Below are 44,185 nucleotides of genomic sequence, written 5' to 3' on the forward strand. Positions count from 1 at the left end.
GTAATGAAACATGATTAAAGTTAATATTAGATACCCAGATTATTCAGAGCCACTAAAAAGAATCACATATGTGGATTCGAATGAAAACTTGTTAAGAGAAGAGTTTATAGAGTCTGATGGAAATTTAGCTTTATCAATTATGTATGAGTATGACAATACAGATGCATTATTAAGTAAAAGCTTATTTATTGGCCCTGATCCTATACTTGGTTTTTATCAAGAATTTATTCGTTTTGATAATTTCGGTTTTAGAATTGAAGATTACTTAGTCGAAGGTGAGGCACACCAGAAAATTAGTATCATGCAAGGTTCCTATGGGGATTTAAATTCCAACTCAAAAAGTGTCTGGTTTGACTCAAGTGGTAATGAAATTTATTCAGCTACTTTATCAATAGGAAAAATTGAATACAAAGATACTAGTGGGAAAATAATTGAAAGTGTTCCTGAGTTTCTGAAAGATAAATTTCCAAAGTATTTATCATTTGACTTGTTTTTAGATGAATACTTAAAAAAATTGAGAGAGAAATACTAAATCAAAACCCCGCAATGCGGGGTTTTTTATTGTGAGAAGAATATGAAAGTCACAGTAAACGGGCATGAATATATCTTGCTCACCAAATGTCCATTACTTGAAACAACAGAACGTTATGAGTTTAAAACTGATGTGCACCAAAGCTTTGATGCGACAAGCGAGGAAAGGATTCCTTTGCTTGATGTAGCACGTCAATCCTTCAACTGGTCAATGATGGCATTTAGGAATGAAGTGCCTGAAATGTTCAATGATTTGTATTCATGGATGCGCAAAGAGTATTTAGTGCTACAACCTTTAGAGTCGCAAATGGTAGGCAATCTATCTGATGATTTCATTGAGACAGATACAAGCAATTTAGGCATCAATGTTGGCACCTTGATTCTTGTGTAGGCTGTGGGAGTTTTAAAGGTTGCAGAAGTCACTGAGATTGGTCGCTATGAAGTGATTAATGATGTTCCTGTATACATCGATGATTATCGGTTAAACGAGGCTGTACAGCATCTGATGCGAAGATAATCCCATTACGGAAGGTAATGATTGCAGGCAACCCGCTGAAACCAGTTCTATTGCAACTGTGATAGCCATTCGCATTGATGGCTCTATTACTATGATGGAAGATACATCAGAGAGTAAATCACGCCTTAGATGATTTTTGATTTCGATGATTTGGTTGGAATGGCTCATAGCTATCACTTGAATTTGTTACATATTCAAAATGATATTCTATGGCTCATAATGTTTTCAAATTTAAAATTCTGTGGATAAATAAGGACAAGTCGTAACTTGTCGTGGCCTAATGTGCGTTTGGTCGGAATTTATTCATATCTTTTTTAGGTGCAGCAGTAAATTCATCAACTGGCATCTCAAAGAAAAACTCTTGTGCTTCTTCATGAGAACAATTAAGCCAGTCGTTTCGCCTATCTCTTGGTATCACTATGATTGAGCGTTTCTCATCTTCAGGAGCATGTAACTGATTCATGAAAGGGTGAGTGTCAGAATTGATTGTCAGCATCGACATTGATCGGATTTCCTCACCATTCACCACAGAGTATTCATAAATTCCAGCAACAGTGAAGGGCCAATCATCTTCACGATATGTCCCGTACCAGTGAGATTTACCATCAATGTATTTGGGTTCAAAAATAGTCTCTACTGGTATCAAGCAAAACTGATTCTTCTTCCATGCATTACGAAAACTTGGCTTGCTGGCTACAGTCTCAGTTCTGGCATTGTATGTGTTACGGACCTTCTTTAAATCTTCAACCCAAGGCGCAACTAATCCAAATCTAGCCAAACGCCATTCAATATCACCTTTCTTTGAAAAGAGGATAGGTCCTGCATAATTCGGGTAGATATCAGTCTTATAATCAAACGTTGGCTCAAGCAGATCTAAAAGCTGAACTCTGTCTTTTGAGATTGGTTCATAGTTGGCGCACATTTTTATTCCGTTGTTATTGTCCTTAATTGCCTTTATATTACTCCTCAGAATGTACCGACTAAGTTTAAAAGCTTGTCGGTTTTGTTGTTTTTGTGCCTGTGGATAATTTCATATTTACGCCATTATCACGCCAAATTAATTCAAGTTATTGTTATTTATATTTTTATATTATGTGCCGAATGTTGGTGACAAGATCACTGTGAATATTACAACCGAAGCAACTGCTGCGAAGTAATATCTTATTGCATAAAAAAGCCTAGACCATGATCTAGGCTTTTTTTGTTGTATATGATTTTGATCGTACAGATTATTAAAATACTAATATTGAGTTAAAATAAGAATTCTAATAATTAATCTCTTAAAAATTAGCTATGTTTTATTTTGGATCTACGTTTGGATTGATAGATATAGCGAATGGAATCGACCACTTCACCAACAAAAATACATTCTTCATCGAGTGGAATGATATTGGGTTTGAATTCCGGATTCAGTGCTTGCAAGTATCGTGAATTATCGGTTTCGATGACGAGGCGTTTGAATGTCGCATCTTCATGTTTTCTCACCACAATCATGTCACCTGATTGCATATCGCTATATTGCACGGTAGGGTCAACCAAAATGTAATCGCCTTCATGGAAAACGGGATAATTACTTAGACCTTGTACTTTTAAATAAAAGCAGTCATCACAATCATCGGGTAGCGGTAGCCATTCTTCAATTTGGGTGATATCAACCGATTCAACATTGGTAAACACACCAGCTTGTACCCAAGATAGCACAGGTGCCATATTGGCCTTTACGGCGGTGATGTTGGAAACATCATCTTGGCTAGATTCTTTCGGCGTGGCAGTACCAAGACCTGTTTGTAGCCAATAGGCATCTACACCCAGAAAATTAGCAATTGAGGGTAAATGAGATGAGGAACTGACCAGTCCAGTCTCAAGCTGGCTGAGCGCTGATTGGGTAATACCTACAGCAGCAACCACATCTTTTTGAGACTTCTTGGCTTTTTTTCTTGCTTCTTTGAGTCGATCTTTAAGCATTTTTAATGCACCTTAAATCAATAAATTAAGAATATTAGCAAGCTAATGTGAAGTCAAATTAGTATTCTTATTGAAATTATATTAGTTTGCTAATATAATTGACCTGTCCATTAGGTTAAATGCTGGAGGTGCGGTATGAACAAATCAATCAACCCAAACATGCATATTAAGCAGAATTTAAATGCAGAAATTGAAGCATGGCTGGCTCAAGGTAATGCAATCACAACAATTCAAAATACCTATGAAGAAAGATTGAAAGCAAGACCAAGCCATGCTGTAAGGTTTGTATCCGAAGAAAAAACGCAGAAAGAATTAAAGCGACTCGAAAGAGTTGCAAATCAAGCCACAGAAGATCAAATCCATATGCTCAGTGCTTGGTTGGATGCGCAAAAGGGGCGAGCTAAAGCTTTGGTGGAAGTTCTTGGTTGTGCACATAGTTATATTTCTCAAATTAAAAGTGCAACCAGACCCTGTACAAAAGCACGATTTGAAGAAATTTATCAGGCAATGAAGCTTGTAGAAGTAAGAGAAAAGTATCACTAAGCATATAAAACATCAGTTTGAAGTTGGCCAAAGCAGTGTTTGATGCTTGAAGGCAAGTTCAAACTGGAACTCAAAACAAGTGTTCGATGAGCGCTGAGAAATAACACAAGACTTGGTTTATTCAATTTATATTTTATAAAACATGAATCAAGCCCAAAATGAAATGACATTGGTTTAGGTGACGATATGAATGTAAGTATTGCAAAGTTTGAAAAATTTGAATGGTTGACGCAGGGTTTAACACTACGCTCAGCGGGCTTGGAACCTTTTATTCGTGGGACAGGTGATCGTCCCTTAAATTATGAAGATCGTTTAGGTGCAATTTCATCAATGAATACACAATTGGCAAAGTCAGTGACAGCGCTCATTGTATTCGAACATAAAGCTAAAAGCGATTATGACTATGTTCGCCAGTATTTGGCAGACCTTTTTATAGAACAAGCCGTGCGAGATAAAAAACGTGAGCCAGAGCGTATCGCTATGTACCACTTGGCTTGGTTGTTATCGCGTATGGTATTGGATTTTGTGCTAGATCCAGATCTGGAGGAAAACTATACAGCAAAAGGACGTCTCGCTTATGCAGGTATTAGTCGTCATCAGATGAATGTGGAGAGCTATAGAAAGACATGGAAAAGCTATGAAAGCTTAATGGTTCAGACAATTGAAACAGCTATCTGTGAGGCTGAAACTACGATTGAACAATACCGGAAAAATACTTACAAAAATATGCACGCTTAGGGATTCCATTATTTCGGAAACTAGGTTATAGTTTTTATATACTGGTCGTATTACATTTGACATCGACCAAAAATAAAAAGCTCGCATCTAGCGGGCTTTTTTGTTGCCTAAAAACTCGGTATCCGTCAGGAACCGAGTTTTTTTATAACTGAAGATAAACAATCGTCCATTTTATTAATTTTATAAGTGGGTGCTCTAAAGCGACTCAATAACTCAAGGTGATTAAAATGAATTGTGTCAATAATATGATGTTGGGTTCTTTTTCAATTAAACACTTAGACATTCTTTCTTATGCAGACATTATCCCTGCGGTCATGCGAACTACAGCAGACGTATCAGGTAGGGCATATATACATGGAAATGATCAACTCGGTTCTATAAAAGTACCAGCCCTAGTCGATGAATCTCTCGCTATTTCTGCCTATTTTCAAGCACAAAAAGGGCGATTTTCTTTTACTCAGACGCGTATCACCAACCGATCAATTATGATTTTGGGAGTGGATCACGAGCCTAAAAATATAGTCACAGTGAATCATATTAAGCAAGGCTTTGTCATTTATAGCTATTTTGATGGGGGTAAATTCGTGGTGGTGTTGGGGGATTTTAATAGCTTGAATAATGTCACTTACATTCAAGAAAATCCGTCTGAGAATCCAGTTGTGACATTTGAAATTACCAGTGCCCAATCGATGAATGTTTATATTGATTATGAATTTGTTGGAGCATGGCATTCGAACAATGCATTGAAATTGCCAAAGTATTATCAAATCGTTGCACAAGAAGGTTTAACCCAGTTTGACTTTGATTTACGTGAAGCCTATGTCAGCTTGGATTATAAATTGCCATCTGAACTTGAAGATGGCGTTTATTATCACTTAACCAGTCATGGTGAAATTTTGGGTTCAGAAGTCAAGGTCGGGGACTTTGTACAGTTCCATGATCAGCAAAGCTGGATGATGCATTATCCGCAATCTGTATAAATTAAATTTTTTCAATAACCACGGGAGTGATTATGGTGGAAAATGAAAAACGAATCTACTCGAGCGAGGTCTTAACTTTAAACAAGTTGAGGCCTTTTTATTTATGGAGGACAAAATGACAGAGGTTGTTTCAGCGGGTGCAGGGATTGCGGCCGTGATTAAATCTTATGGCGTATTTTTTATTGTCATTATGGCACTGAGTTTTATGTTTTTGGCTTGGATGGTCGTAATTATGACCCGACTTCCTAAAACGAGGAGTGAATGGGTAGTTTCACTTATTTCAACCGCAGTCGGTAGTATTGCTGGAGGTGCTTTTGTAATTCAGCATTTTGGTTTACAGGCTTGGAGTGAAAATGCTTATGGTGCATTCGCATTAGGTGGTTTGTATTTCTTATGTGGATTACCTGTTTGGGCGATTATTCGCTGGACTTTTAACTATATTAATGCCAGAGAAAACTCCACTATTTTAGATGTAGCAAAAGAGGTAAAAGACTTTAAAGACAAATTTTAAATAATAAATTCAATCCAATGCCGCCTTCGGGCGGTTTTTTATTTTAAAGAGGAACATGACATGACAATAACACAAGATGGTTTCGATCTTTTACGCAAAAATTTTGGCAAGTTGAGTCAATCTCAAGTCAATGGCATCAACTTTCTCATCTCAGTACTAGCTGAAGATCAAACAGTTACATTTGCTCAAATGGCTTATATCTTGGCAACCGCTTGGCATGAAACAGCCAAAACTATGCAACCCGTGATCGAGTATGGTTCTGAAAAATACTTGAAATCTAAGCAATATTATCCCTATATCGGTTATGGTTATGTGCAATTGACTTGGTTGGCAAACTATAAAAGAATGGGGGATTATTTAAAAATTGATTTAGTGAAAAATCCGAAACTGGCTTTGCAAGCTGATATTGCAGCACGTGTCATGATTGTCGGTATGAAAAAAGGGATGTTTACTGGGAAAAGGCTGACGGATTACATCAATCAAGATAAAAAAGACTATATCAATGCACGACGAATCATTAATGGGATGGATAAAGCTGAGTTGGTCGCAGGTTATGCAGAAATTTTTGAGCAAGCACTGCAAGTTTCCGAAACAATGGCTGTGGCTGAATAAAGCGCAGAAGTTCATATCGATGTCGTATGAACTTCTGTCACGTTGTTCAGTCAGTCAGCTTAGGCGGTCGCACTAAAAGCATCCGCATAAACCACATCACCAGTAGGGACATGCTCAGTAAAAGGCAAGATTTGGAAATACTCAGCAGGTACGCCTTGTAGTATAAGTCTAGGATCTGCTTTAAAGCCAAATTTACTGTAATAAGCTGGATCACCCAGTACAACACACCCCATAGCATCTAAATCTTTGAGTGCTTCAAGGCCAGCATGCATCAGTTTTGCGCCAACCCCTTGGCCTTGATAGTCTGATAAAACTGAAATTGGCCCTAAGCCATACCAGTTTTTAGTTCCATCTGAGAGGCGTACAGATGAAAATGCAATATGCCCAATCAATTTTTTATTGCTGATTGCAACCAGAGATAAACTTAATTGTCCTGAATTGCGTAAAGCATTCACAATGAACTGTTCCGTATGACTTGAATGTTCAGCGTTTGCGAAAGCCGCTTGCGTTAAGTCAAAAATGGCTTGAATATCAGATAGTTTCTCATCACGAATATGGATATTCATCTTCATTTTCTCTTGGGTTTGCTGATCCAAAATTGTTCGGATTTGTTGCAGTACTGGAATGGCTTGAGTGTATTTTTTCCCATAGCTTAGATTGAAGGCGTAATCGAAATTATCAGGATTAAGTCCTTGATTATGTTGCATAATGGTCTCTAATTTATCTAGTGCTTTCACAAATTTTGCTTCCGCTGTTTCGGCATTTTCGTATTCTTGCCAAAGTGTTCGAATTAACGTTTGAGGGTGTTCATCCAGAGATTCCGTCAATTGATAAAGATCCTGTTTTTCTTGTAGGCTCTTGTCTGGAAATTGATTTTTCATGATGGCTGGGATATCTCCATGAATCGCTTCACCTAAGTCATGAATCAGGCACATTTTGAGTATCTTGGCATGATCAAGATGTTTAAATTGATCGGTAAAGATCATTGCCATTAAGCTTAAACGCCAGCTATGTTCAGCGGTGCTTTCTTGGCGGCCATTGGATGTATGTGAAAATCTCAACACATTTTTTAGTTTTTCCGCTTCATGTAAAAAAGCTAAGCGGTTTTGAATGACATCTAGTTCCATTTTCTTTCTCAAAATAAACCATATGTAATTTGGATAAACCCAGTCCAATTTTAGATTGATAGACAACATCTAAACATCATCACGGGTTTATTCAAACCTATGATTGTGTATTAACGATTGTCTAACTGTGGGCGTACTGATCTAAGCCCATGTAAATTAATTTGATAGGGCTGTCCATTGATGGATTTAATCAGTTTTTTCTTTCTTAGCTTGTTGAAAACGGCAAGGTCACAATCGGACAGCAAGAAACCTTCTCGGCTATAGCACTCTACAGCGATGGTTTGACCTGAATCATCACGAAGTTTTACGATTTTTCCGCCTTTAGCTAAGACGTGTAGTGTCCGTTGTTCGGACTTAGATAAGTTCATGTTGTTATCCAGATAGAAATAATCAGAGCAGAGTTAGGCTTGAAGCCCAAAAAATCGCGCAGATAACCAATTTCAATGTGTTATTGAAATATAGTTACCAGATTACTGCTATCTCCAACATAAAACCCTCGGTATGGATGGGATACGAAATGTATCGAAGAAAATACTAATGCAAGCTGAATAAAAAATCAATCAATTGCTGAAAACGTTTTCGAGGATCACATCGACCTTATTTTTTTGAATGCTTTTCTTTAAGTTGTAAGTAGGCGGGTACTGATTTTTTGGCTTGTCGACGGAGCATCATCTTGATGTATAGCACGATCGCAAAACAGGCTGTGGCTACAGTGAGCATTAAACCGTTCATATAACTCATGATTGAGCTGACATAACCAATGGTGGCAAGACGACGTTGCATGCGTTCAACTTGCGTGCTGGACTCAACGCCTGTGATTGCCCAGGTGCATAAATGTTCACAGTTGTTAATGATCAGGTGATAGTGATTTTCGTGCATGCGTGAGCGCATACGCCGTACCACTATTTTGGCTTTATAGCGTGGGGATTGATAATTCCTGATGTAAATTGGCTTGTCACGTGCAAATCGTTGGATAGTCGTCATTTCGATGGGATGCTTTTTAAAAATATGGGCAAAACCAGAGTAGTGAATGACTCGTCCACGACCAGCATAAATGCCGTGATGACTATAACCAAAGTGTTTTACGATCAGATGTGCGCCAATAGGGAAGCGTGGGTGTTTTTGCTGCATGTGGATACAAGGATATTGTATTTACACTATTATTTTAGTGAAAAAATGTGAATCAATCGAGCCTGTTGATGCCAATAATTGGATGATTATGTGTTGAGTTTGTATCTACTATTTAGTGTTAGTCATCACTATGGGAAAATAAAATGTGATTAATCTTAAATATTATCCAGAATGAAAAATTGGCTATTCTTCTCTGTGGCATTGTTAGCGGCGCCGATAGTCCAGGCGATGCACCATCAAACCTTACAGTTCGATCAGCAAAACTATGATGTCATAAAGGTCGAAGATCTGGATCAATTAAAATTATTTTTAAAAAGCCCTGAAACCAATCGCTATTACCATAAGTTTGCAGCAGTACAAAAAGAATTACCGGCTTGTTCACAACTCAATTTTGCAATGAATGCGGGGATGTATCATGCCGATTTCCAGCCTGTTGGTTTATATGTTGAACATGGTAAACAACTTGCTCCATTAAACGAAGCGACAGGTTTTGGTAATTTCTTTATGCAACCGAATGGTGTGGTGGCATGGAATGATCGACATGCGGTGATCAAGAGTACGGCTGATTATAAGAAAGATGGCTTTAAAGCCCAATTTGCAACCCAGTCAGGACCCATGCTGATCAATAAGGGGAAAATCAACACTCAGTTTCTCGTGGACTCTAACTCATTCAAAATTCGAAATGGCGTTGGGGTAAAGGACAATCAGCTGTACTTTGTGATTTCACAACAACGGGTGAGCTTTTATCAATTCGCACAATTCTTTAAGCAGCAATTGCAAATAGACAATGCCTTGTACTTGGATGGTTCGATTTCAAGTTTGTATTCAATACACAGCAAACGCCATGATAAGCGATTTAATTTAGGACCAATTGTGGCGGAAGTGAGTCGTGAGAAATGTAAATCCTGATAACACCCTCATCTCCTCATTTTAAGGAGATGAGAGGCTTATTTTTATTGAATAGGTGGTTTGATCATCGCAAGTAATTCTTTGCGGCTATAACCACGAGAAATCAGTACTTTCTTGATCCCTTTCATTACATCTTCATCTGTCGCTTTAACTAAAGCATCCAGTAGTTGTTCATTGGTTTTGCAAGAACAATCATTTTCAACGCAAGAAGTTTGGTTCTTGTGTTCGTTATATTGTTCATCAGCATTGAACAATTTTTGCCAAAAACTCATAGAGCCTTCATTTACAACCTAACATAGTTCGAAATATAGCCACTTTAAAATAAAATTCAAGTCAGCTTAAGTGATAAAAGCATCAATTGAGCTTCAATTTTTTCGATGATTGTTTGAATATCTAACGAAATTATGACGGTATGATGACTTGACCTTTGAAAAATATCATTTTTTTAGAATTATTCTTTGAATAAAAATAAAGGGTTACTCGAACCCTTTATGATTTATTGTTACGTTGAAATAATTTGTTTAAATTTTTTCAAGTAAAACACCTGATTCCACATGATGGGTAAATGGGAATTGATCGAACATGGCAAACTTCACAATACGATGTGTTTGTGTCAGGTTTTTTAAATTGTCATGCAGGGTATCTGGATTACATGAGATATACAGAATACGCTCAAAGCCTTGTAGTAACTTCAAGGTTTCATCATCAATCCCCGCACGTGGTGGGTCAACAAATACCGTGTCAAAGTCATAGCTCTGAATGTCGATTTCAGCTTCTTGCAAGCGTCTAAACTCACGTTCGCCGTGATAGGCTTGTGTGAATTCCTCAGCAGATAAGCGAGCTACCTGTATATTTTCGATCTGGTTTTGCTCAATGTTCCATTGCGCGGCATAGACTGAAGATTTAGCAAGTTCAGTTGCTAGTACACGCTTAAATTTCAACGACAGTGGCAGAGTGAAGTTACCATTACCACAGTACAATTCTAACAGATCTTTTTCTGAAGCTTCCGCTGCGTCACAAGCCCATTCCAGCATATGTTGGCATACTTGTGCGTTTGGTTGAGTGAAGCTGCTTTCAATTTGTTTGTATTTAAAGGTGCGACCGTGAACATTGAGTTGTTCAACCACGTAGTCATCCCCAATAATGACTTTTTGGCCACGACTACGGCCCATAATTTTAATATTCAGTTTTTCAGCAAGCATTTTGGCCGCTGTTTCCCATTCGGCATCTAATTTACGATGATAAATCAGCGTGACCAGCATCTCTCCACTTAAAGTCGAGAGAAAGTCAGCTTCAAAAACTCGTTGCGATAGAAGCGGGACTGCTTTTAATTCTTCTAATAGACGTGGCATTAAATCATTAATGCTTTGATCTGCGATGGGAAATGTATCCACACGAACAACTTCTTTTTGCTTACCATCTTCAGCACGTTCAAACATGGCGTAGAACAGATCATCTTCGGTATGCCAGATCCGAAATTCTGCACGCATACGGAAATGTTGTTCAGGTGATTGAAACACTTCTAAAGCAGGCGGATTGAACGGGGCAAATTGTGCGGTAATGCGTTCAACTTTCTCTTGAAGTTGCTGTGGGTAAGATAGGGTCATAAAAAAGAAAACTACAGGTGAAATCTAAAACGGGAATGGTATCAAAAAAGCGCAATCAGGTGCAGGAAATTATGCAAACACTGTGTTGTATTAAACTTCTTGCTTTAACACCTGTTGAATAAAATTCGATTTGATTTCGCGGTATTGATCTTGGCTCATTCCCTCGCAGTGATGTTTCAGCGCATTATATTGAGTGACTAAATCAGGGGATTGCCTTAAGTGATCGCGAAAAGTTAAAAAGTCTTCAAATATTGAGCCCGTTACCACGATTTGTAAGGCGACGTCATGTTCTAACGATTCCAACATACACAGTTCATGGGTACGCAATGTATTAAGTTTTTCTTTAAAGTGAAGCTGTTGTAATTGTTGAATAGCATCAATAAAGTGGTGAGCTGGGACTCCGATATAAATATCAAGATCACCTTTTGAAATTGCATTGGGAATAGCGGATGAACCAATATGTTCAATAACGGCATAAGGTGTGAGCTGCTGGATCTTATTTTTATAATCTTCAAAAAGCAGAGCGCAATTGGGTTGATATTCAGGAGCTGATAAAAACTGCATCTAAATAGTCTCATTTTTATACTAGGAATAAGATGATCTAGAACATAATAAAAAACCCGAACCATGTAAACATGATTCGGGTCATTGAGAGACTTAATATCTCTCGGAAAGGCTAAAATTAGTCTTCAGATAAAGTCATTAAGCTTGCGTTACCACCAGCAGCAGCAGTATTCACACTGATCGCACGTTCAATAACAAGACGTTCTAAAGGAATTTGCTCATTGGCTTGCAACTGAGTAATCCCGACAATCGCACCTGAACGAGCAGCAACTTTAGTTTGCAAGTCTTGTAATTGTTCAACAGAACCATGATGAAGCACTGCGTCAAACGCATCTTTTTCAACATTTGAAATCACAGTGATTGCATCTAAGACATCTTTAGGTAAAGACGCTTTGTGTTTTGCCAAGAACTCATTGTCTTTCAACACAGCCGCAGTACTGCTGACGGAGAAAATCGCAAGTAATTGCTGTAACTGACTTGCTTCATCATTGGCAATCGACAACACACGGTGACGTGGCAAGATAATGTATTGGTTGCTTTCACCTGTTGGCCCTTGCAACTCGTAGAACTTACCTACACCAAATGCTGGGATCGTTGTAATTGCTTGTGGCATGTTTTGGTTTGCCCAAGACAATAAGCTTTGATAAGCAACATTTGATACCGCATCAAACTGAGAGATTTCAGCTTTAACCGCAAATGGCGTTGCCAATACTTTCTCTGAACAATGTTCCATCAAGCGGTACATATACAATGGACCACCTGCTTTTGGACCTGTACCCGATAAGCCTTCACCACCAAATGGTTGTACGCCGACCACTGCACCTACGATATTGCGGTTGATATATAAGTTACCGACTTCCGCACGTTGAATAACCGTATTAATGGTTTCATCGATACGTGTGTGTAGACCCATGGTTAAGCCATAACCTTTAGCATTGATACGGTCGATCAATTGCTCAAGTTCACCATACTTATAAGTAATGATGTGCAAGACTGGACCAAACACTTCGCGTTCTAAGTCGTCAAGGTTTGGTAATTCGATTGCTGTAGGAGGAACAAAAGTACCTTGTGCAAGGGCTTGTTGGCTCACTGCATCGTTAAACATTAATTGATGAACAGGGTAACCCTTAGATTTCATCTTTTGAATGTGTGTATCGATGGTTTGTTTTGCTTCAGTGTCGATTACAGGCCCAATGTCAGTTTTTAAGATCGCAGGATTGCCAACGATCAACTGTTGCATCGCACCTTTCAACATTTTAATCACGGTTGCAGCGCTATCTTCTTGAACACATAAGATACGAAGTGCAGAACAACGTTGACCCGCACTGTCAAATGCAGAGCTTACAACATCAAGAACGACTTGTTCAGTGAGTGCAGAAGAGTCTACGATCATCGCATTTTGACCACCTGTTTCCGCAATTAACGGAATTGGTTGGCCATTTGGAGATAAACGTTTTGCAACTGTCTTTTGCAAGATTTTTGCAACTTCAGTCGAACCTGTGAACATGATCCCTTGGATACGATCATCTTGGCTTAATTGAGCACCAACCGTTTCACCACGACCTGGAAGAAGTTGCACAGCGCCGTGTGGCACACCAGCTTCCCAAAGCATTTGAACAGCTTGAGCTGCGATCAGTGGAGTTTGTTCCGCAGGTTTGGCAATCACACAGTTACCACTGACCAATGCCGCTGCAATCTGACCAGAGAAAATCGCAAGCGGGAAGTTCCATGGGCTAATACACAATACGGTACCTAAAGGCTTCACTTGTGCATTTACCGGTAAAGCTTCGATTTGAGTTGCGTAGTAACGTAAGAAATCTACCGCTTCACGGACTTCAGCAATGGCATTGGCATAGGTTTTACCACTTTCGCGGCAAAGTAATACCATCAATTCTTGAATGCGTGCTTCCATCAAGTCAGCAGCGCGTTTTAAACAAGCAGCGCGTTCAACTTTATCGGTTGCAGCCCAGCTTTGTTCAGCTTGAACCGCTGCTTCTAGCGCCAGTTGCACATCAGCACTGGTTGCTTCATTGACATAACCAACCACTTCGCTGTTTTGAGCTGGGTTTGTAATTGCAAGTGCATTACTTTCGTCATGAACTGTTGATTCAAAACCAAGTAAAGGTGCACTTTTCCAAATCTGACTACGCAATTTCTGTGCAGTCGCATCCAAGTCTGCCAATGGTTGATCGTTATTGAGATCAAAACCATTTGAGTTTGGACGTAATGGGTAAAGATTATGCGGAAGCGGAATCGCAGGGTGTTTTAAGCCGAGCTGACCTTCGTCTTTCGCAGCAGTTTGAATATCTTTGATTGGAGACTGAATCAAGTCTTCAACTTTTAAGGTCTTATCTGCAATACGGTTTACGAACGATGTATTTGCACCATTTTCAAGTAAACGACGTACCAAGTAAGCCAATAAGGTTTCATGGTTACCCACTGGTGCGTAAACACGACATGGAACACCTAACTTACCATCTTCTTTAGCCCCGACAACTTGCTCGTACAATGGCTCACCCATACCGTGCAAGCATTGGAACTCGTATTGACCCGGGTAGTATTTGGTTGGATCAGCAAGGTTGTAAATCGTTGCAAGTGATTGTGCATTGTGTGTTGCAAACTGTGGATACACCTGATCGGGTGCAGCAAGTAATTTTTTCGCACATGCGATGTAAGACAAGTCGGTGTGAACTTTACGGGTAAACACAGGGTAGTCTGTCATACCATCAATTTGCGCTTTCTTGATTTCGCTGTCCCAGTACGCACCTTTCACCAAACGGATCATCAAACGTTTGTTACTGCGTTTTGCAAGATCAACGATATAATCAACAACGTAGAAACAACGTTTTTGGTAGGCCTGAATGACGAAACCAATGCCTTTCCAGTTGGCAAGTTTTGGTTCGAAACATAAGCGCTCAAGTAACTCGAGTGAAATTTCTAAACGTTCAGATTCTTCGGCATCGATGTTTAAACCGATGTCGTATTGTTTTGCCAAGCAAGCAAGTTCGAACACTTTGTTATAAAGTTCGTGATGAACACGGTCGATCTGTGCACGTTGATAACGTGGGTGCAAAGCAGAAAGCTTGATTGAGATACCTGGGCCATCATAAACACCACGACCGTTTGATGCTTTGCCAATCGCATGAATGGCTTGCGTGTAGTCGTTGTAATAGCGTTCCGCATCATGTTCAGTGAGCGCAGCTTCACCCAACATGTCATATGAATAACGGAAACCTTTGTGCTCAAATGGTTTTGCGTGTTCAAGTGCTTCACCGATGGTTTCACCGGTAACGAATTGCTCACCCATCATGCGCATAGCAACGTCAACCGCTTTACGGATGATACCGCGGCCACTGCGTGCCAATAGACCGGTTAAAACACTGGATAAGCTGGTTTGCTTTGGTGTTTCCATTAACTTACCAGTTAACATCAAACCCCAAGCTGCCGCGTTCACGAACATCAAGTTACTTTGACCAACGTGTTCTTTCCAGTTACCTTGGTTGATTTTGTCACGAATCAATAAATCACGTGTTGCTGTATCTGGAATACGAAGTAAGGCTTCGGCCAAGCACATCAATGCCACACCTTCTTGTGAAGAAAGTGAGAATTCTTGCAGTAGACCTTGAACGATACCAGCTTTACCAGCCGAGCTTTTACGCTCACGTAAATTATGCGCTAGGCTAAATGCAAGCTCATAAATTTTATGATCAAGTTCAGGGGAGATATTTGCTGCTTCAGCAAGTACAGCGACTGCTTCAGGCTCTGCACGACGCCATGCCGTATTAATGCGTTGCTCAAACTCACTTTTTTCTTTAAATTCGGTGATATAACCGTTTGTGTGAGCTGTGTCCATTTGTGCGGGAGTATCCAATGTATTCATACTAAATTCCAATAACAATCTCTAAAACATATTGAGCAGAGAGGTTTAGATAATTTATGATTACAGAATAAATCCCGAGTAACTCACTATAATTTACTTATTTTTTAGAGGAAAATTCAGTTGAATGGCCCTATTTATGCACTAGATCGAACTGATCTAAAAATTCTGGATATTCTTCAAGCAGATGGAAGGATTTCCAACAGTAAATTGGCAGAACTCGTGAACCTTTCACCGACTGCGGTGATGGCACGCGTCCAGAAGTTGACAAAGGATGAATTTATTTTGGGATATGAGGCAAAGCTTAACCCAAATAAGCTAAACGCAAACTTTTTGGTCTTTGTAGAGGTGCTACTGGATAAAACCACGCCGCATGTCTTGGATGATTTTATTGATGCGGTAACCCAATATCCAGAAATTGTGGAATGCCATATGGTCAGTGGCGGTTTTGACTTCCTGATTAAACTACGTAGCGCAGGCATGGAGGAGTTTCGTCGTATTGCGGGGCAAATACTGTGGCAGCTCCCTGGGGTTAAGGAAACGCGTAGCTATCCCGTTATGCAGGTGGTAAAAGATAGCTCCAAAATAAAAATTAAATCACGCGCCAAATTTTAAGCAAAACAAAAGGGGCCCGAAGGCCCCTTAATTTATTCATCAGAATTATTTCATTTCACGTGCATAGATTTCATCAGCTTGTTCAAAGCGGCTTGTTACAGCTGCATTTGGTGCTTTACCCAGTAAGCTCACCACAACAATGCTGATTAATGCAAAAGCGAAGCCCGGAATAATTTCGTAGATGCCTGTGTAACCGAAGAAGTTTTTCCACAGGATTACAGTGAGGGCACCCACAACCATACCCACCAATGCGCCGTTTAAGGTCATACGTTTCCAGAACAATGAAAGGATGATGAGTGGGCCAAACGCGGCACCGAAACCCGCCCATGCATATGCAACCAAGCCAAGTACCTTACTTTCAGGGTTCTGAGCAAGCGCAAGCGCAAGCATTGCAACAGCAATCACCATAGCACGGCCAACCCAAACCAGCTCTTTTTGAGATGCATTTTTACGGATAAAGCCTTTGTACAAATCTTCAGTTAAGGCACTCGAACATACCAATAACTGACAGCTCAATGTACTCATGATTGCAGACAAAATCGCAGCAAGAATCACACCAACAACCCATGGGTTGAACAGGATCTTGGTAAGTTCCATGAATACTGTTTCAGGGTTACTAGATACGGCTGTTGCAAGTTCAGGATGCATTTGGAAATACGCGATGCCGATAAAGCCTGATCCTACTGCCCCTGCTAAACAAAGCGCCATCCATGTCATACCGATACGGCGTGCGGCTGGAATTGATTTTACCGAATCAGCAGCCATAAAGCGGACAAGAATGTGTGGCTGACCAAAATAACCTAAACCCCAAGCAGCAGCTGAAAGAATCGCGACAACACTTAAGTTTGAAGCAAAATCAAATGCATGTGGACGCACACTTTCAACAACAGCAGTAAACTCTTCCATGCCGATGCCTAGAGACATGTAAGTCACGATTGGAAGCAGCAATAAGGCAAAAATCATTAGACCAGCTTGGAAAGTATCAGTCCAGCTGATGGCAAGAAAACCACCAATACATACATAACCAATTGTTGCAAATGCACCGAGCCATAATGCTGTGCTATACGGTAACTGGAATAAAGTTTCGAATAAACGTGCGCCAGCGACCATGCCAGAAGCACAATAAATCGCAAAGAAGACAAGAATAATCAATGCAGATGTGACGCGTAAGATTTTTTTCTGGTCATCAAAACGACCAGTAAAATAATCCGGTAAGGTCAGGGCATTGTTTTGGACTTCAGTGTGTACACGTAAACGTCCAGCAACCAAGTACCAGTTTAGCCATGCACCAATAATCAGACCGATTGCAATCCATGACTCTGATAATCCTGTTAAGTAAATGGCACCAGGTAAGCCCATGAGCAACCAACCACTCATATCGGATGCGCCCGCAGACAACGCGGTGACAAAACTGCCTAGACTTCGGCCTCCAAGAATATAATCATCAAGATTTTTGGTAGAAAAATAGGCGTATAAACCGATGCCGAGCATGGCCAGAATATAGACCACGAAGATAACAACTGTGGGATTAGAAAAATTCATAATGGATGCCTGTCCTTACATATCCATAATTTGCAATCACACCCGAATAGCTAAAAATGATTGACTATTCTTGGGATTGATAAGGTCACAGATTCAAGCATAAATGATTTTTAAAATACTGTTATGATTATGTATTCTATTTGTATTGTTTGTGTAATTTAAAATAAACCTATGAAACTTAAACTTTTAATCTAAAAAATAGATTTTTTTTCCATCAAAAAAACAAAATATGATGTTTAAAAATAAAGCACAATGTGTTTAAACGTTACAATTTAAAAAATGTACATCTGTAGATTAAAACAACAGGACTAAAAACCGATCAAAAAAGATGACACACAACGTAACAAAGGCAACAATTCAGCGAAGTTCATTTATAAAAAATATATTGTGAAGTTCTTTGCTAATCAAAATTGATTTGGTTTATTTCGTGTTGAGTGATTTGGCGATTGGGGGCTTATCTAAGAGTTAGATATTGTGATAGACCTAGGTTACTTTCCACTCGAGTTTTTGGATTGAACTAAAGATAGTGGGTTTATTGAATTATTAGATCTATTCAGCATAACTTTATATTTCTGTGACATATTTAACTGAGCTCTTACAGATCATTACAGAGGAGGTGGTTGTCTTGAGCCATCGGCTGACCTATGGTCTAAGGGGTGTTTTTAAACACCGATGCTTAACAACAATAAATAAGTGAAATAAATAAGGTGAAAATAATGATGATTCGTCACTTCATTCAATGTAATTTAATTTCGATTGGAATCTTGGTTCTGCCCACGGTGCCTACATTGGTTTTTGCACATGGCTATGTGCTTCAACCTGAGTCACGGGCTTATGCATGTAAGTTGAACAAAAATAGTCAATGTGGCAGCATTGTTTGGGAGCCTCAAAGTTTAGAAGCGCCCAAAGGTTTCCCACAATCAGGTCCACCAGATGGACAGATTGCCAATGCCAATTTGAGTCAATTTTCTGAGTTGAATGCACAATCTGCAACGCGCTGGGTTAAAACAAATTTGCCTACTGGAGCGAATGATTTTACTTGGCAATTGACTGCTGCACATGTTACGCAGGGCTGGCGTTACTTTATGACCAAACAAGGATGGAATCCTTCAATGCCATTGGCACGCAGTTCTTTTGATCTCAATCCCTTTTGTACAATAGATGGTAAATATCAAAAACCTGCCAGCATGGTGACGCACCGTTGTAATGTGCCTACAGACCGAAATGGTTATCATGTAATTTTGGCTGTATGGGATATCGGTGATACCAGCAATGCATTTTATAATGTTATTGATGTCAATGTTGGTTCAGGTAGCCCAACAACACCAGTGGACCCACAACCACCGAAACCGGTTCAAAGTTGGAATGATATTGGCGATATCAATCCGCTGGATGACTTATTACCAAATGATCGCGTATCAACACGCGTTTTTGATAACACTGGTGAAAATTCGAATCTAAAAACAGAATTACGGATTACAACGATTGCCAATGGCAGTCGAAATGTTTGGCCGCGTTTATTGGCAGAAGCCATTAATCGGGAACATAGTGCCTTACGTGCAGGTATTAAAAATAGTAATGGGGATATTATTCCTGCCGCGGGTAAGAATGATGTTTATAGTAGTTTAAACAGCGGGATTCAGCGGGTTGAGATTAAAATTGAACGTGCACCAAGCAGTGGTGGTTCTTATGATTTTGTTTATCCCAAAAATATCAGTACATATAAAGCTGGCACCAAAGTATTGGGCAGTGATGGGCGTATTTATCAGTGTAAGCCATTTCCTTATAGCGGTTGGTGTACAGTCCAAGCCCATCAATATGTCCCTGTGACAGGTTCGAACTGGCAGGATGCTTGGATCTTAATAAAATAGTCTATGTTTTAGAAAATAAAAAACCGAGTTAGCATATAACTCGGTTTTTACTTGGTAATATCAGGCGATATTTATCAATCAGTAATTATAAACCTGATTCATATTCGCTGTTTGAAAGCAGCTTGTCTACGTCAGCCATATTGTCTGGTTTGATTTTATAAATCCAGCCTTTGCCATAAGGTTCATCATTGACAAAATCAGGGTCATCTTCAAGATCAGTATTGACTTCAACCACTGTTCCAGACACTGGTGCGTGAATATCAGAGGCTGTTTTGACTGACTCAACAATACCTGCTTGTTCAGTCGCTGTAACGTGGCTGCCAACTTCTGGCGTTTCCACATAGACTAAATCACCCAACTCATCTTGAGCATGGTCAGTAATTCCCGTCACAACAAGGTCACCCTCGATTCTTACCCACTCATGCGTACGTGCATATTTCAATTCTGCTGGATGATTCATGACAACTCCTTAACAATCTGTCGTATCATTTTTATTTGGTTTATACATGCTTTTCAATAAAAACAAAAGCTTTCGAGTCTGAAGAAATTATAAGTAAGGGTCTTTACGCCAGTTACTTGGACTACGGCCACTCCAGCGCTTAAAGGCACGGCTAAAGTTGGCGACATCTGAGTAGCCCAATTCATCTGCGATTTGTTCCAGACTATAATCGGTTCGAGAGAGCAGTGAGGTGGCATGACGATAACGTACTTCATCTACTAAAGTCGAGAAGGAGGTGCCCTCGGCCGCAAGTTGGCGTTTAAGGGTTCGGTCTGACATGTGCAAGCGCTCAGCCACACTTTCAATACTTAAATAATGCTGTTCTGAATTGGTCAGGATATCACGGACACGCATGGCTAAACGGCGACGCTCACCTAAAGCAGACAACTCTGTTTCGCACTGGTTGATTGCGATTTGACTGGCAATTGGGTCTGCATTGACCATCTTTAAGCCTAGATATTTTTTATCGAAGCTGGAAATTAAATGCGGTTGATTAAAACGAATGCTGCTGCTCAATTTATCTTTATATTTTTCAAAGCCAGCGGGTTCAGCGAAGTCCAAATCGACCTCACCTCTTAGATCTTCAATGCCAGTGAGGGCTTTGGCCATGGTCATAATACCAATGGTCAGGCCTAAAATAATTTCAGTGCGTAATGGCTCAACTTCAATATCGCATTGTAGCTGTAGAGTTGCTTTAGGTCCAAAAGTAGAAAAATAAAGCTGCAAAAAGGGCAGGCGTAACTGAATAAACCGGCTTGCTAGTGCAATGGCATCGGTAATGTCATGCGCCGTCATAATGGCATAGCCAATAAAGCCATGAATGGAAATCCGCATTTGCGTTCCTAGGTGAAAGCCAAGGGTGCTTTCACCTGTCAGGCGCAAAGAGTGTTTCACCAGTTCATTCGCAATGGGTGTTGGAATTCTGAAATTCGGATCAGCCAGTTGTTCGCTGGTTAAATGAAACGGTGCAAACAATGTTTCATCGCTATATCCCCAGCGAGAAACCACGTCTAAGAGCAATAAGCCATAGACACCTGGTATTCCTTGATCTTGACGAGTTGTGGTTGTTTTCATGTGCTTTCCGTGGCGCTCATCAATTTTGCCAATATCTTTTAAACATTTAAGTCTTAAACATCTTTACATGAAATAAAATAATCAATCATAAAAATTGTTGGACAAAAGAGTCACTGAATGTTCAACAATCAAGTGGGCTTTCTAAAGACCATAATTTTGGTTGTCGATATTAATAGCACATCACCATGCTGGTTCAAAGCTTGTGTCACATAGCTGACGATACCCCGATCATTTTTTGTTTTAGAGGGGGTGATCGCGGTGATTTCAATTTCTACATGAATTTTATCACCTGCACGGGTTGGACGAGGCCAACGCAAACTTGATTCAGTACCTAAGAGGCCACCTGCGATTGGAAAACATTCTGTCCATAAACGCATGGCCACTGCGGAAGTATGCCAACCGCTTGCGGCCAAACCTTGAAAAATTGGATGTTGTTCTGCAGCTTGTTCATCTAAATGAAAAGGTTGGGGGTCGTACTGTCCAGCAAACTGTTTAATTTCTTCAAGGGTCATTTCATATTCACGACTAATGAAATGATCTCCAATATTTAAATCTTCTAAATACAACATTACTCTGTGTCCTGAGTCGCTTGCTGTTCAACTAGAAAACCACCTGTTTGTCGTTTCCAGAGTTGTGCATACAAGCCATCATTAGCAATTAATTCTTCATGTGTCCCTTGTTCTGCAATTCTTCCCTGATCCAGAACAATAAGGCGATCCATTTGCGCAATAGTAGATAAACGGTGCGCAATTGCAATGACTGTTTTGCCAACCATTAGGTCATTTAAACTGCTTTGAATCGCAGATTCGACCTCTGAATCAAGTGCACTGGTGGCTTCATCCAAAATTAAAATGGGTGCATCTTTTAGGAAGACACGTGAAATCGCAATTCGTTGACGTTGACCGCCAGAAAGCTTAACACCGCGCTCACCGACATAGGCGTCATAACCCATACGTCCTTTTTGATCGGTGAGTTGCGGAATAAACTCTTCGGCCTTGGCTTTTTGAACTGCAAGTTGAACCTCTGATTCTGTTGCATTGGGGCGGCCATATTTAATGTTTTCCGCAACTGTACGATGTAATAAAGACGTATCCTGAGTGACTAAGGCTATATTGGCACGTAAGCTATCTTGGGTTACATCATGGATATTTTGACCATCAATTAAAATACGACCTTGGTTGATGTCATAAAAATGCAGTAGCAGTTGAATTAACGTTGATTTACCTGCACCAGAACGACCTACAATCCCAATTTTTTCACCTGGTTTAATGGTGAGGTTGAAGTGCTCAATGACATTTTTTTGATTATAAGCAAAGCTTACATCTTCAAAGCGGATTTCACCATGCGTGACGACTAAGGTAGAAGCATCTTTTTTATCTTGAATCTGGATTTGTTTGCCTAAAGTTTTCATCCCATCCTGAATGGTACCGACATTCTCAAACAGCATTGTTACATTCCACATGATAAACTCTGCCAAGCTATCCAGCTTTAGAACCATCGCCGTTGTTGCCGCAATGACGCCAATGGCTGCTTGACCTTGTGTCCATAACCACACAGAAGTTCCAATCACACTAATAAATAGAAATGCACTTAAGAAACGGATCGCGATTTCGTATTTAACACCTAAACGCATTTGCTTATAAACCGTGACCATGAACTCCTGCATCGATTCTTTGGCGTATTGGCTTTCACGGCCAGCATGGGCAAATAATTTCACGGTCTGGATATTGGTATAGGCATCGGTAATGCGACCAGTCATGACAGCACGTGCATCGGCTTGTTTTTTTGAAATTTTACCAAGGCGGGGGATAAAATAACTTGCAATTGCAATAAATAAGAACAGCCATAAGGCCAAAGGCACAATCAATATTGGAGAAATAGAACCGAGAACCAAGCTGATTGTAATGAAATAAATCAGAACATAGACCAGCATGTCGCCCAGAATCATCCAGAAATCGCGAACCGCCAAAGCCGTTTGCATGACTTTGGCAGAAAGACGACCTGCAAAGTCAGTATGGAAAAAATCGAGACTTTGTTGCAGTAATAAGCTATGAAAACGCCAGCGCATCCGCATTGGGAAGTTGCTGAATAAAACTTGATGTTTAACAATGGATTGCAGGCTAACAAAAAAGATGTGGGCAAATAAAATGCTAATCAAAATGGTCAAGTTTTGTTGATTGTTTGCCAAAAAAGTACTTGGTTGGCTATTGCTAAGCCAGTCTACGAGTTTGCCGATATAGGAGAAGAATAACGCTTCGAAACACGCTGCTGCCGCCGTACAGACAATGAGAATAAAAAGATAGGGGCGAATTCCCTGAGTAGATCGCCAAACGAAAGCAAAAAATGTGGTGGGTAATGGTTTGTTTAAGTCTTTCGTTGGATAAGGATCAACTAGTTTTTCAAACCATTGCAGCATTAGGTTTTCCTCTAAGACAAAGTACTAATTCAGCTTATGCTGTAGCATAGCAGAAAATTGATTTCATAACTGAGAAAAGCAATGACAAGAAAATTCAAATTTAAGTTTTTAGTAAAGATAACTTAAAGGGCATAACTGCATCGGATTTTTAAACCTATTGAATCAAAGTTTCTTTTTAGCTTTTATGGTGGATAGGATGAAGATTAATATTAACAAGATTATTATTCGGAATATTCTATATATTAAAATTTATTTAGTTTGTCTTAACATTTATTTTTAATTTGTTAAATTGTTGGGTTATGTGGAAGGTGATTTTTTGTTCTTTTTGGTGTTATAATGGATAGAAAATTAATATATATAGAAATGATGATGAAAATAATATCTACAGTTATGTTTATGCTTTTGTTTATTATGTCTTGCACGGTGGATGCTCAGAATTTTAAGGATGATTATGTTAGTTTGTCTGAGGTTTATTTTAAATCGATTGATGATCAAATCCAATTTGAATATGCTTTGCGAGGAAAAGAAAAGTCAAGTAATGAACAGCTGGAAGCGAAGCAAAAAGAGTGTTTGGTCGAAAAAAGTAAAGTTAATTTGCATAAGTTAATTATTGATCGTTATTCAGATTATCAGGGGTATATGCAAGAAGCTGCTGAAAGTATCATGGAGAAGAATGAATTTAAATTCACACAAGAAGAAGCGCAAAAGAATTATTCTGCGCTTAAGAGTGAGTTGAAGAAAACACAATTTCCATGCTGAATGATGTAATTGCTTTCATGGGAATAATCCAGATTTAAATAGCAAGCAAGATACTTTTCAGTTAGGTACAATTTGTGTTGAGAACAGGTTTAATACCATGGGCTGGATGCTATTTTTAGTGATATAGAATTGCATAATCGTTCTTTTTCTTTGGCGTGTAGCCTCTAAGATTGGCGGTTTTTATAAAGAAGAAAAAAGAGGGTACTATCGCTTAAGAAGTAGGCGTATACTGAATATGGATACTTGAATCTTGTAGGGTCAAAAAATGCTTCTCAAGTTTGCAATTCGATTTATGGCGGTTCTGTTCGCTGTATTGGCTTTAGCTGCAGTAATCATTCATTTCTTTTTTTCAAGTAAGTTAACCACTGATTTATGGATTATTGCGGTTCCTGTTATTCTGGCTGTGCCAATACTTAGTTCCATCATTGTTGCTAAAGACGATGAGTTGAGCATTTAGTTAGTTTTTATTTAAATTGTATAAAAGCTTATCAAACGATAGGCTTTTTTCTTTTATATGGTATAAAAATAGCATCAATAAAAAAGGAGCGTGATGTGGTTATATCTGAATTAGTTCGAAATTTAGATCGAGAATATGAATTATTTATACAATCCCAAAGCTATCATTCAAGTAAAAACAGCGAGATACAAGTAAAAGCACTGTTTTTGCAAGGTGCACTTAAAGCAATGAATTATCAACATACTCATCTCATTCCTTTGGGGGGCGGTGCTTATACAATACAGAATTTTAATAATTCTACATTAAATATTAATTTATTTAATACACCCCTATTTAAGAACAAAACAACTTTCTTAAATTGGCTGTCTAATGTTTTGCATAAAGAAATTTACACAGCACAACAACAGGAGCGACGTTTTGCTTAAAGGATATTGATGAGGCCGTTCTTCCCAATTTAAATGCTTATTTTCTTTGTGGATTTTGAGCATTTTGGGGCTTAAAAAAAGTTGGAATTATGATTTGTGATGTTCAGTAATAATATGTGCTGAATCGCACCGAATATCGGTTTTTATTTTTTATTTCGTGTATTTATATAAAAAATTATTTTTTAAAGATTAAAAATAAACTACTCTCTAAGCTCTTATATTTAAATAAAAATAGGTATTCGAATGAAAAAAATTGGGGTTGGTGCTATTGCACTCACTATGTATTTATTGGCGATAAATGGCTGGGCAGATACACCTTTACAGATTAATTATGGGGTGCCGCAAACTTTAGGGGAGCGTACAATTCAATCATCAACACAAGATGATCATAGTCAAATTAAAGGTGAACTTCAGACTTCTGTATTTGCAGAATATTCTGGGTCGCGATTGAAATCTGATGAGGTTGATGGCCATGAAACATTAAATGGTTTCGGTACTGGCCTAACTTTTACGGCTTTAGATGTATTCAATACAACTTTTGGTGTGAATTACCAAAAAAACGCTGATTGGAAGAGTACTGAGCTGAATGTAAAGGGCGGATATAAATTTTATAATCAAAACAATACTTATGCGAATGCAAGTATTGGTGTTGGGTACGCTTGGCTCAAGGCTGATAATTATAACGTTAAGCTGCGTTATGTTACTTTGCCTGTTGAATTGGAAATGGGGCATTATTTTCAACCCAATATCGCGTCTTACGTAGGTTTGGGCTATAAATGGCTTTATATCGAAAACTTTAAAGATGTTTGTACTGGCTATTTTTGTGATGGTACGGCATCTGATATTTTGGATATGGATGGGTTAACTTATAAAGTGGGTATTCGTTATAACTTCTAAGCATTCAATAGCATGAATCTTAAAGACTTATCTGTAGATAAGTCTTTTTTTATTCATTTTTTCGAGTGATTTTACATAAAGGCGATAAAATTGGTTGAGTTTTAATCAATGCTTACTTACCTAAACAGTTAAAAATTTGTGATGACTTAAGATAAAAGCTCAATGATTAATTAGAGCATTAACAAATGACAAATAATTTTGAATATAAACAAAAAAATTTAAAAACATCTCCTGCTTTGAATGTTGAAACTTCAACTATTGATCGTTTTAGTCCAAAGTACTGGCGTATCGATGGGCCCCAAACTATGTCGTTTGCGATTACCAATTATGCAAATGGCTTTGAGGCTGCTTTTAGGTCACGTACCACAACAGACCTTGCGGGTATTAGTTGGGATTCTTACGATGTAAAAGACCATAAGCTTCTGGCTTATGAGACCAAATACGACTATAGCGGTACCGTTTGGGATTTTGATATTGAATTATCTGCATCCATGCCTGCATTAAATAATGAAACCTTAACACCGACTTTAACCGTTTATTATCATGAAGATGGTGTAGATAAGGTTGCATATGTTGTGTTGTTTAATTATGCAAATCAACCCGCTTCTCGATCTGCACATATCCATATCAATTGGGATACGGTCAAGGCTGGTTTTTCAGCTACAGATTCATTTCCTGTAAGCAATATCCAGCGAATTTCTTTGTCTGGCTTTACCTTAAGCTATAACGGCCATTCAACACTGCCTCTGGTAGAACCCGAAGATGGCTATATCCGTATTACAAATTCAGTCACGACGGGTCCGAACGCTAAATTGAGTTTAAGCCGAGTTTCTGTACCTTTACATGATTATGGTATCTGCACCAGTTATGATGATCATTATGATCTTAATCCTCAGCGACTGGTTGATAATATGGCGGCTTTGGGCTATCACGGATTGATCAATCATTACTGCGGGATGTCTAAATATCCAGAATTGTATTGGGATACGACGATCAACAAATGGCAAATCCCTGATACCTTAGTCACCAATCAAGCTGTTGTGAACCCATGTACACGTAAGTGGCATGAACATTTCGCACAAGCATTACACAGCGCAGGCATGCAACCTGTGTTTGGGGTGAGTTTTGAGATGTATTCATTGGGGGCAAAAGAGTTTTGGGCACAACGCGACTGGAACAGTAATCTGGGGCGGACTGGTTATGAACCACCAAGTTATTTCTTTAGTCCTTGTGATCAGAATGCGCTTGCTTATTTACACAAAGCATTTATCGAGTTTGCAGATACCATGGCTGTTGGCGGGTGTCCAGTTAATATGCAAATTGGTGAGCCTTGGTGGTGGTATAACCAAGGTACAGATCTTCCTTGTGTCTATGATTACCCAACAAAACTGGCATTTAATGCAGACACTGGATTGTATGCACCAGATTTGGGAACGATTTATGATGCGGTTCATAAAACCGGAACACCGTATGATGAATTTAAAGCCTGGTTGAGAAACAAGTTGGGGCAAACCTGTCGAGACATCCGAACTGTGATTAAAACTAAATATCCGCAAGCGAAAGTTTGAACCGTACCGGGTTTGTCGGAGACTCAATATTCTGAGAGACTATTCCGATGAAAAAACCAAACTATACCCCCGAAATTAGAGAAAGAGCGGTTCAATTACTAATTGAATCTGAAAAAGATTATCCATCGAATTGGGCAGCAGTTTCCGCAATTGCTCCTAAAATTGGCTGTACTCCTGAAACACTTCGTGTTTGGTATCAAAAATACTTAGATCAACAAAATCCCGCCAAAGTACAACAGGTATCTGACCAAGAAAAAATGAAGCAAATGGAACGTGAAATTAAAGAATTAAAACGTGCCAATGAAATTCTACGTAAAGCAGCCGCTTTTTTCGCCCAGGCGGAGCTCGACCGCCCACACAAATAATGGTGGATTTTATCCATAACAATAAAGCGTGATATGGTGTTGAAGCGATTTGTAGAATTTTACCGATTGCAGCTTCAACCTATTATCGAACTTTAGATCTCACTGATAATCCAGAACATCGAGCGAAACGTGCTCTACATGATTAGCATCATGCTGAACAAATTAAACGAATTTGGAAAGAAAGTTCAGGTCGATATGGTGTACGTAAAGTTTGGCAAAAATTGAAACGTGAGGGTTATGTTATTGCACGTTGTACAGTTGCTCGATTGATGCAAAAGCTAGGTATACAAGGTGTTTGGCGTGGTAAGAATAAACAAACCACCCGTAGCCGAGATGATCAAAAACGAGCAGATGATTTAGTGAAACGGAATTTTAGTGCTGATCGACCTGACCAATTATGGGTCAGTGACTTTACGTATATTCAAACACATTCAGGCTGGGTCTATACCGCCTTTATTATTGATGTGTTCTCACGAGCAATTGTTGGATGGAAAGTATCTACACGGATGAATACAGATATGGTGCTCGATGCATTGGAGCAAGCATTGCACGATCGAGGCATGCCAAAGAATGTGATTCATCATTCCGATAGAGGTGTTCAATATCTTTCTATTCGCTATACCAATCGTTTAGATGCTGCAAATTTACGAGCATCAGTCGGTACGACAGGTGATTCATACGATAATGCTCTGGCTGAAACGGTGAATGGCTTATACAAAACAGAGGTGATTGAATATTTAAAAGCAGATTGGCAAGGTTTAGCAGATGTACAACTTGCGACACTAAACTGGGTAGATTGGTTCAATAAAAAGCGTGTACACAGTGCACTGGGTTATGTATCGCCTTTTGAGTTTGAAGCAATGTACTATGATAAGATTAACCCGTTAGGTCAGGTGGCCTAACTTAAATAAAAAAGTCTCCGACAAACCCGGTACGGTTCAGTTTGTCCGTTGATTTTCTTCCCAACGATTCGGACACCAATTGAAACTTTAGCAACAGATATTAACTATCCAAGTGAACACTATTCATATCCGAATTTTGACTACATCATGACCGAAGCTTATGACTGGATTTTGGAAGCCCGTTTAGGTTTGGCACATCAGGCAGTTTCCGAGATTCCGACATTGGATTTGCGCTATCCCGTGGATAAAGTGGCTTATTTAGCAGGATTTGTTCCTGATTCATCGATTGCACATCTTTATGGATTTGATAAGACAAAAGCTTATCGAACTCCAATTTGGCAGCGTGTGTTTGGGGATATGCAAAATAATAATGCTTTGGGCTTGATGAAACAATTTATTTGGGCCTATCCGCAAGTGATGCAGGATTCTGTAACAATTGATACGCTTCAGGCACCGAATGGTTTCTTTGTCGAGAATACCCTGTATACACCAATTAATGATGATACGCCGTATCCACCTGAGATTTACTTGTAATTCTCTGTAGCGAAAAGGCTTTGTAATTCAAAGCCTTTTTAGTGTTTATTAGAACCTTAAAGCGAGAGTTTCATAGCATCGGACATATGTAGATAAAGCTAAGTCTTAATTACAAATGTTAAGAAAAAGAAAGTAATGTAAAATAAATCTTCATTAATAAATAGAAAAATTGAGATACACTGCCTTGATCTGCTTTAAAAATTCAAATGATTTTTATGAAAACCAAAATTCTACTCCTCGGCTTAGTCTCAATCTTATTTGTGGGGTGTAATAAACAGCCAGAAGTCAAGAACGAGCAAGCACAAGAAAGCTTTGAAGTTATAGACAATAAGATTTCAGAGTATATGGACATTTTGGATAATCCAGATACGCCTAAAGAGGAAAAAACGAAGGTACTGTGTAAAGACTATCCGAAATTATATGAGTCAAAGTATGTTCCAGCATTGTTAAAGCTTGCGCCGAAAGACTATACCAGAGAGAAGTTAATGGCTGATCTTAAAGTCTCGACAGAATACTATGCCGAGAAGTTAGATATCATGTGTAAGTGATTTGTGATGGAGGAGGCGTGCTTCTCCATCTATTTTCAAAAATAATCAACAAGGTCTAAGACCGCTTAAATCATGAAAAAGTTGGGAATATTAAACTGTGCGCCAAAATCTGTCGTTTAGTTGACTTGATTGACTTGAAAAACAGGAAATAGAACCTATTATAATTTTTTTCTTATTCTGATATCACAGGCGGAATACGGTGAACGAAGACATTTTGTTACCAGCATCACGAGCGACTGCAATTTCCAATGCAAATGTTAAAAAGTTAACAGTAGATAAAATTCTCTCAAAAATTTCCAGTACGATTAAATTAAGAGCCAGTGATGGTGATCGAGATGCCTTACAGCAATTTTCAAAACATGAAGTCAGTAGCGAAGACGCAGATATTGTTGTGAATGAATTAAAAACAGCTGGTTATCGGGTATTTCTTAACCCTAATTTTACCAATACCAATATCCAGTTCCAGCTCGAATGGGACTGAGCTAAAGATCATATAAAAAAGCCCCGAATTTGACTGGGGCTTTTTATATTGTATTTTGAACTGTTTCTTGTTGTATTGAGCAATGCTTGGAGTTCTTTGTGAGCTTACTTCATCACTTATAAAGAAAACATATTCCTAAAATGTTGAATAAAAATGCCTATAATGTAAAAAAAACATCATAGAGCAAAAAAATGAGTTTAAGAAGGTGGTTACTGATCCTGCTAGGATTAACATTCACTTTGATCAGCTATGTATATTGGGATTACAAGCAAACAGGTGGTTATAGCAAGAATAGTGACGCTTATTATGGGTATTCCTTTCCAATCGACAATCAATTAAAAAATGCTGTTGATTGTGAATTGGTGAATACAGAACATCCAGATCAACCACCAGTCTCACAGGCGTGGATGGAAGGGTGCAAGAAATATTTTGAAATTAATCATTAAACTTTCTATTGAAATTAATGGACGCTGCTTGATGAAAGTAAAAGCAGACGTACAGCGTCTAGTTTCACTACTTTATAAAAATAACTTTCTAAACGACTACCTGATTTGATTGAAGATTTTATTTAAGTTTTCTGTTAGTTTATGTATAAAAATAAAAGTGATTTGAATATGAAACATTTAAATTTAATTGCAGTTATTTTGTTCAGCGTAATTGCACTTCCTTTCAGTACCACATTATCAGCGAATATTTATATACCGATTTCTCTTTTTAAAAAGGCCGATAAGTCTAGATTTGTTAAAGCTCAAGCCCTGAAGACGGACGAATTTGATGTTTCAACAATACAGCTATTAGAGGAGGGCTTTGTGCCGATTAAGTCACAAAAGTTTAATGGTAGGGATAGTACTAAGGGCTATGACTATATTGTTCATGAATTAGAAAAACGAGCAGACTCACTTGGAGCACAGATTGTACTGTTTAGTAATACCCAATCAACAGAATCAATTGGATATTATAGTTTTTTAACGCCAGCTCCTCGGGGACCTCAGAATCAGACAGACAATAATGGATTTGGTAGTGTAAATACATCTAATAATGTGAGTAGTTCTTTAAGTCAATCAGCGCCCATTTACCAACCGCAGAAAGAATATACGGTGAGTTATTTTTATAGATTTGAGTCAATTACAGGGATTTATCCTATAGATTTATCGGATCTAGATAAATCTAGAACGGGTAATTTAGAAGGGGTTAAGGTTAAGGTCATATCGAAGAAATCACCTGCTTTTGGCGAAATCTTGGCAGATGATATTATTTTAAAAATTAATGATATCGTTGTAAGAGATGTGAGTAACTTTGTAGATATCTCAAACTATTTAAATAAAGGTACGATTAAGTTCGAGATTTTGCGCAAAGGCCAGAAAATGGTAAAAGAAATCTCGATTACATGATGTGCTTGGTAAACTGCTGATTGCTGTGTTTGCAGACTGATAAAAAAGGCCTTTAATCAGGCCTTTTTTATCAGCTAAATTATTTGCTCACAATTGCTTGCCCTGAGAGCATTTGCAAGTCATGACCAGAAGGCGCTTGATAAATTCTGAGACCAAACTCAGGGATAATTGCAATTAAGTGATCAAAAATATCAGATTGAATTGCTTCATAAGACGCCCATGCAATGGTATTGGTAAAGGCATAGATTTCTAAAGGTAAGCCTTCACTGGTGGGCTGCATTTGACGAACCAGAATGGTTTGGTTTTGAGCAATGCCTTGATGTTGACGTAAGTAGAATTCAACATAAGCCCGGAACGTGCCCAAATTGGTTAAACGACGCTGGTTGTATTGAGACTGGTTGCTAAGGTGATTGTTGAACTCTGCAATCTCCGATTTTTTTGCATCGAGATATTGGTCTAAGAGCAAAAAGTCTTTCAGCTTTTGTTGCTCTTGGTCACTCATAAAGTGAACACTACTTTGATCTAGAAAGAGTGAACGTTTGATACGGCGGCAACCTGAGCTGCTCATCCCACGCCAGTTTCTAAAGGTATCAGTTACGAGCTTGTTGGTTGGGATTGTTGTAAAGGTCTTATCAAAGTTTTGTACAGTCACTGTATGTAATGACATATCAATGACATCGCCATCTGCATTCAAGGATGGCATTTCGATCCAGTCACCAATACGTACCATGTCATAAGAAGCAATTTGTACGCTGGCAACCAATGAAAGAATGGTATTTTGGAAGACCAACATCAACACAGCAGCCATGGCACCAAAACCTGCCAGTAGGGTAAACACATCTTTTTTCAAGAAGGTTCCCAAAATCATCAGGCCGCAAACCACAAACAAAATAAGCTTAACGAGCTGTAAATAGCCCTTAATCGGCTTATTCTTAGATTTTGGATTGCGTTGATAAATTAAGTTAAAGATATTCAATGCTTCACTAACAGTAAGTGCAAGTGTCAGGAAAATGAAGGCCTGTGCGCCCATTTGTACAAAGCTAATGAATTTCTCTGGTAGATGCGGAATCGTCGTAATGCCATTCATGATGACAATCGCAGGAACGATATTTGCAAAACGTTGAGTGACGCTATGCTGTGCGAAAATCGATTGATTTGGAGATTTAAATTTTGTAATTAAATGGCGAATACCACGGACGATAATTCTTTTCGCGATAAAGTTCGCAAGTGCAGCAAACAAAATCAAAATGATCAATGCAATCGCTGTTTCTAGCCATGGGTAATGGCTCAACTCACTACGCAAATACTTTAAATAATCCAAACCCAAAACACCTTATAAATTCTTTGAGCAGGAATTGTAAGGTGTAATGAGGTTTTATATTAACTTGATCACAGTTTATATACGATTTGTAAAGGCGTTTTTACATAACGGTTTGAAGCTTTACCACATCAAATCATCAGGAATGACATAAGCTGCATATGGATCTTCTTCATCTGTGGTTTGATCATTATGCTCAGTATTGTTATTCACCAAGATAAAACCCTGCATTTTTTGATCAATTTTGTCTGCAAGAGCTTTAGGTAGATAGGCGTAGCTATCCTGATCTTTGGCGATAACAAGAGAGCCTGCGACCAGTGCATTATAAACCTGTTGCGAAAGGTAAACTTTTTTGATTTTGCCTTCATCAATAAATTGGTAGGTTACATCACCTTCTGTTTCCTTGATCTTGTGATGTTTGATCATTTGAATGATCGAAGCTTTTAAAGCTTTCTCTTCCAAAATATTCTGTTTTTCTAAATTCAGGGCTTGGTCTTTTGCCAACTTTTCTTGCTTGGCGCGGTCAATTTCTGCTTTTAGGACAGCGTCATCATTTTGGCCAAGGCGCTGCTCATGTTGTGCTTGCTTGGTTAATTTTTTTGCTTTTTTATTGTCAACCAAACCCGCTTTTAACAGTTGAGCTTGCAATGCATTTTTAACCATAATTCAATCCAAATTTGAGTTTGATGAAGAACGAAAATAGAAAAACCAGTAGGCTAGACTCATGGCTAAGCTTAATCCAGCTGGAATGAGAAAGGTCTGTAAGTTTAAATAAGGATAAAGCACACTCGCAATAAGTCCACCGCATAAAAAACCGATAAAGATCAATAAATGCAGAAAAATACGCCGTTTTTCTACGTTCAAGCCGCGTGCTTTATAACCCAGTGCTAAACCAATATCAGTAAGGACACCAGATAAGTGCGTTGTACGAATAATTGCACCTCTATAGTGGCTCACCATTGCATTTTGCACTCCCATGGCGGCACAGGCCCATAAGAGACCATAGCGAGGGAAATAGGGCAGTAATAACCAAGTAAGAAACAGAAAGATTGCAACTAAGCTAAGCGGCAGGCCATAACGTCGTCCAAATGCAACATTACCGTTGCCGAGTATCAGACCACTATAAAAAGAACCGATGACAAAACAAAGGATGACAAGACTGAGATAAATAAAATGCTCAGGTTGCCAGTCAAGTAAACTCATTGCAAGCATACTGACATTGCCTGTCATATGTGAAACGGATTGGTGTAGGACGGTAAATAAGCCTAAAACGTTTACCATCCCTGCATTCAGTGCAAGTAAGAAAGCACCAAGTTGAATCCAGTTGGGTAAACGTTGAAGTGGCATATCAACCTATGATCTTGGATGGTCTCTGAAGTCAACTGCTGCGGTAAACAAGACATCCGTTGATGAGTTTAAGGCAGTTTCTGTTGAGTCTTGCAGTACGCTGATAATCATACCAATGGCAACAATCTGCATGGCAATCTCAGATGATATACCAAACAGGCTACAAGCGACAGGGATCAACAATAAAGATCCACCGGCCACACCCGATGCGCCGCATGCTGAAACAGCAGCTACAACTGATAAGATGATCATGGTACTTAAATCAACTGGGATACCAAGCGTATGTACAGCAGCGAGAGTCAGTACGGTAATGGTAACGGCTGCACCGGCCATATTAATCGTCGCACCGAGCGGGATAGAAACACTAGCCGTTGCTTCATTAACCCCCAAACGTTGCGCCAAGTCCAGATTTACCGGAATGTTGGCTGCTGAACTGCGAGTAAAGAAGGCCGTGATGCCGCTTTCTTTTAAGCAAGTGAAGACCAAGGGATAAGGATTCGCTTTCATGGTGATCCCCACTAAAATGGGATTAATTACCAATGCAACGAATAACATTGTTCCGATCAGTACTGCCAATAGATGTGCATAGCTGGTGAGTGTTGCTAAACCTGCACTGGCAAAGGTAACTGCAACTAGACCAAAAATACCAATTGGGGCAAAACCAATAACGGTATGAATAATCTTGTTTACAGCGTCGGCGACATCAGTCATTACCTGCTTGGTTGTATCAGAGCTATGACGTAAAGCTAAACCAAGACCAATTGCCCAAGCTAAAATACCGATAAAGTTCGCTTCACTAATTGCCTGTACAGGGTTTGCAATAAAACTTAAAAGAAGATTCTTTAAAATTTCTGCAAGACTACCTGGTGGCTGAAGTCCACTTTCTGCAGGTAAATGCAAAAACAGCTGGCTAGGAAACATAATGCTCGCTGCTACTGCACTAAATGCGGCAAGTAACATACCAATCAGGTAAAGGAAAAGCACAGGTTTAATCTTTGAGCTTTGACCAATTTGAAAGTTTGCAATTGAAGATAGAACTAAAACAAAGACTAGAATTGGTGCAACAGACTTTAATGCTTTAATGAATAATTCACCCAATAGACTTAAATAGGGTGTAAAGTTAGGAAAGAGCAGAGCGACGCCAATCCCTAGAAAAATAGCGATAATAATTTTGCTTACTAAGCTCAAGCGAGACAGTACATTAAACATATAAAGGCCTTATAAACCTATGCACGGTTTAAGGTTAAACAAGCGCGGTATTCTATACCTAAGAACCGTGAATAATAAAATTTTTTTTGCAATTCAATTACTTTAAAAATCCCGAAAAAATTAACACAATGTTTTTAAAAAAAAATTATGAAAACATGATACATCCTTTTGTATAAAAATAACCCAATAAAAGTCGATCATTCTACAAGCATTTCAGGGGAAAGTGTTTGTATTGCTTGATAATGTGATAAAAATATCTGTCCTGTAAGATCATTTTTAAGTCTTGATTTAGACAGTCGATCCATAACAGGACTTTTCACTTCAGATAAATGCATCTGAATATTCAATTGATCCAACTCGCGATTAAGATCTTCTAACATTTCTAATGCGCTGAGATCAATATTGCTAATACTTGAGCAGTTAATGACAACATGCTGTAAGAGAGGGTTTTGACTTACTTCGGTAATTACATAACCTTTTAACACGTGGGCATTCAAAAAACTGAGATTTTCATCAACACGAAAAGAAACAATCGCTTTTGTTGTAATTACATTGTAATTTGATATGTTTCTAAAGTGCTGAGTTCCCTCGATTAAACCAATTACTGCGATATGTGGACGACTGATTCGCCAAAGCAGCAGTACAAAGGTTAAAACGACTCCAATGATGAGTCCAGTTGAAATATCCAAGCACGTTACACCGAAGAAGGTAACCCACATTGCAATTCCATCTGCCTTTGAATATTTCCAGGTTTCAATAAAAGGAGTGAGACGAATCAATTTCCAGATTGAAACAAAAATTGTTGCTGCTAAAACAGCGAGCGGAAGATTTTCGAAGAAACTGGTAAAGTAGAGACTTACTGCAATCATTAATAATGAAGAAATTATCCCAGACATGGGGGTTTTTGCGCCAGCATCTGCATTGACAACCGTACGTGATAAGCTGCCAGAAACTGCAAAGCCTGAATTAATACCTGCGGCGATATTGGCAAAACCAAGGGCGATAAGTTCTTGGTTGCTATCTAAATCATCACGTTTTTGTAACGCTGTTGCTTGCGCAATTGCCAGTGATTCAACAAAGCTAATCATGGCGATCATGAAAGCGCTAGGTAACAGCTGTAGCACTAATTGAGTATTCCATGTAGGAAAATGGAAATTGGGTAAACCCGCTGGAATAAGACCAACAGTCTGAATGTTATACTGCGCATTTCCCATAAAGGTAATGACAGCAATCGAGACCAGAACGATGACTAAGGGCAATATTTTGTTCAGAAAATCTGATGCAATTAATTTCGGAAAAATAAAGAGTAACAGAACTGAAAGAAGCCCAAAGCTGACACCCATCAATGTAATTTGATCAATATTCTGAGAAAGGCTAACGATAAACTCAGGAATATTGCCTGCTTGTAAGGGGATGTTGAGCAAAAATTTAAGCTGCCCTAAAGCAATCAATAAGGCAGAAGCAATGATAAAACTCTGAATAACGGGATGACTAATCAGTTGAATCAGGAAACCGAAACGCAATAGACCTAAAACCAGAGAGATAACTCCGACTAATAAGGCCAGTAGATAAGCGGCTTCGATATAGGCGGTTGATCCTGCGCTAAATAGCGGATCAAGTGCAGCAAAAACCATCATCGAAATAATGGCGACAGGACCTATTGAGAGTGTTGTGCTGCTGCCTGTAAAAGCATAAACAATCATTGGCAATATACTGGCATATATTCCCATGGCAGGTGGTAATCCTGCCAGCATTGCATAAGCCATACCTTGAGGAACCAGCATGGCCAAAACGATAGCAGCTGCAATTAGATCAGACTTAAAACTTGAAAACCGATAAGAACTTAGCCATTTTCGCGCAGGAAATAATTTAGATAAGCCAAGGTTGAACAATTTCATGCACAATATTCTAAATCATAAATTAATATATATTATGCATAAAAAATGCTAAGTGCGGTATGTTTCTATTTAACTGACAAGTTATTGGTGGGGGCAGTAATGTTCATACAAGGTGTTCAATACAATTTTCAGTTTTGGATCAAGAATTGAGTAGAAAATTTGTTTGCCATCACGCCGAGTAGAAACAATATGACTTTTTCTTAACATCATTAATTGTTGCGAAAGGGTCGGTTGAAATATCTGGGTTAATTCTTCGATCTGTGAAACATTTAGTTCTTGTTTGGCTAAATGACACAAAATAATTAAGCGATCAGTATTAGCTAGAGATTTTAGTACAGTTACAATTGTACCAGCAGACTCTCTCATTGCTTCTATCTCGAAATCCTTTTGCATGCATATACTCACTTGGTTACAGCCGTGGCTAGTATAAAGTCAGTGATAGGAAAAATTGTAGTAAAACTGAATAATTGCAATGGTTTTTAATGAAAAAGCATATAAGTAAAAGTGATAAATGTGCTTCCATGTGTCAATTATTTAGTTTTTTGTACTGTATATTGTGATTTATTTCGCATTTTCACTTTTTGGGTGGATTTCTATCTATTGGGAAATAAAAATACAGGAAATAGCTCAAAGTTTTTTAAAAAAACTAAACAATAAAATTAAGTGATTAATATAATTAATGAATATAAAAAAGTTTAAAAAAAGATTGTACTTTAGGTAAAACTATATATAATGAGAAGCAAGACAGAACGATCTGTCTGCATAAGAAGGATCGGAAGTACGAAAGTGCAACCGCCAGAGGGTAATAATTTTTATTATTCTTTTTACACTCAGACGCAAGCGTGAGACACAATAATAATTATAAATCACGCTTTATTTTTTTCAATTATTTCTATCATCTATCTTTGCGATATATAAAAATATCCCTTCATTTTAAAGGGATATTCTAGATCTATACCAGTGCTTTTTCGAAATTAATCAGGTGCTCGACACGTTTCCAATATTCATCCATTTGAACAGAGTGTCTGTTCACATGCGCTTGAATGGTCATACCATCTAAAATACTAACTATCAATGTTGCGAGATGGGTTGGATGACGAATGTCCAGATTCTTGAGTAAATTTTCGATTAAGGCTGTTAACCAAATTTTGTACTGGGTTGCAGGTTGCAAGGTAGAAGGATAAATCTTGATGACTTCTTCAAGTGCTTTCTGAAACATACAGCCATTAAAGTCTTCGCTATTAAACCAGGCTGCGTACCATCCAAAGATTGCTTTAAGTTGGCTAAGGTAATCATCTTGATCACATTCTGCCAAAGTTGCATTTAAAGACGTTTGGAGATTGATGTTACGTTGCACAAGACATTCTTCAATTAACTTTTCCTTTGAGGGGAAGTATTTGTAGAAAGTCATTTTTGCAACGCCTGATTCGCTAATGATTCGATCTACGCCGATCGAGTTATAGCTATGCGAATTAAAAAGTCTTAATGCAGTGGTAATAATATCTTCTTTTTTTGACATACAACGCCTCGAGTTCGCCCATCGCCAAGAGCATCATGTTGCATTTCATCATGCAATTTTGGCAGGCATTTTACATGGTATTTTAAAAATATCATAGGGAAAAATAACATTATTTATTTAAATGATTCTTTAGTCCGCATTTTCAAGTGACACGGCTGAAAATAATATGATTTCACTATAGAAAATAACTATTAGAGGAATCTTAAAATACGATAAACGATTAGTCTAATTTGTATGTGGTTAATTTGAGATTATTCATATAATTGTTTTCAAAGGAAAACAGATTTTGATACTTATTTTGAATGAATAGCTGAAGTTATATTGAATGTACTTTTCTTTGTAAACTTATGTATGTTTGAATGATTGGAAATTTACTCCTGTATTTATTTTGAATATGTTTACTATATAAAAAGTCAGTTAGTTATAGTTAAAATAAATAACTGACTTTAATCATATAATTTCTGTTTTGCGATTTATTTCTTATGTGTAGGTAAACTAGCTATAAGTTTAGCGAAGTTTTGGTAGAGTGTTGATTGTTGGGTAGGTGTATAGACGGAATGTTTAATATTGCCTTTATCTGTTTCAATTGAAAGTTCGACATTTTGTGCTTTTTTAAGCTCTAACAGGAATGTACTTGGAAGAATAAAACGATTTGATGAGCGTCGCGGAATGAGTCTGTTGATGTTCTTTTGTTGTGTAGGGCCAACAGGCTGATATGTAAACGCTTTACCATCAATGAAGAAGGTAATTCCTTTGATGTCATAGTAATCATAGCTGCTGTTAAGCACCGTCTCTACGCTTAACTGTTGTTTGTGTTGCTTGTCCCATTCAACAAAAACATTCGGGCAGAGTTCATTTGTTTTGCAGTTTAATGAACCTGCTGTGGCTAAATGACCTGTTGATGTTGTAGAAGTGTCAGGTAAGGTCGAACAACCGTTCATAACAATACAAAGGCTCAATAAACTTAAAGTTTTTTTCATCTTTTAACTCTCTAGAATGTATTCAATATTTCGGTGTCAATGATGTAACTGTGGACCAAGAAATTCAAATGGTTTTGAGACTTTAAATTGATCGGTTGCATCGCCAGCAAAAGTATTCTGTTGATCTTTGCCAAGATCAAGTTTACGTGTTAAACCATCTTTAAAGTTAATTTTCTTTAAATCTACCCAAAATACATTTGGCGAAACAGCGGATTCAAAGAAATAAAGTTGCTGCTTATGATCCGCAACTGTTCTCCAGCGTGTAGAGGAAATATTAGGTTCTTCTGCCGTATTTAAACCATAGGGAACAGATGCATTACGGATCACACTAAAGACTGAAGCTAAAGCATCTTTAGGGTTGTCATTTTTCGGAATTGCATTGATATAAAATGACGCGCGCGCAAATCGATCCGCAGCACGATTAGTGCCTGGTAGCATCACGGTTCCACCAATTTGTTGCCAGTAAGTATTTAGTGCAAGTTGTTGATCAAAGGTTGGGGAGTTAGTCATGACTTGGTATTTTTTGTTATGATGAATTACCTGTTTACCGCCTATATATTCAATAATTGCACTATCACCAGTTTTATCAGAAATAGATAAATGTAATGTTGCTAAACGCTGTTCACCAGGAACACTATCGGTAATCAGATCAAATGGTTCTTTTTCCAATGCATTTACTGCTTCGGAAACCGTTGCATAGTTATCGAGTACATATTGTGCCCAAGCAGAAATGCTGAGTTGCGGTTTATTGGATTTTTTGGTGTCTGGATATTGTGACTCGACCAGCCATAATACGTTTGCAACAAGTCCCGCTTCATTCATGCCATCGGTGGTTGAGATATCATAACCTGTTGCGATAACACTGCCATATTTGGCTTTCCATTTTAGTGATTTTGGCCCAGCATTACTGTCTCTCATCACGCCACTTGGAAAAATCCATAAATTGGTCTCGACATCAACTTTCCAGTCCATTGAACGCGCTGTAATGATGTGGTTGTTATTGCCTAAATAAACGGCACGAGTACAGGCATGACTGGTTTGTAAGATCAGTGATGAGCTAAGAATGGAAAGACACAATATTTTTTTAAACACAAGTCGGACTCCTTGCTGTTATATAAAAGTGATTTATATCGAATGTTTTTATAATGACTTCGCTTTAGTCTATTAAATTTTTTTTCTTATTCAAGCATTAAAATGTAATCATTAAAAAAAGTATGGGTTTATTTTTTGTTCGCATTATCGTGAAACGATGCCAAGGCTGAAAATGAAACGGCCTTGGCATCATTGAAATAGCTTAGAGCCTTAGTTTGGTGGCAAGAGCATCACAACTGCGCTATTGAGCAGTAGGGTGATATCTTCTAAAATCTCTGCTGCATGAAAACGTTGATCAAGCATCAAGCTTTCGCCATCTGCTATTTGCTTAAGGTAAGGGGCGAATGTTTCAGAAATGCAAATGGTATCGCCATTTGCCCAAAACTCTAAAGATTCACCTTGTTTTCTATAAAGTAATCGAGAAGCTGGCTCTAGAATGATTTGATAATCCGCGCCAATCACCTCGGCAACATCATTCACATTAACTTCTTCTGGTTCTGGAATGTTGTTGGGGTAGCTTGCTTCGCTCATATACGCCATGATTGCCGCATCGAACTCAGGCGCTTGCGTGAGATAATCCAGTAACTGAGTTTTTAAATATGAAAACTCGGTACTGTTAATTTCCCCAAGATTTGCAGTTTGCTGGCGCGCAATATCAGCCAATGGATTTTTGAGAGAAGTATTTTCCGCAAATTTGTCACTGACCTGATCAATCATTTCTGAAAGATTTGGCATGCGGAAACCGAAAGAGAAAGTTAAGCAATCATCTTCTGCAACGCCGTAATGTGCCAGGCCTGGGGGGACATATAGAAGGTCACCAGGGGCAAGTACTTCATCAAACTGTATATCCAGTTCAGCTAACAGTTTTAAGGGTTGATCTGGTAAAAATTGAGTCGATTCATCACACATTTGACCTAATTGCCAACGACGGTGACCGTGTCCTTGTACCAGAAACACATCATAAAAATCGAAGTGTTTACCGACAGAACCGCCTTGAGGTGCATAAGACACCATGATGTCATCGCGACGCCATTGAGGAATAAAGGGAAATTTCTTCCAAAGTTCAGCGATATCGAAAGAGTAGTGATCCACTGCCTGAACTAAAAGTGTCCAGAGATTAGGCAGTTTTTGGAAGTCGCCTTTGGTTAAAGGCGATGATTTAACATGCCATTCATTTGGATTTTTATTTTTTTGACGAATTAAGCGGGCGGTGACATCTTCTTCAAGTGCCAGCTCTTGAACATCTTCTGGTTCTAATAAACCGATAATTTCAGGCATTGCATTACGAACCAGCAAGGGTTTTTTCTGCCAGTATTCCGTAAAAAATTGTTCTGCGGTAATGCCGCCGAGTACCGCTAAAGATTGAGACATGGGAAATGAAACCAACAACATTTAAATTGGCGCATATTGTCCCTTGAGTTGAATATTGACGCAAGTCCTGTGTGAATGTGATGAAATCCGCATGAAAAGTCATAGAATGTACTTAATCTTGATCAATTAGCAGCGGATTCGTTCACAGTCTTTCAAAAAAACAGTATGCTTAACATGCAAAAAGGAGCATACATGTATCAAGTACTGGCAAGAAAATACCGTCCACGTAATTTCAATGAGTTAGTGGGGCAAAACCATGTTTCTCGTGCTTTAACCAGCGCATTGGAACGTGGGCGTTTGCATCATGCCTACTTGTTTACAGGAACGCGTGGTGTCGGAAAAACCACGATTGCCCGTATTTTGGCCAAGTGTTTAAACTGTGAGACTGGGGTTACTTCGACGCCATGTGAAGTCTGTACAACCTGTAAAGCAGTAAATGAAGGCCGTTTTATTGACTTGATCGAGATCGATGCAGCATCGCGAACCAAAGTTGAAGATACCCGCGAGTTACTTGACAATGTGCCTTATGCACCGACGCAAGGCCGTTTCAAAGTTTATCTGATCGATGAAGTGCATATGCTTTCAACGCATTCTTTTAATGCGTTATTGAAAACATTGGAAGAGCCGCCCGAACACGTCAAATTCCTATTTGCAACAACAGATCCTCAAAAACTTCCAATTACCGTGATCTCGCGCTGTTTGCAATTTACCTTGCGTCCTTTGGCTGTCGATGAAATTACTGAACATTTAGCTGCAATTTTAAATAAAGAACAGATTGAGGCCGATCAAGATGCCATTTGGCAAATTGCTGAATCTGCACAAGGTTCATTGCGTGATGCGTTATCGTTAACTGACCAGGCGATTGCTTATGGTCAAGGTGCTGTCCATCATCAAGATGTCAAAGACATGTTGGGTTTAATTGACCGAACCATTATTTATGACCTGATTTTAGCGATTCATCAAAATCAGCAGGCTCGAGTCAGTCAGTTATTGCTACAGTTTAGACAGCAAGCTTTAGATGTGTCTTTGGTTCTGGATCAACTGGTTTCGACTTTACATGAATTGGCTTTATTGCAGTATTTACCTGATCTTGCACTGAAATATAGTGAGGAAATTAATCAGAAAATTATACAGCTTTCCAAGCTGATTTCGGCTCAGGATTTACAGCTTTATTATCAAATTGCCTGCAAAGGGCGTGCTGAGTTGCAGCTTGCGGTGACACAAGAGCAAGGCTTTGAAATGACAGTCTTGCGGTTACTCGCATTTAGACCAATGAGCATGCATGAGGTAACGCTCAGCGCAACACCTGTCACACAGATTGCAGCAGCTGTTGTCGCTGAACCAGTACAGAATTTAAATCAAGACAATCAGCTTGCAGTTCAGGCAGAAGTGGGTCATGTTGAACCTGAACCTGAACCTGAACCTGAACCTGAACCTGAACCTGAACCTGAACCTGAACCTGAACCTGAACCTGAACCTGAACCTGAACCTGAAC

Annotated in this window: 45 protein-coding genes, 4 pseudogenes and 1 other annotated feature (1 of these 50 cut by a window edge); of the genes and pseudogenes, 25 read left to right on the forward strand and 24 right to left on the reverse strand. The window is 38.7% G+C overall.

What is annotated here, in order from left to right:
• The 4 genes in view from F895_RS10255 to F895_RS20385 are tightly spaced (at most 42 nt apart) and all read left to right on the forward strand, a layout consistent with a single transcriptional unit that may run on beyond the window.
• A protein-coding gene (locus F895_RS10255) for a hypothetical protein (RefSeq protein ID WP_005241068.1) crosses the window boundary here: on the forward strand, window positions 1–4 show its 3' portion. Its footprint begins 1,157 nt before the window's first position; the window shows 4 of its 1,161 coding nt (coding positions 1,158–1,161); its start codon lies beyond the left edge, outside the window; its stop codon occupies window positions 2–4.
• Between the two features lie 6 nt (window positions 5–10).
• On the forward strand, window positions 11–532 hold the full coding sequence (locus F895_RS10250) for a hypothetical protein (protein WP_005241070.1): 522 nt from the start codon (window positions 11–13) through the stop codon (window positions 530–532).
• 42 nt (window positions 533–574) lie between these two features.
• Window positions 575–922, forward strand: a complete 348-nt coding sequence (locus F895_RS10245; RefSeq protein ID WP_005241073.1) for a hypothetical protein — start codon at window positions 575–577, stop codon at window positions 920–922.
• Window positions 923–925: 3 nt separating this feature from the next.
• On the forward strand, window positions 926–1,048 hold the full coding sequence (locus F895_RS20385) for a hypothetical protein (protein WP_264641548.1): 123 nt from the start codon (window positions 926–928) through the stop codon (window positions 1,046–1,048).
• Between the two features lie 277 nt (window positions 1,049–1,325).
• Here the strand turns inward: F895_RS20385 and F895_RS10240 are convergent, their stop codons facing one another.
• Window positions 1,326–1,970, reverse strand: a complete 645-nt coding sequence (locus F895_RS10240; protein WP_005241075.1) for an SOS response-associated peptidase — start codon at window positions 1,968–1,970, stop codon at window positions 1,326–1,328.
• A gap of 169 nt (window positions 1,971–2,139) precedes the next feature.
• On the opposite strand from F895_RS10240, the pseudogene F895_RS19895 reads away from it, so the two are divergent.
• A pseudogene (locus tag F895_RS19895) lies at window positions 2,140–2,205 on the forward strand (polyisoprenoid-binding protein); the annotation flags it as partial.
• 130 nt (window positions 2,206–2,335) lie between these two features.
• Here F895_RS19895 and F895_RS10235 read toward each other — a convergent pair.
• Window positions 2,336–3,013 carry a LexA family protein gene (locus F895_RS10235; protein ID WP_005241077.1) on the reverse strand — a complete coding sequence of 226 codons (678 nt, stop codon included), beginning with the start codon at window positions 3,011–3,013 and terminating at the stop codon, window positions 2,336–2,338.
• A 135-nt stretch (window positions 3,014–3,148) separates the two neighbouring features.
• On the opposite strand from F895_RS10235, the gene F895_RS10230 reads away from it, so the two are divergent.
• The 5 genes from F895_RS10230 (at window position 3,149) to F895_RS10210 (ending at window position 6,397) form a co-directional block, all read left to right on the forward strand.
• Window positions 3,149–3,556 carry a hypothetical protein gene (locus F895_RS10230; RefSeq protein WP_005241079.1) on the forward strand — a complete coding sequence of 136 codons (408 nt, stop codon included), beginning with the start codon at window positions 3,149–3,151 and terminating at the stop codon, window positions 3,554–3,556.
• Window positions 3,557–3,742: 186 nt separating this feature from the next.
• On the forward strand, window positions 3,743–4,294 hold the full coding sequence (locus F895_RS10225) for a hypothetical protein (protein WP_005241081.1): 552 nt from the start codon (window positions 3,743–3,745) through the stop codon (window positions 4,292–4,294).
• Window positions 4,295–4,521: 227 nt separating this feature from the next.
• A complete protein-coding gene (locus F895_RS10220) occupies window positions 4,522–5,274 on the forward strand; it encodes a hypothetical protein (RefSeq protein WP_005241083.1) in 753 nt (250 codons plus the stop codon).
• Between the two features lie 115 nt (window positions 5,275–5,389).
• The gene (locus F895_RS10215) at window positions 5,390–5,785 is read left to right on the forward strand and encodes a hypothetical protein (protein WP_005241085.1); all 396 of its coding nucleotides are present in this window, start codon (window positions 5,390–5,392) and stop codon (window positions 5,783–5,785) included.
• Between the two features lie 60 nt (window positions 5,786–5,845).
• The gene (locus tag F895_RS10210; protein ID WP_005241087.1) at window positions 5,846–6,397 is read left to right on the forward strand and encodes a hypothetical protein; all 552 of its coding nucleotides are present in this window, start codon (window positions 5,846–5,848) and stop codon (window positions 6,395–6,397) included.
• 59 nt (window positions 6,398–6,456) lie between these two features.
• Here F895_RS10210 and F895_RS19470 read toward each other — a convergent pair whose 3' ends face one another.
• The 3 genes from F895_RS19470 to F895_RS10200 form a co-directional block, all read right to left on the reverse strand.
• Window positions 6,457–7,524, reverse strand: a complete 1,068-nt coding sequence (locus F895_RS19470) for a bifunctional HD family hydrolase/N-acetyltransferase (protein ID WP_005241089.1) — start codon at window positions 7,522–7,524, stop codon at window positions 6,457–6,459.
• 110 nt (window positions 7,525–7,634) lie between these two features.
• On the reverse strand, window positions 7,635–7,892 hold the full coding sequence (locus tag F895_RS10205) for a YjhX family toxin (protein WP_005241091.1): 258 nt from the start codon (window positions 7,890–7,892) through the stop codon (window positions 7,635–7,637).
• Between the two features lie 229 nt (window positions 7,893–8,121).
• On the reverse strand, window positions 8,122–8,655 hold the full coding sequence (locus tag F895_RS10200; protein WP_005241093.1) for a lecithin retinol acyltransferase family protein: 534 nt from the start codon (window positions 8,653–8,655) through the stop codon (window positions 8,122–8,124).
• Window positions 8,656–8,826: 171 nt separating this feature from the next.
• On the opposite strand from F895_RS10200, the gene F895_RS10195 reads away from it, so the two are divergent.
• Window positions 8,827–9,564: a phosphodiester glycosidase family protein gene (locus tag F895_RS10195; protein WP_005241095.1), complete on the forward strand. Its 738-nt coding sequence runs from the start codon at window positions 8,827–8,829 to the stop codon at window positions 9,562–9,564.
• Window positions 9,565–9,608: 44 nt separating this feature from the next.
• Here the strand turns inward: F895_RS10195 and F895_RS10190 are convergent, their stop codons facing one another.
• From F895_RS10190 to putA, 4 genes are all read right to left on the reverse strand, one after another.
• Complete coding sequence (locus F895_RS10190; RefSeq protein WP_005241098.1) at window positions 9,609–9,836, reverse strand: hypothetical protein; 228 nt, start codon at window positions 9,834–9,836, stop codon at window positions 9,609–9,611.
• Window positions 9,837–10,085: 249 nt separating this feature from the next.
• Window positions 10,086–11,171: a tRNA (uridine(54)-C5)-methyltransferase TrmA gene (gene trmA, locus F895_RS10185; RefSeq protein ID WP_005241099.1), complete on the reverse strand. Its 1,086-nt coding sequence runs from the start codon at window positions 11,169–11,171 to the stop codon at window positions 10,086–10,088.
• A 90-nt stretch (window positions 11,172–11,261) separates the two neighbouring features.
• Window positions 11,262–11,735, reverse strand: a complete 474-nt coding sequence (locus F895_RS10180) for a GrpB family protein (RefSeq protein ID WP_005241100.1) — start codon at window positions 11,733–11,735, stop codon at window positions 11,262–11,264.
• Between the two features lie 118 nt (window positions 11,736–11,853).
• Window positions 11,854–15,615 carry a trifunctional transcriptional regulator/proline dehydrogenase/L-glutamate gamma-semialdehyde dehydrogenase gene (putA, locus tag F895_RS10175; protein ID WP_005241102.1) on the reverse strand — a complete coding sequence of 1,254 codons (3,762 nt, stop codon included), beginning with the start codon at window positions 15,613–15,615 and terminating at the stop codon, window positions 11,854–11,856.
• A 120-nt stretch (window positions 15,616–15,735) separates the two neighbouring features.
• Here putA and F895_RS10170 point away from each other — a divergent pair, with 120 nt between their 5' ends.
• Window positions 15,736–16,227 (forward strand): Lrp/AsnC ligand binding domain-containing protein, encoded by a 492-nt coding sequence (locus tag F895_RS10170; protein WP_005241104.1) that lies wholly within the window; start codon window positions 15,736–15,738, stop codon window positions 16,225–16,227.
• Between the two features lie 45 nt (window positions 16,228–16,272).
• Here the strand turns inward: F895_RS10170 and putP are convergent, their stop codons facing one another.
• Window positions 16,273–17,769: a sodium/proline symporter PutP gene (gene putP, locus F895_RS10165; protein WP_005241106.1), complete on the reverse strand. Its 1,497-nt coding sequence runs from the start codon at window positions 17,767–17,769 to the stop codon at window positions 16,273–16,275.
• Window positions 17,770–18,485: 716 nt separating this feature from the next.
• On the opposite strand from putP, the gene F895_RS10160 reads away from it, so the two are divergent.
• Window positions 18,486–19,640, forward strand: coding sequence for a lytic polysaccharide monooxygenase (locus tag F895_RS10160; RefSeq protein WP_005241108.1), 1,155 nt, complete (start codon window positions 18,486–18,488; stop codon window positions 19,638–19,640).
• A gap of 85 nt (window positions 19,641–19,725) precedes the next feature.
• On the opposite strand, the gene gcvH is transcribed toward F895_RS10160, so the two are convergent.
• The 4 genes from gcvH to F895_RS10140 form a co-directional block, all read right to left on the reverse strand.
• A complete protein-coding gene (gcvH, locus tag F895_RS10155; protein WP_005241110.1) occupies window positions 19,726–20,100 on the reverse strand; it encodes a glycine cleavage system protein GcvH in 375 nt (124 codons plus the stop codon).
• An 87-nt stretch (window positions 20,101–20,187) separates the two neighbouring features.
• Window positions 20,188–21,213 (reverse strand): AraC family transcriptional regulator, encoded by a 1,026-nt coding sequence (locus tag F895_RS10150; protein WP_005241112.1) that lies wholly within the window; start codon window positions 21,211–21,213, stop codon window positions 20,188–20,190.
• A gap of 128 nt (window positions 21,214–21,341) precedes the next feature.
• The gene (locus F895_RS10145; RefSeq protein ID WP_005241113.1) at window positions 21,342–21,782 is read right to left on the reverse strand and encodes a MaoC family dehydratase; all 441 of its coding nucleotides are present in this window, start codon (window positions 21,780–21,782) and stop codon (window positions 21,342–21,344) included.
• Window positions 21,782–23,629 (reverse strand): ABC transporter ATP-binding protein, encoded by a 1,848-nt coding sequence (locus tag F895_RS10140; RefSeq protein ID WP_005241114.1) that lies wholly within the window; start codon window positions 23,627–23,629, stop codon window positions 21,782–21,784. The genes F895_RS10145 and F895_RS10140 overlap by 1 nt, the downstream gene beginning before the upstream one ends.
• Before the next feature lie 390 nt (window positions 23,630–24,019).
• Between F895_RS10140 and F895_RS10135 the strand changes: the two genes are divergently transcribed.
• The 11 genes and pseudogenes from F895_RS10135 to F895_RS10085 all read left to right on the forward strand — a co-directional run bounded on the left by F895_RS10135 (window position 24,020) and on the right by F895_RS10085 (window position 31,956).
• Window positions 24,020–24,388 (forward strand): hypothetical protein, encoded by a 369-nt coding sequence (locus F895_RS10135; protein ID WP_005241115.1) that lies wholly within the window; start codon window positions 24,020–24,022, stop codon window positions 24,386–24,388.
• Between the two features lie 265 nt (window positions 24,389–24,653).
• Window positions 24,654–24,845, forward strand: coding sequence for a hypothetical protein (locus tag F895_RS10130; RefSeq protein ID WP_005241116.1), 192 nt, complete (start codon window positions 24,654–24,656; stop codon window positions 24,843–24,845).
• Between the two features lie 95 nt (window positions 24,846–24,940).
• On the forward strand, window positions 24,941–25,270 hold the full coding sequence (locus F895_RS10125) for a hypothetical protein (RefSeq protein WP_005241117.1): 330 nt from the start codon (window positions 24,941–24,943) through the stop codon (window positions 25,268–25,270).
• A gap of 243 nt (window positions 25,271–25,513) precedes the next feature.
• Window positions 25,514–26,167: a hypothetical protein gene (locus F895_RS10120; RefSeq protein WP_005241118.1), complete on the forward strand. Its 654-nt coding sequence runs from the start codon at window positions 25,514–25,516 to the stop codon at window positions 26,165–26,167.
• A gap of 185 nt (window positions 26,168–26,352) precedes the next feature.
• Window positions 26,353–27,732, forward strand: a pseudogene (locus tag F895_RS10115) (phage capsid protein); the annotation flags it as partial.
• A gap of 50 nt (window positions 27,733–27,782) precedes the next feature.
• Window positions 27,783–29,002, forward strand: a pseudogene (locus F895_RS19480) (IS3 family transposase).
• Window positions 28,058–28,174: a sequence feature (AL1L pseudoknot), on the forward strand. (Overlaps the previous pseudogene by 117 nt.)
• A 39-nt stretch (window positions 29,003–29,041) precedes the next feature.
• A pseudogene (locus F895_RS0118910) lies at window positions 29,042–29,536 on the forward strand (phage capsid protein); the annotation flags it as partial.
• Window positions 29,537–29,751: 215 nt separating this feature from the next.
• On the forward strand, window positions 29,752–30,084 hold the full coding sequence (locus F895_RS10100; RefSeq protein WP_032865340.1) for a hypothetical protein: 333 nt from the start codon (window positions 29,752–29,754) through the stop codon (window positions 30,082–30,084).
• Between the two features lie 199 nt (window positions 30,085–30,283).
• Complete coding sequence (locus tag F895_RS10095) at window positions 30,284–30,565, forward strand: hypothetical protein (protein ID WP_005241127.1); 282 nt, start codon at window positions 30,284–30,286, stop codon at window positions 30,563–30,565.
• Window positions 30,566–30,756: 191 nt separating this feature from the next.
• Window positions 30,757–31,011, forward strand: a complete 255-nt coding sequence (locus F895_RS10090) for a hypothetical protein (protein ID WP_005241130.1) — start codon at window positions 30,757–30,759, stop codon at window positions 31,009–31,011.
• A gap of 168 nt (window positions 31,012–31,179) precedes the next feature.
• On the forward strand, window positions 31,180–31,956 hold the full coding sequence (locus tag F895_RS10085; protein WP_032865341.1) for a PDZ domain-containing protein: 777 nt from the start codon (window positions 31,180–31,182) through the stop codon (window positions 31,954–31,956).
• Between the two features lie 79 nt (window positions 31,957–32,035).
• Here the strand turns inward: F895_RS10085 and F895_RS10080 are convergent, their stop codons facing one another.
• From F895_RS10080 to F895_RS10035, 10 genes are all read right to left on the reverse strand, one after another.
• The gene (locus F895_RS10080; RefSeq protein ID WP_005241133.1) at window positions 32,036–33,277 is read right to left on the reverse strand and encodes a mechanosensitive ion channel family protein; all 1,242 of its coding nucleotides are present in this window, start codon (window positions 33,275–33,277) and stop codon (window positions 32,036–32,038) included.
• A 120-nt stretch (window positions 33,278–33,397) separates the two neighbouring features.
• Window positions 33,398–33,937, reverse strand: a complete 540-nt coding sequence (locus tag F895_RS10075) for a DUF2058 domain-containing protein (protein ID WP_005241136.1) — start codon at window positions 33,935–33,937, stop codon at window positions 33,398–33,400.
• 3 nt (window positions 33,938–33,940) lie between these two features.
• On the reverse strand, window positions 33,941–34,621 hold the full coding sequence (locus tag F895_RS10070; RefSeq protein ID WP_005241137.1) for a YoaK family protein: 681 nt from the start codon (window positions 34,619–34,621) through the stop codon (window positions 33,941–33,943).
• 6 nt (window positions 34,622–34,627) lie between these two features.
• Complete coding sequence (gene sstT, locus F895_RS10065) at window positions 34,628–35,830, reverse strand: serine/threonine transporter SstT (protein WP_005241138.1); 1,203 nt, start codon at window positions 35,828–35,830, stop codon at window positions 34,628–34,630.
• Between the two features lie 197 nt (window positions 35,831–36,027).
• Window positions 36,028–37,728, reverse strand: a complete 1,701-nt coding sequence (locus F895_RS10060) for a SulP family inorganic anion transporter (RefSeq protein ID WP_005241139.1) — start codon at window positions 37,726–37,728, stop codon at window positions 36,028–36,030.
• Window positions 37,729–37,809: 81 nt separating this feature from the next.
• Window positions 37,810–38,121: an ArsR/SmtB family transcription factor gene (locus F895_RS10055; RefSeq protein ID WP_005241140.1), complete on the reverse strand. Its 312-nt coding sequence runs from the start codon at window positions 38,119–38,121 to the stop codon at window positions 37,810–37,812.
• 559 nt (window positions 38,122–38,680) lie between these two features.
• Entirely contained in the window at window positions 38,681–39,247 is a 567-nt protein-coding gene (locus F895_RS10050; protein WP_005241141.1) for a TetR/AcrR family transcriptional regulator, read from the reverse strand.
• A 473-nt stretch (window positions 39,248–39,720) separates the two neighbouring features.
• On the reverse strand, window positions 39,721–40,227 hold the full coding sequence (locus tag F895_RS10045) for a hypothetical protein (RefSeq protein ID WP_005241142.1): 507 nt from the start codon (window positions 40,225–40,227) through the stop codon (window positions 39,721–39,723).
• Window positions 40,228–40,263: 36 nt separating this feature from the next.
• Window positions 40,264–41,307: a linear amide C-N hydrolase gene (locus tag F895_RS10040; protein WP_375707951.1), complete on the reverse strand. Its 1,044-nt coding sequence runs from the start codon at window positions 41,305–41,307 to the stop codon at window positions 40,264–40,266.
• Between the two features lie 222 nt (window positions 41,308–41,529).
• Entirely contained in the window at window positions 41,530–42,690 is a 1,161-nt protein-coding gene (locus F895_RS10035) for a cupin domain-containing protein (protein ID WP_005241146.1), read from the reverse strand.
• Between the two features lie 192 nt (window positions 42,691–42,882).
• Between F895_RS10035 and dnaX the strand changes: the two genes are divergently transcribed.
• On the forward strand, window positions 42,883–44,185 hold a 1,303-nt coding region (gene dnaX / locus F895_RS10030), incomplete at its 3' end, for a DNA polymerase III subunit gamma/tau (RefSeq protein WP_005241149.1).

Origin of the sequence: Acinetobacter sp. CIP 64.2 (assembly GCF_000369645.1) — a bacterium.
In the GTDB taxonomy this organism is placed as follows: domain Bacteria; phylum Pseudomonadota; class Gammaproteobacteria; order Pseudomonadales; family Moraxellaceae; genus Acinetobacter.

Bases quoted from the DNA above. Each gene is read 5' to 3' on its own strand.
- F895_RS10250 (WP_005241070.1), top strand. From the start codon at position 11: ATGATTAAAGTTAATATTAGATACCCAGATTATTCAGAGCCACTAAAA.
- F895_RS10245 (WP_005241073.1), top strand. From the start codon at position 575: ATGAAAGTCACAGTAAACGGGCATGAATATATCTTGCTCACCAAATGT.
- F895_RS10240 (WP_005241075.1), bottom strand. From the start codon at position 1,970: ATGTGCGCCAACTATGAACCAATCTCAAAAGACAGAGTTCAGCTTTTA.
- F895_RS10235 (WP_005241077.1), bottom strand. From the start codon at position 3,013: ATGCTTAAAGATCGACTCAAAGAAGCAAGAAAAAAAGCCAAGAAGTCT.
- F895_RS10230 (WP_005241079.1), top strand. From the start codon at position 3,149: ATGAACAAATCAATCAACCCAAACATGCATATTAAGCAGAATTTAAAT.
- F895_RS10225 (WP_005241081.1), top strand. From the start codon at position 3,743: ATGAATGTAAGTATTGCAAAGTTTGAAAAATTTGAATGGTTGACGCAG.
- F895_RS10220 (WP_005241083.1), top strand. From the start codon at position 4,522: ATGAATTGTGTCAATAATATGATGTTGGGTTCTTTTTCAATTAAACAC.
- F895_RS10215 (WP_005241085.1), top strand. From the start codon at position 5,390: ATGACAGAGGTTGTTTCAGCGGGTGCAGGGATTGCGGCCGTGATTAAA.
- F895_RS10210 (WP_005241087.1), top strand. From the start codon at position 5,846: ATGACAATAACACAAGATGGTTTCGATCTTTTACGCAAAAATTTTGGC.
- F895_RS19470 (WP_005241089.1), bottom strand. From the start codon at position 7,524: ATGGAACTAGATGTCATTCAAAACCGCTTAGCTTTTTTACATGAAGCG.
- F895_RS10205 (WP_005241091.1), bottom strand. From the start codon at position 7,892: ATGAACTTATCTAAGTCCGAACAACGGACACTACACGTCTTAGCTAAA.
- F895_RS10200 (WP_005241093.1), bottom strand. From the start codon at position 8,655: ATGCAGCAAAAACACCCACGCTTCCCTATTGGCGCACATCTGATCGTA.
- F895_RS10195 (WP_005241095.1), top strand. From the start codon at position 8,827: ATGAAAAATTGGCTATTCTTCTCTGTGGCATTGTTAGCGGCGCCGATA.
- F895_RS10190 (WP_005241098.1), bottom strand. From the start codon at position 9,836: ATGAGTTTTTGGCAAAAATTGTTCAATGCTGATGAACAATATAACGAA.
- trmA (WP_005241099.1), bottom strand. From the start codon at position 11,171: ATGACCCTATCTTACCCACAGCAACTTCAAGAGAAAGTTGAACGCATT.
- F895_RS10180 (WP_005241100.1), bottom strand. From the start codon at position 11,735: ATGCAGTTTTTATCAGCTCCTGAATATCAACCCAATTGCGCTCTGCTT.
- putA (WP_005241102.1), bottom strand. From the start codon at position 15,615: ATGAATACATTGGATACTCCCGCACAAATGGACACAGCTCACACAAAC.
- putP (WP_005241106.1), bottom strand. From the start codon at position 17,769: ATGAATTTTTCTAATCCCACAGTTGTTATCTTCGTGGTCTATATTCTG.
- F895_RS10160 (WP_005241108.1), top strand. From the start codon at position 18,486: ATGATGATTCGTCACTTCATTCAATGTAATTTAATTTCGATTGGAATC.
- gcvH (WP_005241110.1), bottom strand. From the start codon at position 20,100: ATGAATCATCCAGCAGAATTGAAATATGCACGTACGCATGAGTGGGTA.
- F895_RS10150 (WP_005241112.1), bottom strand. From the start codon at position 21,213: ATGAAAACAACCACAACTCGTCAAGATCAAGGAATACCAGGTGTCTAT.
- F895_RS10145 (WP_005241113.1), bottom strand. From the start codon at position 21,782: ATGTTGTATTTAGAAGATTTAAATATTGGAGATCATTTCATTAGTCGT.
- F895_RS10140 (WP_005241114.1), bottom strand. From the start codon at position 23,629: ATGCTGCAATGGTTTGAAAAACTAGTTGATCCTTATCCAACGAAAGAC.
- F895_RS10135 (WP_005241115.1), top strand. From the start codon at position 24,020: ATGTTTATGCTTTTGTTTATTATGTCTTGCACGGTGGATGCTCAGAAT.
- F895_RS10130 (WP_005241116.1), top strand. From the start codon at position 24,654: ATGCTTCTCAAGTTTGCAATTCGATTTATGGCGGTTCTGTTCGCTGTA.
- F895_RS10120 (WP_005241118.1), top strand. From the start codon at position 25,514: ATGAAAAAAATTGGGGTTGGTGCTATTGCACTCACTATGTATTTATTG.
- F895_RS10100 (WP_032865340.1), top strand. From the start codon at position 29,752: ATGAAAACCAAAATTCTACTCCTCGGCTTAGTCTCAATCTTATTTGTG.
- F895_RS10090 (WP_005241130.1), top strand. From the start codon at position 30,757: ATGAGTTTAAGAAGGTGGTTACTGATCCTGCTAGGATTAACATTCACT.
- F895_RS10085 (WP_032865341.1), top strand. From the start codon at position 31,180: ATGAAACATTTAAATTTAATTGCAGTTATTTTGTTCAGCGTAATTGCA.
- F895_RS10075 (WP_005241136.1), bottom strand. From the start codon at position 33,937: ATGGTTAAAAATGCATTGCAAGCTCAACTGTTAAAAGCGGGTTTGGTT.
- F895_RS10070 (WP_005241137.1), bottom strand. From the start codon at position 34,621: ATGCCACTTCAACGTTTACCCAACTGGATTCAACTTGGTGCTTTCTTA.
- sstT (WP_005241138.1), bottom strand. From the start codon at position 35,830: ATGTTTAATGTACTGTCTCGCTTGAGCTTAGTAAGCAAAATTATTATC.
- F895_RS10060 (WP_005241139.1), bottom strand. From the start codon at position 37,728: ATGAAATTGTTCAACCTTGGCTTATCTAAATTATTTCCTGCGCGAAAA.
- F895_RS10055 (WP_005241140.1), bottom strand. From the start codon at position 38,121: ATGCAAAAGGATTTCGAGATAGAAGCAATGAGAGAGTCTGCTGGTACA.
- F895_RS10050 (WP_005241141.1), bottom strand. From the start codon at position 39,247: ATGTCAAAAAAAGAAGATATTATTACCACTGCATTAAGACTTTTTAAT.
- F895_RS10045 (WP_005241142.1), bottom strand. From the start codon at position 40,227: ATGAAAAAAACTTTAAGTTTATTGAGCCTTTGTATTGTTATGAACGGT.
- F895_RS10035 (WP_005241146.1), bottom strand. From the start codon at position 42,690: ATGTCTCAATCTTTAGCGGTACTCGGCGGCATTACCGCAGAACAATTT.